The organism is Allobosea sp. Root381 (genome assembly GCF_001429395.1).
Lineage (GTDB): Bacteria > Pseudomonadota > Alphaproteobacteria > Rhizobiales > Beijerinckiaceae > Allobosea.
The window spans coordinates 26,517-83,704 of the sequence record NZ_LMJT01000003.1; the positions used below are offsets into that span (position 1 = coordinate 26,517).

Genomic DNA, 57,188 nt, shown 5'->3' on the forward strand with positions numbered 1-57,188 from the left:
GCCGAGCGTTGCTTGTTGGCGTCGGCCTTGATCAGGCTGGCATCGACCGCAAAGCCTTCGCCACCGACGAGCCCTTCCGCGACGCAGCACCGAACCGTCRTCTCGAACAGTTCGCGCAGGAGATCACTGTCACGGAAGCGGCCATGCCGGTTCTTCGAGAAGGTCGAGTGATCCGGGACGTCGCCTTCGAGCCCGAGCCGGCAGAACCAGCGATAGGCCAGATTGAGATGCACTTCCTCGCAAAGGCGCCGCTCCGAGCGGATGCCGAAGCAATAGCCGATGAGCAGCATCCGGATCATCAGCTCCGGATCGATCGAGGGCCGCCCCATCTCGCTGTAGAACGGTCGCAGATGCGCGCGGACATCCGAGAGATCGACGAAGCGATCGATGGCGCGCACCCAGTGACCGGCCGGCACGTGGCGCTCCAGGCTGAACTCGTAGAACAGAGCYTCTTGCGCCACCCGCCGTTCGCCCATCATCGCGCCGCCCTCCGACCAAGGACAACTGAATCAGGACTTCATGCCCCCAGCAACAGCGACTTTTTCAACGGTATCGGCCCTTTCCTGACATTGGGAACGTCGGCTTCCGGTCCGCCTTGGCGAGCTCGTTGCATCCTCGACCGGCGCTATCGGCGGACAGCACGAGATCCGGCAGCGCTACTGCAACGAGTTTGCGATGGAGAGGCGTGCGAGGCTTTCGTCGTCTATGAGACCCGCTTCACACCCGGTGGCTGCCATGTCCCTGCGCCCGCCGGCAGGATCGACGGCGGCGTAGGCTTCGGCCAATAGAGGCGCATCACGAGATAGATTTTGTCATCCGGCGCCGGAAGCCAATTTGCCTCCTTGTCGGCCCCAGGGCTGTCCTTTTGGAGGTACAGCGTCAGCGAGCCATCCGCGTCCTTCTTCATCGCCGACAACATCGGAGAGTTGATGAGGTAGCGATTGATCGGGTTCTTGACCAGGAACTGGCTCTTGCCGTCATACATCGTCACGGACCAGAACGCATTCACCGGCGGCAACTGGCCAGGTGCGAAGGTAATGGTGTATTTGTGCTTGCTGCCGTCGAGCGCCTCACCGGTCGCGTCCGTTCGGGTATAGGGGTACATCGCTTCTACGGCATCGTTGCCATAGAGACCGCCCTTGGCGGCGCCTGCCCGCATCGCCCAATCGCCGTTGTAGAAGGCTTCGTCGCCGAAGAACGAGCCGACCTTCCAGCCGTTGATGTCCTTGTTTCCGCTGGCCAGCCATTTGTCGACTTTGCTATTACCTTGCTTCATGGCGATCAGGATTTCGGCCTTGTGCTCGAACGATAGATCCTTGAACGCGAAGGTCTTGCCGGGGCCGACGCCGATCTTCGCAAGTTTCGCACGAACCGCCTTGTCCGTGGGCGTCTCGGGGACGAATTGCAGGGCCGCGTCGAGATACTCGAAGAAGTTGTTCCTGATCCCGGCCGTGCTGGCAGGAACGAACGCGATCTTGGGCGCGGCAGGCGGGGCCGGACGTTTAAGAAAGGCGGAAAGTGGCTGCGCCTTGTAGCCGGCCTGGATCTTCTCGACGTTTGGCATGTCGTCGGAGTTGAAGAGCTGGGTGCGGATAGCCGTGAACGTGAACGGCGTCGTCGATCGGAAGACCTGCTTGATCCCGGTCGGCGCTTCACCCTTCCAGTCAGGGCCGACGACCAGATAGTCGCCTGGCTCGGTCCCCGTGGCGCGCGTGCCGATATAGCCGAAATTGTAGGTGTTGCCGTCGATGAGCTGGACCGAGTAGTAGCGCTCCCTTGCGATCGCCGGCACCGAGATGACCATCGGTTCAGCTCGCAAATCCAGCCAGACGAACGAGTAAGGCGTGTCGCTGTTCGGTGTGATGATTGCCGTGTCCGCCGGGGTGGCGACATGGTGCATGTTGTTGATTTCGTTGAACGGCGCCTTGAACTGCCCCGAGTTCCGGTCGACGGCAAACTCCTGCATGACCGCATAATTCATCACGAGCGGTAAGCCGTAGACGAAGCCTTCTTCGGCGATGTCCTTGGCCTCCAGCAGGCTGGGCCATTCGGCATTGTCCTGCGCAATGACCGGGGTGGAGACCGGGTTGGCCTTCGCCGTCGCAACGGCGAGTACGGCCATCGCAGCAGAGCCAAGCAGATCGCGTTTCGTAAGCATTTGAACAGCTTCCTTCTGGTTCGCTCAAGCTATGGCCACAGCCGAAGCCGACTTTCCCGGTTGCTCGCGGGACTTATTCTATGCGACAAAGCACAAATCGGATTTCGAGGCCACTCATTTTGCGCCAACCTTGCGGCACTTCGGGTATCCAGCACGGGCTTAGATCAAGTCATCTCTAGCCAACTCCTGCCCCGATTCTTACCGGCAACGTGTCTATTGAAGGTGCTGCGCGACCGTTGGGCACAGACGCGGGATGTAGCTAAGATAAGCGCTCAAATGTCTGTTTGTCGGTACTGAGCCAATCTCTGCTTTGGCGCATTTTAGGCGTATGCGGCCACCTTCGCGAAGGTCAGCCCTCCATCAGCAGATTGGCAATCAGGCGTTTGAAAATCACCCGACCGCGTTTTCAAGTCTCATTCCTGGAACTGGAAGACTTTTTTCCAATCGCGCTTGATATCAGCGACGGTCCATTTGTTGGCGGACGCGGCGTCTAGCGCCTTGTCGAGTTTTCCGAAATGGGCCTGACGGTCATAGGCAAACTCGCGGTCGGCGTCGGTGTGGTGAACGATCAGGCCGAAGCGCGGCCCGCCCGACATTGTGGTCCATTGCAGCATTTCGAGATCGCCGTCCGAATTCCCGAAAGCAGCGATCGGCCGTCGGCCGATCTGTTGGTTGATGCCGACGGGCTTTCCGGCCTTGTCGTCGATGAAGTTGATCTGCGGCAGACGGAAGATGGTCGGCCGGCCGTCACGCATCTCGAATTTCGTCTTGATCGAGGAGCCGAGCACCTGCTCGGGAGGGATACCATACACCCTCTCAGTCCATGGCCGCATGAACTCGACGCCACCACCGGAGGCGATGTAGGTCTTGAATCCATTTGCGCGCAGGTAGGTAAGTAGCTCCAACATAGGCTGGTAGACCAACTCGGTGTAGGGGCGCTTGAAGCGTGGGTGGCGCGCGGTCGCAAGCCATTCCGAAGCGATTTTCGCGAACTCGTCCGAAGTCATCCCGGCATGTGTGACCGCGATCAGTTGCGTCAGGCCCTGCTCGCCCGAAGCCGCCAACGTCTTCATGTCGCCAGCGAGGACGGCCTTGAACGGCTGCTTGGTCTTCCAGCCAGGGTTTTGCGGGGCGAGCGCCTTGACCCTGTCGAGCACAAAAGCGAGCTGCACGTACATCGGCTGCTCGGCCCACAACGTTCCGTCATTGTCGAAGACCGCGATGCGCTCTGCCGGCGCCACGTAATCCGGGCCGCCTTGAGCAGTAACCCGGGTGACGAAATCGACGATCGACGTTTTGGCTGAGCCTTCGTTCCAGGACGGCAGCGGCTCCGTCTGGGCAAGCGCGTGATCAGGGTGAAGCGCCCCGATCACCGCGGGAAGAGCGGCCAGTGACGAAAGCAGGACGCGCCGGCTGAGACTACCTTGAGCAGATAAGCTGGATTTCATTTCGATCTCCACCGGATGAATTGGGCTGACATTTGCTGCCGAACCTGGACCTCGTTCCTCGGGCTATCGATTGGAGCCGGGCCTCCAGACACAGCGGAAGCCGAGGTGGCTGGTCGAGGTATCGACCGGTTCCGCATGGCGCGCGGCGGGCCGGTAGCGGCGGCAATAGTTGGGTGCGCAAAGGTGCGAGCCGCCCTTGATCACCTTGCGAGGGATTTTGATATCCGGCAGATCGGGATCGTAGCTGTCGTCTTCGCAACCGCCCCGGGGATTTTGCGGAATGCAGCAGGCCTTCTTGGGATCGACTTGGTGCTTTGACGAGTACCAGTCCGTGGTCCATTCCCAGACATTGCCGATCATGTCCTGGAGGCCATAGCCGTTTGGTGGAAAGGCCGTGACCGGCGAGGTGCGTTCGAAACCATCCTCACCCAGGTTCTGATGCGGAAATTCGCCTTGCCAGGTATTGGCCATATGGCATCCGCCTGGAGTTAGCCCGTCGCCCCAGGCGTATTCGGCGCCGTCCAGCCCACCTCGCGCGGCGAACTCCCATTCCGCCTCGGTCGGCAGGTTCTTGCCAGCCCAGCGGGCATAGGCGATCGCGTCTGCGAAGCTGACATGGACAACCGGGTGATTGTCGAGCGCGTTGATATTGCTTCTGGGGCCATAGGGGCGGCGCCAGTTCGCCCCCATCATCAGGCTCCACCAGTGCCGGAAATCGCGTCGATCGACGGGCCCCGAAGGCTGGGAGAACACGAGGGAGCCCGCATAAAGCATGTGTGACGGCGTGCCGGGGTAGTCCTTTGGATCGGGAGCAACCTCCGCAAAGGTGACATGGCCGGTCGCCTTGACGAAGTTCTTGAACTGCCGGTTCGTCACGGGGGTTCGGTCCATCCAGAAGCGGTCGACGGTCACGCGATGCGCCGGCGCTTCCTCGGCGTAGTGGCGATCGGATCCCATACGGAATGTCCCGCCAGGCACGGCAATCATGTCGAGCGGCGCAGCACCGGTTCGAGAGACATCGTCACACCCTGAAGCCGCAACTGCCATTCGGTCCGCAATGTCGAAGTCGGTCATGACATCCCCATTGGAAGGCTGACGGGTCAGAAGTGATAGGCGATGCTCGAAAAGACGCCGTGCTGCGTCGTGCGATAGGTAAACCCGTTGTTGCGGTAGTCGGTGTAGACGGTCCGGTATCCAAGGGCCGTGGAGATGGAGTCCGTCCAGCGATACCCGACCGATGCGAAGCCCTGCGTCGTGAAGCGCGATCCGACGCCGAAGCCACCGACATCAGCGAGGATGTTGGCGAACCAGCGCTCGTTGATGCGCCAGATCGCGGAGAACCCCACCGTAGGATCGACCCATTGCTCGATGCTGCGTCGGCTGAGCGTGACGGGAATCAATCCGGGCGACGCTTCGATCTCTGCCGTCAGGCGCTGGTAGCGCAGGCCCGCAGCGGCGTAGATGTCGAGATCCGGTCCTCCGATCGGCAGCCGGTAGCCGACGAGCGCCGAGGCGATCAGTTGCCGCATCTTGAAATCGACCTTCGTCCCCGGAGCAATCGCAGCAAGGGTCGGGTGGCGAATTCCGGGTGGCCTGACGACGGCGTCGTCCGACAGCGCCGCCCAGACCAGATCAGTGAGGATCAGCCAGTTGTCCTTCTTGGCGAGAAAGGACCCCATCAGCGCGCCGTTCAAGCCCTTCAGGACGTCGCCAAAGCTCATATCGACCTTGACGGGAGGCAGGTTTCTGACGCCGACACGGCCATTGAGAGCAGTCGCCCAGCCATAGCCGGTTGCCTGAAACTGCCACACTGACGGTGGCTGCGGGAGAGCAACCGGGGCAGGAGGCAGATCCGCGCTGACGGCCGCCGCTGTCGTGAAGACGAACGCCAGCGGGAGGGTCGCGGAGCGCAACCAAACCTGACGGTTCAACCTCGATCGGTGTCGCATGTCGGCTCCGGGACGTGGCTGCTATTTCGGAAACAGAAACTGGATTTGCGTCCTGATCTGCCAGGAGGCGCCCCCGCTGGGCGTGATGGCATTGTAGTAGGCCGCGAGCTGCATGTTCACCGGCTGCTCGCCGATCTTGAACACCCGCCCGAAGCCTCCGCCGATCGGCAGCGTCCAGCGATCATTCGACTTCGCGCGCCAATCAGCCGTGATGATCGGCGAGGTTGTCAGATACCAGCCCCCAGAGAAATTGTAGTTCACGAACGGCTGGAGCGTGGTGAGGCTGACCGTATGGTCGCCATCGAACGACCACATGTGCCCGAACAGTGTGCCGATGAGCCATGGCCCCGAACTCGTCAGCGCAACCGCCGTCGGCCCAGCGCCCCAGACCGCCTTGCCCAAGGCCCGGTCGGTCGATGTCGGCAGCAGCACCGTTGGCCCGATCCCCCAGATGATTCCGGCGGTGGGCTTCTTGGGGGAGAAGAAGAAGCTCGGGTTCGCATTGCCCAATCCCCATTCACGATCGCCACCGATTGACAGCGGTGGCTGCGAGATCACCGGCAAGATCCAGCGGGTGATCAAATTCCAGTCGTCGCCCAACGAAATTGGTATGACGGGTTGAATGTTCAGGACGTTCTGTACGCGCGAATAGGGGCCGACGCCGAAGTTGATATTGTTCTGAAGCGGCACGCTGATCATGTTCGCGATCGGATTCTGGGCGGCCTTGGCAAGGTCGCCCGAACTCGATTCCTCCGCGCGAGCCAGAGCAAACATGCCAAGAAGCGACATGATGCTTGCAGAGGTTATGCGTGCAGCCTGATCCATTGCCCGCGCCCTCGACCACCGCCAAATCTGAATTGCCTCATCAATACATGAAAGAAGCATCCCAAGGCCCGAACTCGAACGCGTCCTGGTTCATCGCCGCCGTCATTTGCCGCTCATCGGCCAGTCGCTGCTGAAAGACCATTTGGCGATACTGAGCGTAGGCCGCCTGACTCCAAAGTACACGCATTGGCAAACGACCGGATCCGCGTAGACGTAGACGATCTGCGAATTCTTTGTCTGCTGCACGAACTTGTTCGGCGGCAACTTCTTCATGGCGGCAATTCGCTGCGGCGTGTTGGCGGGCTGCGGCGTAAATCCAGCGGCCGAGAGCAGGTCCTCCTTCTGCTGCACCGCTTGGGGCGTGGATTGGCAGGCTGCTAGAACGAGGTTCAACGCGATCGCCAGACCCGCGGCGAGATGGTTTGTCATGGTCTATTCCTGAATGTGATGTTCAGCGCTGTTGCCGAATGAGCCGCGATGAGGTTGCGCGCGTCAGTTTCTGCTTGGCGCTCCGAGCCGATAATCCTTCTGAAGCTGTGCGCTGGAGGAGGGAGCGATCGTCTGGCATTCGTTGAAATAGAAATTGCCCGGCTGCCGATTGACCGGATTGGCACAAATGCTGGCGAGTTCGGCCTGTCTCGATTGCGAGGTTTGGCAGGCTGACAGTGCGAGGCCGATTACGGTCGCCAAGCACAACGTTTGAACAAAGTTCATGACCGTGCCTCCCTTTGTGAACGATGTAATCTATGTTTCGTTACCGAGCCGCTTCTTGTGGGGTTGCGGCCCGGTTGGCTGTCGTCGAGACGGCACCAGTTAGTTTCCCGTCGGCAACGGAATACTAACACCGTCCTTCGCGAGGATTTCGCGAACGGACTGCAATCGTTCGTAGTCGGAAAGTAGAATCGGACCAGTGTAACCGTAGCTTTGTACCTTGCGCGGAGGATATTTCACGTAAGTTTCCATGATTTTCTTCAGCTCCTGCTCCATGACAACCCCCATCCAGGTGCGTTCAGTGAAGTTGTTCATGAAGATATCGTAGCGCTCCTGCGGATCCTGCCAGAGGTCGAATACCTGCGGCACCGTGGCGACATATTTCGTCGGGCCTTTCCAGCCGAGATTGCTATCGACAGCGAGGCCGCCGGTGGAGCTTCCGTCATCCCCACGAATGTTGAAGAGGAATTTGTAGTTGTTCACGCGGACCGCACCGGGCGAGAGCTCGTTCTCGGTGAAGTAGAACCACGACTTCCGCTGCGACTGTCCGGTTCCAAATAGCACGGGGGTCATGTCGTAGCTGTCGAAAATGATGGGCTGATTGGCGCGATCCTGTGTTGGTAGCGGAACGCGGCCGACTGAGGCGAAAGTCGCCATTAAATCGAGTCCGCCGAGGATCTCATGGTTCTTGGTGCTGGGCGCGATCCTGCCCGGCATCCAGGCAATGGCCGGAACGCGGTTGCCACCTTCGCGAAGAGTGCCCTTGGTGCCGCGGAAGGGGGTATAGCCCGCGTCCGGATACACGTCCTGCCAGGCGCCGTTGTCAGTGGTGTAGAAGACCAGCGTGTTGCCGGCGAGCTTCGGATTTGAGCGGACCTTGTCCATGATACGGCCGATGCGGGCATCGAGCTCCACGACCGAATCCGCATACTTGCTCTTGGACAGCGACTTATGGATGTATTCCGGGTGCGGCATGTTGGGTTGATGCACCTTCATGAAATTGATGCTCATGAAGATCGGGTCGGCCGAGTTCGCATTGCGGTCGAGATAATCGATCGCAGCTTTTTCGACATAGCCGTCGAAGAACGGAATTCCGACGACCCCTTCGCGACCGTTGATGACCGGCGTGTCGACATACTGCCCGTTGATCTTGAACTCCTCGCGCACGGGTTGCCCGGCGTTGCCCGATAGCGCACCCTTGGTCACCTTCTGGAACATCTCCCGCAACTCGGGCGGCATGTCCGGAAACCAGGTGGGATCTGCGTATGTGTAGGCGTTGAGATGATAGAGGCCGCAATACTTCATCTCGTCATAGCCCTGCGCATTGGGTAGCGCGTAATCGGCCTCGCCAAGGTGCCATTTGCCGGTGAAGAACGTCTTGTACCCGCCCGTCTTGAGCACCGAGCCGAGCGTCCACTCGGCCGCCGGCAGGCCACCGCCCTGGCCCTGGAAGGCCACGGTGGTCATGCCGCTGCGGTTAGGCATGCGGCCCGTCTGCATGGCAGCGCGGCCGGGCGTACAACTCGGCTGCGCATAGAAGGAAAAGAACGTCATGCCTTCCGCGGCCAGCTTGTCGATACTGGGGGTCGGCATGCCGCGGCCGGCGCCGCCACCATAGGGGCCGAGATCGCCGTAGCCCGTGTCGTCCGATATGATCATGATGATGTTGGGCTTTTGGCCCGGAAGGGGGGGCGGCAGCGGTTGCTGCGCCAGTGCGGGTAGACTCACCCCCGCTGAGATTGCCACGCTCGCGCAGAAGCCAAGCAATTCGCGACGACAAAACTTCATGATATGCCTCCACTTGCGTTACTCTAGGGCGCAATCGTCCATTGGCGCGCGCGGATGCGGCGGCGCCTCGTGCGAGACAATGGCGTGGTAGCGATCGCCGGGAATCTAATTGGAAAAGCTCGCCGAGGACTACTGGACCTAGGGCCAGTGTCGGCGCGGAGCACCGCAGGATATTCGTATCGCAGCTAGGTAAGCGCTACTGTCCGATTATATTCGTCAAATATTTGAAGCAAAATCAGAGACGGGTCTCCAGCAGCCGAGGAACAACGAAATGGGATGACGGGTTATCGCTTCCTCCCCCGGCCCGGACGGCTCAACGGTGGTGCTGCCGCTGTTGTTTTGGCCGTTCTTGCCGTGTTGCCGTGGCCGCTCGCGGGTGCCCGTGCGCAAGAGAAGGCATCGCGCGTCCTCTTCCTGCACGCTTTCAATTATTCGTTCCCCGCCACAACCACGATCGGCGAGGCCGCTCGCAAACGATTGCTGGATAAGACGCCGCGTAAGCTCGAAATCGACGGAGAATTTCTCGACCTCGCTCGCGCATCAGACCCCGGGCATGAGGCGCGCGTCGTCTCGTTCCTACGAGAAAAATACGCTCGTTCGCCGCCGGATGTCATCATGACGGCGGGAAGCCTGGCGCTGCCATTCATCGTGAAGCACCGCGCGAGCATCGCTCCAGCCACACCCGTCGTGTTCACGAGCATCTCGCCAGCCACATATTCGGCCTCGCACGCGCCGTCGGACGTCACCGGAGTTGTGACCGAATTCGATCTGGACAAGACTCTGGCATTGGCGGAGGCGCTGCAACCTGATGCCCGGCGCATCGTCCTGATCGCCGGCAGCGCCGTCGTCGACCGCCGATGGCAGGTCGAAGCGCGACGGGTCATGGAAGCGCGGGCAGCCAAGCATGACGTCACATACTTGTTCGATCTGCCCTATGAAACGCTTGTCGAGCGGTTGACGCAGGTCCCAACCAACGCGATCGTCGTCATCCTGACCGTCTTTGAAGATGGCACGGGGAAGACTTTCGTCCCAGCCGAGGTGGCAGCCGCACTTGCCCGGATTTCTCCAGCGCCCGTGTATTCGCCCTACGACACTTATCTGGGGCATGGCACCGTGGGTGGGTTCATAGAGACGTTTGAGTCCGTTGGGATCGCCGCTGCCGATCTGATGCTCGAAATGCTCGCCGGCACGCCCCCGGCGTCGTTGCCGCCGCGAACCAACCCCGGACAGCAGTATCGTGTGGACTCCCGAGCCATGGAGCGCTGGAATCTCAGCGAGCGCAACCTGCCTCCCGGCACTCTCGTGAGCTTCAAGACCCCGACGTATTGGGAGAAGCACGGCGCCCTCCTGCTCGGAGCACTTGGCATCTGCGCGGCCCAGTCGGCCGTCGTCAGCGGATTGTTGTTCCAGCGGCGTCGACGGCGGCGAGCCGAAACACTCCTTAAGGAGAGCGAGGAACGGATGACCTTTACGGCGGCATCCGTGAATGTCGCGCTCTGGCAATTCGACCGCGAAACAGACGAGCTCTGGGCGACCGATCATGCGCGGGCACTGTTCGGGTTGGGGAACGACGCTCCTCTGACCCGCGATGCCTTCCTCGAGGCGATTCATCCCGACGACCGAGCCTTGGCCATCAATTCGCTCAGCAAGGTGACGAGTACCGACCGGTCAGCCGTTGCCGACGTTCGGGTCGTCCGAGACGGCGAACAGCGCTGGATACGCATCAGGGCTCGATCGCAATCGGACCTCAAACGCAATGCGAAGCACCTCAGCGGTATTTTTATCGATATGACCGACCAAAAATTGGCGGAAATCGAAGCGTCCCTGCAACGGCAGGAGGTGGCGCATCTGATGCGGGTCTCGGTCCTGGGCGAGCTGTCAGGAGCTATTGCCCACGAGATCAATCAGCCGCTGACCGCCATCCAAGCCAATGCGGAAACGGGGCTCGATCTGCTTGCCGCGACTTCGCCCGACCTCGCGGAGCTTCGCGACGTGTTGCAGGATATCGTCGACGACAACCGCAGGGCCAGCGAGGTCATCCAGCGTTTGCGCAACCTGTTGAAGAAGGGCGAAACGAACCCGGTTCCCGTCGACGTCAACGACCTCGTCAATTCGACGCTGGCACTGCTCCGCAATGAATTGGTCAGCCGCAGGATCGGCGTCAGATCAGAACTGGCAACCGGCTTGCCTGAGACCGTCGCGGACCCGGTTCAGTTGCAGCAGGTCCTGCTCAACCTCCTGGTGAATGCCATGGACGCCATGGCTGCCACTCCCGCGGCCGAGAGGCTTCTCACCATATCGACCAACTGGACGCCGGCGAAGGTGATCGAACTCCGCGTCAACGATTGCGGACCAGGCATCCAGCCGAGTGCCGCAAGCCGCCTGTTCGAACCCTTCTATACGACCAAACATCATGGCCTTGGCCTTGGGCTGGCGATCTGCTCGACAATCATCGAGGCGCTTGGCGGCAAGATCAGCCTTGAGAACGGGGCCGGGGGCGGAGCGGTTGCGAGCCTCTTGCTGCCGGCGCCGTCAACCTTCGTCGCGGCCGCGTGAGATGTTCACGGTCTTCCTCGTCGATGACGATGTGAAAGTCGTCAAGGCCTTGTCGCGCCTCCTTCGGGGGCGGGGCTACGATGTTGCAGTGTCGACTTCACCTCAGGAATTTCTCGACGATCACGATGCGACCGTGCCCGGCTGCGCGGTGCTGGATCTCTCCATGCCCGGGCTCGATGGGCTCGAACTTCAGCAGGCGCTGACAGCGCGAGGGGCCGCTCGGCCAATCATTTTCCTGACCGGGAGAGGAGACATCCCGACGACTGTTCGTGCGATGAGAGCCGGTGCGGTCGACTTCCTGACCAAGCCTGTCGCAGTTGTGGATTTGGTGGCTGCGATCGAACGCGCAAAAGAAGCGGATCTGCTTTTTCGCCAAAGTCAGGCCGAGTCGAGCGCGGTCGAAAGCAGGATCGCGACCTTGACGCCCCGGGAACGGCAAGTGCTCACGCAGATCGTGTCCGGGAAGCTAAACAAGCAGATTGCCTACGAACTGGGAACGGTCGAGAAGACGATCAAATTTCACCGTGGTTCGCTCATGAAAAAGCTCGGCGTGCGAATGGTCGCCGATCTTGTGCGCCTCGCCGATAAGGCAGGCATCACGAAATAGCCTTCAGCGAGCCAGGTACTGGTCCAACGGTCAGGTCGACAAGTGACCCAAAGGCCCACACGTTTGGCCGATGGCCCAAGGCTCCTCCTGGATTGCTATCGTGGACGACGATCCGTCCGTGCTGAAGTCCCTGAGCCGGGCGCTGCGAATACGCGCGTATGAAACAAGGACTTTCGCTTCCGCGCGCGAATTCTTGGCGAGCTTGCCTCGGGGGAGTCCGGCCTGTCTGATCCTGGACGTGCAGATGCCTGGGATGACCGGCCTCGAACTTCATCATCAAATGGTGGAGGCCGGTTTTCATATCCCGACCATCGTGATCACGGCCCATAGCGACGTTAAGGTGCGAGAGACGTCTGAAACGACGGACGTCGTCGCCGTGCTTTCGAAGCCGTTGCGAAATGCGACCTTGTTTGACGCGGTCGCAATTGCGCTTGGTTCAACGAAGGCCCGCGGCGGCGGACAATCATGACCCCCCATTGCGAGTTGTGCTTCTCCGTCACGTTGGACGCGAACCCAGAAACGCCATTTTGGGAGCGCGAGTGTTGTTTATGCTGCTAACGAACACTGGGGGCGACTGACGCCGATCCAAAGGTACACCAACGGTCGTTTCCGGTCCTGAGACGGCTGCGAAGCGGATGTCTGCTTTCGGGTGTAGACCCAACTTCCGCTTAGGGCGCCAGGCGAGCGCGACAGCTTATGATAGAATAATCCCGGATGCGGCCTCCCAAGAGGGGGATCTGCCATGGATATCCAAGCGCAAAACCAACTGCCTCATCAAGCGTGGAATCTCGGGCGCATCATCGGACCGAAACCACCTCTGAAGCCAAGGCACATCTGGGCTATTCGCACCCGGCTACAACATGACGGGCGTGTTCGCGATCTCGCCATGTTCAACCTCGCGATCGACAGCAAGCTACGCGGATGCGATCTCGTTCGCCTTCGCGTCGGCGACGTCATCCTTGGCGGCACGGTTCGGCTCCGAACCGCCATCGTTCAACAGAAGACCGGGCGGCCCGTACCATTCGAACTAACGGACTCAACACGCGACGCGCTTACCACCTGGCTGAGAAAGAGAGCTTCTCGTGAAGACGATTGGCTTTTCCCGAGCCGTAGTCGACACGGCGATCACGTGACGACGCGTCAGTATGGCCGCCTTCTGGACAACTGGGTGGCTCTGATCGGATTGGACCCAGCTCTATACGGAACGCACAGTCTCCGCCGGACGAAGGTCGCGTTGATCTATAAGCGCACTGGCAATCTGCGCGCTTGCCAGCTTCTTCTGGGCCACACGAAGCTGGAGAGCACCGTACGATATCTCGGTATCGAGGTTGACGATGCGCTTCTCCTTTCGGAGCAAACGGACCTGTGACGTCAGGCACGGCGGGCACCCGCCGTGCCTTCTTTACCGGACGGCCAACGGCGCAATTGGGTGGCAAGCGGAAATTCGATGAGAGCCGTGACTGAGCATGAAGCTCTTGACCCCCGACCGGCCATATTCGGCCGGGTAGGCGAGAATAGCGAAGCCTCCGATCATTTTTCCCCCGGCGACATAGTCGATCGCGCGCCCTCCGCCTCCCGGACGAGCCCCCATGCTCGCATGTCCACGCTGCGATTGCAGGTTTGCGGCGCGGCCCGGCTGCGTGCTGAAGGCGCCGTCACGCGACGGGCTGGGACGGTTGGCTCCAGCGTTCGGACGGTTCGGCTGGGTCGCGGCCCGCCCTGATCGCCTCGTCCATCCGGCCGTCATGCTTCATGGCGCAACCGGCGGTCCTGCTGCAGGCGAAGGCATCGTTCCGACTGGCAGAGGCGAGAAGCGCGGCCGTCGCCAGCATGCTTCCCAAGACGATGCATCTGATCATGACGCTGACTCCCGCCCCGGCAGCGGACCGCCCAGGCGACGCTGTTATTTCAGATGCGTAGCCGAATGAGCGCGGCGGAAACCTGTCCCCAAGGACAATACGTCGTGAGCAGCGGTTGTGCTGAACTTCGGGGCGCCGGAAGCCACCGCGCAACCGGACGCGCAGGCGCGCGGCGGTGGCCTTGCCGGCGTAGCGGGGGACTTCGAGATGAACGACACGGCTCGGGAATCGCGTTCCATCGACCATTTTTTCTCAGCCCCTTCAGGCCGTACCGATCGCTGGCGCGACCTGCATGCGGCCGCGCGCCTCTGGGCCCAGGGCGACAAGGCCCGCGGCGAGGTGGAGGCGGCGCTGCAGGAACTCGGGGCCATCGAAGAGTTCCACGCCTTTCCCGGGTGGGATCTGATTGCGGCCCTGCAGGCGCGGTTGCAGGGCGATGATGCCAATGGCTTCCTCGCCCTCGCCAAGAGGATTTCGCTTGCGATCATCACCGGCAATTACAAGCACGACGCCAAGGAGTGGCAGGCGGTCGATCTTTCGCTGGCGGACCCCGTGGACGTGTTGCCGTCGTCTCTGGGCGACACACCAGCTCACCGGCCCTATTTCGAGATGCTGGCCGTGACGCCGGCGCCGGCACGATTACCGCGGCCCTCAGGGCGATACAGGACGAGGCCCAGAGCAGCATTCCAGCACTCGGCTACACGGTGCCTTATGCGATCGGCAACATTTTGCTCACGGCCTGGGGGCCGGTCCTGATCGCGCTGATGACGATTTGATCAAGCATGCGGGTGATGCCTCCCGGTCACGTTCGATATCGAGCCCTTGAAGCACTCCACCCCGCGCCGGCTTGTATGGCCTACCCCGAAGAATGGTTGATGGAGGTCAAAATGAAGCTCCCGATCGCATTGTCGGTGCTCGTCGTTGCATTCGTCACGACAGCCAGCGAAGACGTAGATGCTGCAGTCTACTGCCAGTACGTCAACTATCCTGCCGGCTGCATCGTAAGACCCGGCGTCGTGCTGCGGCCGCGGCCGGTCGCGCGTGCCGCTGTCACCCCTGGTGTCGGAGCACCAGGAGTAGGAGTGCGGGCCGGGACGCCCATGAACCGCGGCGGCCCTGTCAATCGGGCAGGCAGGCGCTGACACCCGCCCGCCGCGTGCATCAGGCCGCGTGCATCAGGCCGCGCGCGAGCAGCCGGGCGCCTTGCAACGGGCTGCTCGTCGTCGCCCGTCAGGGTGGACCTACGAATGCCTTCCTTGCCTTGGCAAAGTCGGTCGGGGGAGGTCCGGGCTGGCTAAAGCTTGCGCGACGCATTGGGCGAGGACCTGAGCGATGGACAGGAATGCGCCGAAACCCCGCGACGCGGTTGCGCCCTCGACCACGATCGATGCCGCGATCCGGCTGGGGCTCGTTGGCACGCTGGTGTATGCCTGTGCCCGGATCGTGCTTCCTTTTGGTTTCCTTCTGATCTGGTCGGCGATCCTCGCGGTGATGCTCTATCCGCTGCATCTGCGTCTGGTGCCGCGACTTGGAAATCGTGGATCTGCGCTGCTGATCGGGATGATCGGTGTCGCGCTGATGCTGGGGCCGATGGTAATACTGGTGACGTCCCTGGCGACGTCCCTCTATTCGCTGATCTCAAATTTCCAGAGCCAGGGCGTGACGATGCCGCAGCCACCGTTATGGCTCGACGGCGCGCCTCTTGTCGGCAAGAAGCTGACGGAGATCTGGTCTCTTGTCGCCACCAACTTGCCGGCTGGGCTCGCGAAATATGGCCATTTGGTCAGCGGCCCGTTGGCATGGTTCGCGTCATTCGCGGGCGGTCTCGCCATCGGTGAACTGTCATTCGTCGTTTCATTTGCGATCGCCGCCGCGCTCGTCGCCCACGGGCCGAATGCCTCGGAATTCGCTCGCCGCGCGCTCGAACGGGTCACCGGCAATGAGGCTCGCGCAACGCAACTGGTCGCACTGACAGCAGCTACGATCCGCGGCGTGGGGCTGGGCGTGGTTGGCGTGGCGGTGGTCCAGTCACTGCTCCTGGGTTTCGGATTCTTCGCAATCGGACTTCAAGCCGCCGGTCCTTTGACGCTCGTGGCGCTCTTGCTGGGTATCATGCAGGTGCCGTTGATTTTGCTGACGCTACCTGTCGTCGCCTATGTGTTCTACTCCGAGACGACGCAGCCGGCCGTGATCTTCCTCATCTGGAACATCGTCGTCGGCCTCAGCGACAATATTCTCAGGCCATTGATGCTCGGCAGAGGACTCGAAGTCCCGATGCCGATCATCCTGATCGGCGTTCTCGGCGGCATGATCGTCGATGGGCTGCTCGGTATCTTTGTGGGGCCCGTGCTTCTGGCGGTCAGCTATGTTCTGCTGCTGGAATGGCTGCAGCAACATCCGATTTGACCTGTCCCTTATCCAGTTGTCGTCGACAAAGCTCAGCTGGGGGCGCGTAGTCATCGGCTGCTCTCTGATGGTGATTGCCCCGAAGCAGACCTTCCCCGCGTCGGCTTAGGGGCGCCAGCAGAGCATGGAGGTTCGCCTGTGAATGTCTGCTTGCGGGCAGTGCGGCTACTTCTGCTTATGTGAAGGGTCTCAGATGCGGGCCCCTGCGCGGCATTGCTGACGAGGCTCTTGGGCCCGCGTCTGAGACCCTCCAGGGGAGGAAGCCGCGGCCCGGGGCCGTGGGCTATGGGGATTTCGGCGCGCGGCGTGGTCTGCGGGATCGAGCGAGGCACAGAACGGCGGCGCGATGCTGCGACCGAGATGCGCGGAAGATCGGTTTCTCCAGAACCCGCGCTCGATCTACGATCGTCGCAATCTCCGTTTCCGCCTTCGGGCCGAACGGGATCGCCCGTTCTCTGGCCGAGATCGGCGCTGATCGGTCCGGGTTTTGCCGCGTCGCCATCGTCATGACGTGTCGATCCTGACGGCGAGGATGGTGCGCGGCGCTGTGCCCGGTGCGAAGCGCTCGACGAGGATCATGCGACCGCCGCAGCATGGGCAAGGAGGCCTCTGCTCATCGACCGGATCGGATTGTTCGGCAGAGATCTCTGCTTCACGATCTACCGTCGTTGCCGCTGGGATCGGCGCCGCAATGATCTGCCTGATGCGGGCGATGGTGTCGGCGCGCCTGCTCGAGGCGAGCAGGCCGTAGTGGCGGATGCGATGGAAGCCGTCGGGCAGGACGTGCAGCAGGAAGCGGCGGATGAACTCGTGGGGCGTCAGCGTCATGGTCTTGCGCCAGGCCTTGCCGGCCGAGCGGGCGCGATAATCCTTCCAGGAGAACGTGACCCCGTGCCGATCCATGGCAACGAGGCGGCTGTTGGCGATGGCGACGCGGTGGGTGTAGCGGGCGAGATAGGCCAGCACGGCCTCGGGTCCGCCGAAGGGGCGCTTGGCGTAGACGATCCAGTCGACCCGGCGCAGCGGCGCCAGCATGGCGGCGAAGGCATCCGCTTCGGCCAGATGGGTGAGATCGCCATGGAAGGCGATCCGCCCGGCCGCATGCAGGTCAGCGAGCCCTTCCATAAACAGCCGGCGGAACAGGCGCGACAGCACGCGCACGGGCAGGAAGAAGCCGGGCCTGCACGAGATCCAGTGCGAGCCGTCCCCGGAGAGGCCACCGCCGGGCGCGATGATATGGAGATGGGGATGATGCGTCATCGCCGATCCCCATGTGTGCAGGACGCTGGCGAAGCCGATGCGGGCGCCGAGATGCCGGGGATCGCTCGCGATGGTGGCGAGCGTCTCGGCTGCGGCCCTGAACAGCAGGCCGTAGAGCGTTCTGGGAGGCGATCGCTGCGATTGGCGCCGGCAGGGTGAAGACGAGATGATAGTAGGGCACGGGCAGCAGATCGGCTTGCCGGTCCGCGAGCCAGTCCTTCGCCGCCGCGCCCTGGCAGCGCGGGCAATGCCGGTTGCGGCAGGAGTTGTAGGCGATCGTCGCGTGATCGCAGTCGCCGCAGCGCATGACATGGCCGCCGAGCGAAGCCGTGCGGCAGGCCCGGATCGCACCCATCACCTTGAGCTGGCCGCGGCTGAGCCGATGACGCGCAAGATAAGCCTCGCCATGCCGGTTCAGGATGTCCGCGACCTCCAGCGCAGGCCGCGCCATGATCGGCGCGGGGCCGCTATGGTGGCGGCGGCGCCAGCAGAGCGAGCGGGCTCGTCACCTCGCGCAGCGTCTTCAGTGCGACGCGGGTATAGACGGCGGTGGTGTCGAGTTTCCTGTGGCCGAGCAGGACCTGGATCACCCGGATATCGGTCTTCCGCTCCAGCAGATGCGTGGCGAAGCTGTGCCTGAGCGTGTGCATCGACACCCGCTTGTCGAGCTTCGCGGTGACGGCCGCGGCATGGCAGGCCCGGTTGAGCTGGCGCGTCGTGATCGGCTGGCCCGGCTGCTGGCCGGGGAAGAGCCAGCCACGCGAGCGCTTCACCTGCCACCATTGCCGCAGGAGATCGAGCAGGTCGGGTGCGAGCATGACATAGCGGTCCTTGCGGCCCTTACCCTGCTCGACCCGGATCAGCATGCGGGCGCTGTCGATATCGGAGACCTTGAGGCTGGCGATCTCCGAGACGCGCAGGCCGCAGCCATAGGCGATACTCAGCGCCGCCCGGTCCCTTAGGTTCGGCGCATGGGCCAGCAGCAGGGCGACCTCCTCGGTGCTCAGCACCACCGGCAGGCGCTCCGGCGTCGGGATCCGCGCCATACGGTCACCGAAGCCGGTCCGGCCCAGCGTGACATGGAAGAAGAACCGCAGCGCCGTGCAGGCCAGGTTCATTCGGGCGTAGCTGGCACCGAGCGAAGCCAGGTGAAGCTGATAGCGCCGCAGATCCTCTGGCTCGGCCCGATCTGGCGGCACCCCGAGGAAGGCTGTGAACTCGCGCACCTGCCGCACATAGTCGCGCTGCGTGTGGGCGCCGAACCGGCGGATCGTCATGTCCTCGATCATCCGCTGGCGCAGCGGAGAGATGGCGTCAGGGCTCATGGGAGGCTCCCGTCTGAGGTGAGGTGAACCCCTCGATCCTCAGACGGCACGGCCGTCCCTACATCATCACCCGCAACGCCAGCAACACACCCCGACCCTGCCGCGAGAGCGGCTTAGTCCTATGGCGCGGCGCAGCCGTGAGCTTTTTTCCAGACACGAGCGGGCAGAGCGGCCCGCGGGGAAGCTCGTTCCGAGAGCATTCCCGAAGTGGGTAAGCGCCATCCCAGTTCGGGACCTCGAACTTGCGGACCGATTTCTGCTCCAGTCCATGTGGGTCCGCGCTCCGATCGATATCGTCACGGTGCGGACAAACTTGGGAAGGGCACCGACGGACTAACGCATCCAGCCGGTCGATACCGAAGGACAGGAAAACCCTCTTGCGCCACAGCGCCTCCAAGCGCGCGGAATTGGTCGGGACCCGTCCACGCGGAAGGCATTATGGCCAGCGGCTTTATGTGCCGCAACGACAGGTCGAACACATGGCCGCACCGACCAGCGTTACCGCAGTCCAACTAACCCTTGCCAACGGAGAGCCGTCCACACATGGCGCATGCCGAACGCTTGGTGACGGTTATCGCCAGATATTCTCGACACGGTCCCAGCTGGCGCTGCGAAGGTCGGTTTTCTCGCGGAGCAAGGGCGGTTTCGAGATCTTACCGGACTCGGTTCGGGGAAGCGGCGCGGTCCGATATTCCAGGTAGCGCGGCACTTTGAAGACGGCGAGCTTGGCTTTGCAGTAGTCGATGACCCTTTCCGGCGGCAGATCGCTTTCCGTCAGACCGGGCTGCAGGACTAGATACGCCTTGACCTCCTCGCCGCGCAGCTCGTCCGGCACCGGGACGACGGCCGTCTCCGCGATCTCCGCGATCTCCAGCAGGATCGATTCGACCTCGCGCGCCGCAATGTTCTCGCCCGAGCGCCTGACGGTATCCTTGGTGCGGCCGAGAATGTAGAAATAGCCGCGCTCATCCTGCCGGAAGAGGTCACCCGTTCTGAACCACTCGCCCCAGAATGCCGACTGGTTGGCCTCGGGCCTGCGATAATAGCCTTTCATGATCCCCGGCCCGCGGACCAGCAGCTCGCCGACCGAGCCGACCGGGACGGTGTTTCCGTTCTCGTCGGCAATCCTGCATTCGCGGAACGGCGCGGGTATCCCGCATGAGCCCGAGCCGACCGTGTCCTGCGCTTCGATCGGGACGATCATGCCCGAGCCGATCTCCGTCATGCCGAACCCTTCGCGCGCATGAAAGTCATGCCGCTGCTCGAGTCCGGAATGGTCGCCCGGCGGGAAGCCGTAGATGTTGGCGCGCTTGACCCGGTGCGACGCATCGCGTGGCGAGAGCGGCTGCTTGTAGGCGAGCGTGGGATAGATGCAGAAGTCGATCTCGTGCTCCCAAACCCAATCCATGAAGCGGCTGGCACTCTGGCGCGCCGCGACGCAGACGCAGGCCTGCTGGTAGAATGCCATCATCAGCTGCCATAGGCCCGTCATGTAGAAGAACGGTAGCGAGATCAGGATGCGCTCGTAATTCTGGTCGTCGCACCGGGCGTGGACCTTGCCGACTGTCAGCCAGTAGCGATGCGTCAGCATGCAGCCCTTCGGCAGGCCGGTCGTGCCGGAGGTGTATTGGATGTTGAGGAGATCGTCCGTGCCCGGCGCCGGGCCTCGATAGATCGCATCCTGGCCGGTGCGTATCGCATCGAACGATCGTAGGCCGGCAACGTCACCGCCGTGCAGGACGACACCCGCATCGAAGCCAGGGCGCTGGCGCAGCGCCGCGACGGCAGGCAGGAACTCCGCGTCGACCACGAGGAAGCTCGCCTGGCTGTCATCCAGGACGTATTCGAGCTCATGCGCGGTGTAGCGCACATTGACGGGCACCATGACGGCGCCGATACGCGCCAGGGCTAGCCAGGTCAGCGGCAGGGCCGGCACGTTGGGCAGCATGACGCCGACATGCGTCCCAGGCGAGACGCCGATGGCGGCCAGGCCATTGGCGAGCCGGTTCACCTCCTGCCGAAGCTGGCCGAAGGTGATGCGCTCGCCGCTTTCGAAGAAATGCCAGGCCGGGTGGTTGGGCACTTCCTCGGCAAGCTGATCGACCAGCGCGCCCAGATTGGGCGGGAGAGGCTCGCTCTCGATGCGGCGAAAGCGCTCCGAGGCGGTCGAAAGATCGTGGAGGCGGGCGTCGTTCTTCATGATGGAGGACCGGTATTGAGATCGGATTTTGAGGGTTGACGCTGGGTCAGGCGGTGGGGCGGACACCCGTTCCCAGGCGGCCGATCACGAGAAGGACGATGACGACGAGCGCGATCTGCAGAACCGACACCGCTGCGATCGTCGGATCGATCTCGTACATGATGCTGTCGAACATCTTCTTGGGCAGCGTCACGTTGATCCCGCCGAGGAACATCGCGATCACCAGCTCGTCGAACGAGCTGATGAAGGCGATGAAGGCTGCGGAGACCAGTGCCGGCCGGATCTGCGGCAGAGTGATGCGGCGGACGGCCGTGATCCAGCTGGCCCCGAGCCCCTGGGCGGCTAGCTCGGTCGAGACGTCGATCGTGCGAAGCGAGGATCCCACGACGAGCACGACCAGCGGCAGCGCATGGATCGTGTGAGCCAGGGCTATTCCCTGCCACGACCCCACGAGCTGGAAGGTCGAGAACAGCTTATAGGCCGCCACCGAATAGACGATGCTGGGCAGCGCGATCGGCGCCATCACGAATTGCTCGAGAGCGCTCTTGCCCGGATAACTCCCGCGCACGAGGCTGATCGAGATCAGCGTGCCGAGCGCAGTCGCCATCACGCCCGTCGTCACCCCGATCTTGAGACTCCGCCAGGCGGCATCGAGCCAGTTCGGATCGCCGAGAAACTCACGGTACCAGCGCAGCGAATAGCGCGGCGGCGGGAACTGCAGATAGGTGGAGTCGCTGAACGAAATCGGGACGACGACGATCAGCGGCAGCAGGAGAAACAGGAATATCAGGCCGCAGAAGGCGTGAAACGTGACCGATGCAGCCCGGCGAGCGAGGGGTTGGCGTCCGCGGCGTGTCATGCCGTTCCCCTTCTCGCCGATTGTTTCATGGCCCAGTAGGACAGCAGGATCGCGGCGACCAGGACCATGCAGAGCGCCGAGGCCAGACCCCAGTTCAGCATCTGCGACACCTGCTGCTCGATGAGCAGGGCGAGCATCATGACCTTGCCGCCGCCCAGAAGCGCCGGCGTGATGAAGAAGCCGAGGGCGAGGATGAAGACCAGCGTGCAGCCGGCGACCACGCCGGGAAAGGTCAGCGGCAGATAGATCCGCCGGAGGATCTGCCAGGGCGGCGCACCGAGCCCTTCCGCGGCGCTGAGCAGCGTACGGTCGACCCGCGCCATCACCGCATAGACGGGGAAGACGAAATACGGGAGCAGCACATGGACCATGCCGATGGTGACGCCGAGCTCGTTGTGCATCAGCGGCAATGGCCTTTCCACGAGGCCGGATCCGACCAGTAGGCGGTTGATGATCCCGTTGTTGCCGAGGAGGATCATCCACGCATAGGTGCGTACGAGCAGGCTGGTCCAGAACGGCAGCACTACGCAGAGCAGGCCGAACAGGGCCCACCAGCGCGGCGCCGTCGCCAGGAAATGCGCCACCGGATAGCCCAGCACGGCGCAGAGCAACGTCACGACTATCGCGATCTTCACCGTATTGGCGAAGACAAGCACGTAGACCTCGCCGAACAGGACCTGATGGTAATGCGAGAGGCTGCCGTTCTCGACGCTCAGCCGCATCAGGTCGAACAACGGAAAGGCGAAGAGCACGGCCAGCAGCAGGAAGCCGGGAGCGGCCAGCAGAAGATAGAAGCGTTGCTGCCGGCCTTCATTGGACCGGGCCTTGAACGGCAGGGCGATGGTGCTCATGGCACGATCCGCATGTCGCTCGCCTGCCAGCCGACGAAGGCGGTCTGGCCCGGCCGCCGCGGACGATCGGTGCCGAGGCTTTGACGACGCAGGACGAGTTCGAGACCGGATTCGAGCCGGACCCGATATTTGCTGTCCTGCCCCAGATACAGATGCTCCACGACGACTGCGGCAAAGCTGTTGCTGGCGTCACCTGCCTGATCGAGCCAGCGGATGCGCTCCGGCCTGAGCACGAGCTGCAGTTCGCGACCGGCTTCGAAGCCTGGCGGAAGCTCCGCCGCCAGCGCCTCGCCTGTCGCCAGGCGCAGGGACTGTCCGGCTCCGGAGCCTTCCACCCGGGCCCTGACGAGATTGGCCTCGCCGACGAAGCCGGCGACGAAATAATTGGCAGGATTGTCGTAGATCGCATCCGGACTGCCGAGCTGCTCGATACGCCCATTGCTCATCACGGCAATGCGATCGGAGAGGAGAAGCGCTTCCTCCTGATCATGCGTCACGAAAACCGTCGTCAGCCCGAGGCGCTGCTGCAGCCGCCGCAACTCGACCTGCATGTTCTCGCGAAGCTTGCGGTCCAGCGCGCTGAACGGCTCGTCGAGCAGAAGCAGGCGAGGACTGAAGACGGTCGCGCGCGCCAGCGCCACACGCTGCTGCTGCCCGCCGGACAACTCGCGCGGCAGGCGCGCGCCATATCCGCCAAGTTCGACGAGCGTCAGCGCGTCCTCCACGCGCCTGGCGATTTCCGCCCGAGAGACGCCGCGCATCTCGAGGGGAAAGGCGATGTTCTGCGCGACCGTCATATGCGGGAAGAGGGCATAGTTCTGGAACACCATGCCGATGTTGCGGCGGCCCGGCGGTGCGTCGGTGATGTCCTCTCCACCCAGCCGGATCGTACCTTCATCGATGTCTTCGAACCCTGCGATCGCCTTCAGGAGCGTGGTTTTTCCGGACCCGCTCGGGCCGAGCAGCGTCACGAACTCGCCGGCCCCGACCGACAGGCTGACGCTCTCCAGTGCCTGCACCTGCCCGTAGCTCTTGCGCGCGCCTCGAACCGCTAGGATCTCGGCACGATCGGTTGGCGTTTCAGTCGACATTCAGGAGCCTTGCGAGATTGCCGCCGAGCCACTTGTCGATCGTCTGCTGCTTGAGCGGCAGCGCACGGATCTCGTCGATCGAACGCTTGAAGGGCAGCAGCGGCCAGGACGTGCCGAAGATCAGCCGGTCCTGCAGAACGCTGTCGCCATAGGTCAGCAGAGGCTCCCAGCCGGTGCCCGGCTTGCCGAGATATTTCGGCCGAACCGGCGCCGTGCAGATATGGACGTTCGGATGCCGCCAGGCGACCGCCACCATCTGTGTGACCCAGGGAAATCCCGGAGGGCATGCGACGATCTTGAGGTCGGGAAACTCGCAGGCGACACGGTCGATCCGGATCGGGTCGCCATACTCCATCGGGATGGAATCCGAGAAGTTCATGCCCGTGTGGAGACCCACCGGGATGCCCCACTCCGACAGCTTCGCGTAGAACGGCTTCATGATCGGGTCGTCAGCGAAGAGCTTCAGTTCGAAGAGCTGAAAATTGACCTCGACGGCGCCGAGAGTCTTGACAGCATGCTCCATCTCGTCGAGCGCCGCGGCACCCTTGTGCGGATCGACCGATGCGCCGAACATGATCCGGCCGGGCGCCCGCTGCGCTACCGAGTGAACGAGCGCATTCGACAGCTTCGCGCCGAAGGTCGTCTCGACATCCTTCGCCTGGAACAGCACCTTGGCGATGCCGGCCTCGTCGAGATGCCCAAGAAAGTCGTCGAACGGCCGCGCGCACCAGGCGTCGTAGTCGACCTGGCTGGCCGACTGACCATAGACGCGGCGATAGCCCTTGAGATGCCCGCTCATCATCACGCGCCGGATCTCATCGATCGGCACGCGAACCCTGTAGTCGATAATCATGCTTGCGATACCAGATAGTTGGGGAGGGCCGGCGGCAGGGCGGGCCTGCCCGCCGGCGATCGGACTGCTTCGGGCGATCAGCCCTTGAGCATCCACTTGTTCCACCGCTCGATGGCGGCCGACCCGTTATCCGCCCACCAGACGGAGTCGAGGAAAAACTGCTTCGCCAGATTGTCCGGGCTCGTGATCAGATGCGGCACGACCTTGGGCTCGACGAACTTGACCTGGTCGAGGTTCAGCCCCGGATAGCCCAGCTCGTTGGTGTAGATCGCCTGGCGCTCCGCTTCCGCCATCACGGCCAGGAATTTCTGCCCCCAATAGGCGTTCTTTGCGCCTTTCGGGATGGCGAAGTCACTCTGTTTGATCGCGCCGCCGCTCCACTCGATGGCGACGGGTGCTTCCTTCATGACGAGATCGTAGAAGCGACCGCTCCATCCGGAAGCCAGATCGACCTCGCCGTCGATCAGCAGCTGTGCCGGCTGCGCACCGGCGGTCCACCAGACATTGATGTGGGGCTTGATTTCATCGAGCTTGCGGAATGCCCGGTCGACATCCAGCGGATAGAGCTTGTCCGGCGCGACACCGTCGGCCAGCAAGGCGAATTCGAGGTTGTCGGTCGGGTGGTTGCGCAGCGACCTGCGGCCCGGAAACGCCTTGACGTCCCAGAACTGCTTCCAGCCGACCGGATGCCCGTTCTTGAGCTGATCCTTGCGGTAGCCGAGAACCGTCGAATACACCGTCCGGGGGAAAAGATACTTCACCTGCTTCAGGTGTTCCGGAAAGCGGGACAGGTCGATGATGGAGAGATCCAGCGGCTCCAGGAGGCCGAGGCGTTCGACGAGGACGCCGTCCTGACCCGAAATCTCGGTCACGTCCCATTCGACATTGCCCGAGCCGACCATCGCGCGCAGCTTCGCCGTGTCGGCCGGGCTCGTGTCGATCACCCGGATGCCGTAGCGCTTCTCGAATTCGGCGAAGTAGGCCTTCCGCATGACCTTGTTAACCACGCCGCCGGAGGTATTGACGACGATCGCCTTCGGCTTGGCCGGTTCGGCCGCCGCCCAGGAGCTCGGCATGGCGCCGGCGACAGACATGGTAGCGCCAGCTGCCAGGAGCTTGCGTCGAGTCAGTTTCGGCTGATTGCCTTCGCTCGATGAATTGGTCATTTCGACGATGTCCCGTTTCCCTCAAGGCGGGGGCATTCGAGCGTCCCCCGCTGTTCGACAACGTGCAATCGCCGCGGCAAAGCGGTCAAATCGTAAGATATTCGCTATCCATTCCACAAAGTTATGCGAACCCGCCGGAGTGACGTCGGGGGGCCTCAGCACTGCGCCTGGCAATCGGCGACCCATTCGGCCGCGGCGGATCTCAGCACGGGCAGAAATGCCTCGAGCAGGCAGCTGCGCTCTCGCAGGCGCGGGAACAGCAGCTTGAAGGTGTATTCGACACGCGGCTCGAAGCGCTTCGTGACAATTCCCCTGCCTAGAAAATCCGCGGCCGAGAACGGGTCTACGATCGCGACTCCGAGGCCTTGCGCGACGAGGCCGCAAGCCGTAGCGGAGTTGTAGACCCGCCCGATGACGCGGCGTTTCACATTGAGCGCGTCGAACGTCTCGTCGACGATCGCCTGCATTCTCCCCTCCGATCCAAAGGAAATGAAGCGGTTTCCGGCCAGATCGTCGGCGGTGATCTTGTCGCGGGTCGCGAGCGGGTGGTCAGGCGGAAGCGCACACACCGCATTCACGGAGCAGAGGGTCTCGCTCTCCACGGAATCATGGTCGATCGAGGTCATCGCGATGCCGACATCGATCTGGTTGGCGACCACCCATTGCATGATCTTGTTCGAGCTTCGAACCTGGTAGGCCAGGTTCACGGCCGGCCTTTCCTGCAGGAACCGACCGAGCACGCTGGGCACCAACCGGTGTCCGGTCGCGAAGAGGCTCGCCACCGACAGCGTTCCCGAGTTCAAGGAACGCATTTCTTCTGCGAGGCGGGCGATGTCGGTGATGCCCGTCAACAGGCGCCGCGCTTCCTCATATAGCCGATGAGCCTCCGGCGTGACTACGAGGCGCCGATGCTCCCGCCGAAACAGCAAGAGCTGGGTCTGCATCTCGAGAGCCGCGATCAACTTGCTGACAGCCGGCTGCGAGAGATTGATGCGCTGGGAGGCGCGCGTGATCGAACCGGTCTCGATCACGGCACAAAGAACTTCCAGCTGCCGCATTGTAATCAAGGTCAATCTCCAGCCTGGGCATGAATCAGGAAAGATTATCGCCTGAGGCGCCGATGGGCGAGACCGAGGCCGTTTTAGGGTAGCACTCGCTGCTAGGTTCGGGGGGTGACAAGGCCTGCAACCGCGCTCAGGTCAGCCATCAGGGCTCGCCGACGACTGGGCAATTGGCACTCAGCTCGCGTCGGGCGTCACCATATTTTTGCGGCGACATCCTTCAGGATCGCGTTGTCGAGTATCTGCTCGGCCAGCAGCTTCTTGAGACGGGCGTTCTCGTCCTCGAGGGTCTTCAGCCGGCGGGCGTCCGACACGTCCATCCCGTCATACCTTGAACTTGTAGAAGGTCGCCGAGGAGATGCCGTGCTTGCGGCAGACATCAGCCGTCGCTGCTCCGGCCTCCTGCTCCTTCAGCATCCCGATGATCTGCTCTTCCGTGAACCGTGAGGGGCGCATCGTCCGTCTCCATGAGTGACGGACTCTACTCAAATCTGGAGGGAGATCAGGGTCTCACGTCACTGCTAAATTCGAACCGCCTGCGCTCCTCCGGCGGATCGGACATTTAACGGCGTGCTTGTCAGACGTAACTGAGCGGATCCAGTGTAAGCTCTTTGCCATACCGGTCGCGTTTCACCGATCGTAATCACATCTAGCTGCTCTTCACGCCCAGCGTGTCTCATCGAGGCTGCCTTGCTGGATTGCCGTTCATCCGCGCAAATCCAGCGGGCCTGCGAACGTGCTGGGGGCGCTCGCGTGGCGTCTGGGCCGCGTGTGGCGGATGCGTGCGTGCGGTCAGATAGCTAAGTGCCTGACTGGTAGAGTCGACCTGATCGTCGTTGCGCCCATTTGGAAACGCGAGGAGTTCGTTGAGCCAGCCGGCCAGCCACGGCGCCTCCTGCGGAACATGGACCTGACCAGCCTCAAAGCGTGCCGACTGCATCATGAAGCGCGTCTGCTTGTCGTAGCGTGGCTTACGCAAGATGGCGCGCCATTCGCCGGACCGCCTCAAATCTTGCGCGATCGCTCTGCCTATATCGGTGTCCTCGATGACTGTCTGATCGGCGTCCCAGGCCTTCGACAGACGAACAATTTCCCGCTTCAACTCCGGCACTTCAAAACGCTCGCGCACCAGATCAAGCAGATAGAAGTCGAGACCCTTCGCGCCCCAGATGGTGCCAACCGAGTAATCCGCGCTTTCCGACAGCGTCGAAGCGGTGTCCCAACTCGCAACGATAAAGTCAAAGATCTTGGGCCGCGTATCATAAGAGCGCAGCCATTCGCGCTTGACGATATTCCCCTCCGGTGGGATCGGAGCTTGCTGATACTGGGCCGAGAAGGTGAGCGAACCCTGCGCACGCCGCATCTGCTCGAGGACCGTCAGCGGCTCGCGCGCTTCATGAAGAACCTCGCCGGGCTGGCGGGTATAAACATGGCCCGGAATATCACTGAGCTGGTAGGTCCTGGCATCGGTTTCGATGGCCGGGATCGAGACGACCTCCCAGTCTTCCCGGCCAATGACATGCCCGACGAGGTCGTCTTCGTGCAGGCGCTGCATGATGATCACGATCGCGCCCCTCCGTTTGTCGTTCAGGCGGGTCTGGAGGGTGTTATCGAAAGCCTCGTTCACCCGCCGCCGTTCCCTCTCCGACAAGGCGTCAGTCGCCTTGATCGGATCGTCGACGACGATGAGATCCGCCCCGCGGCCGAGGATCGCGCCGTTGATACCTGCGGCAAAACGATAGCCCTGCTCCGTCGTGATTAGTTCCATGTTACGCGGACGCTTAGAAGCCAGCTGAAGCTTGGGAAACACCGCCCTGTACCACGGGCTATCGAGCACCGTGCGTGTGTCGACCGAGAGCTTGCGTGCGAGATCATCTGCATAGGAAACGCAGATGATGCGTTTGGTCGGATCCAGACCCATCGCCCAGGCGGTGAAGCCAACCGATACGGTGATAGACTTCATCGAGCGCGGCGGAACATTGATGATGAGTCGGCGAACCTCGCCGCGTGCGACCCGCATCAGCTGCCAACACAGGTGATCGATGTGCCAGTTGTGCAGATAGGGGGTGCCAGGCTCGAGCGTGCCAAAGACCTTCTGGCTGAACACAGACAGATTCTGGCGCAGGAACATCCGCAAGAGACGACCGCGATCAGCCATGATCATGCTCCTTGTCGTCATCCTCGTCATCATCGGCCTGCGGCAGGATCTGGGATTTCGAGGCAACAGGCGTTTTCCGGCCAGCGTATGCGGCGAGGGCATGCTGCAACAGCATCTCATCATCTTCCGGCAGTTCATCGGTCTGTTCGGCATTGAATTCAGTGTAGCGCTCATAACGAGCGAAGATGCTATCGATGGCGCGCAGTTTCCCGCGCAAGCCTTCTTGAACTTGGCTGAGCATGAGAGCTTGGATTGTGGGCACTATCCGCCCACGGCCCTTCTCAGTGATTTCTGTGTCAGCCTCGAGCACCTCGAGGAACATCGTCTTGAAGTTGCGGCTGCCTTTCTTGCGTCCACCGGGATTGCCGGACTGTCCCGGCTTGAAGCGGGAGGCCTTCGGGGGCTTGCCACGACCGACCTCATAGTCGGCCGTGGCAATTTTCGGGATCTTGCGGGTCATGGCACGTCACCTCACGCAACCTGCCGCGACCGCTGCCGCACTTTGAAGTTCGGCTGGGCTTCGGAGGTCGTGGGCGCGACATGACGCATACGGAGTTCGGCCATTTCGGCGAAGGTCAAGCCGGTGGCTGCGTGGCGAGCGCAACCGCTGGACCAAGTTTCCCAGCGGCGAACGCTGACATCGACATAGTGCGGATCGAGTTCGCTCGCATGGGCACGGCGCCCGACCTTTTCGCAGGCGATGATGGTCGTGCCGGAGCCGGAAAAGCTATCGAGGACAATATCGTTGCGATGCGTGACGTCGCGCACAGCGTCGGCGATCATCGCGACGTTCTTCGGCGTCGGATGCAGCTTAAGCTCCTGTCGCAGGCCTGCGGCGCCCTGGTAGTCCCAAACATTGGTGCGGTTCCGCCCGAATTTGCCGAGCTGCACATTGTTGACGCCAGACTGCCGCGGGTCCTTGAACACGAAGACAAGTTCGTGCTGCGACCGGTAGAGCGACCCCATCGCGCCGGAGCCCTTGTTCCACACGCAGAGGTTTTTCAGGTCCAGGCCAGCCCCCTCCCCGGCCGCGAGCATCTCGCCGATGTGGCGCCAGTCCATGAAACAATACTGATAACCGCCTGGCGCGAGGAAGGCCGTGCTCGCGGTCAGGAAGCCCGTCAGGAACGGGATGAAGTTGGCCCCCAATTCACCGGAACCCATCACGAACTCACGATGCTTTCCGGGCTTGGCGACATGGCCCGAGATCGGGACGTCAAAGGGCGCATCGTGGATGCCCATCGCCGCCCGCTTATCCCCCAGCAGGGCTTCGTACGTCGCCTTGTTACGCGCATCGCCGCAGGTCAGGCGGTGGTCACCCAGCAGCCAGACATCGCCGAGCTGGCTGACCGGCATGCCGGGGACGTCATCGGGCAAGGCTTCGTCCGCCTCTTCCTCCTGATCGGCCGAGGCGGCCTGGGTCAGCTGATCGATCTCGGGGAAACTGAAGCCCGTGAACTCAAGGCCCAAATCGAGCTCCATTTTGCGCTCGATCTCGAAGAGCTCGCCGAACTCCAGACCGAGCTGCTTCTTGTCCCAGCCCGACTTCTCACCCAGCTTGCCGAGGGCGACGCGCAAGATGCGTTTCTTGACCGCATCGAGGTGGCCGATCCGGACGGCGGGCACGGTCGTGTAGCCCAGCGCGCGGGCCGCCTTGAACAGGCCGCTACCGCCGATGATCTCACCGTCCTGATCGATCACGAGCGGCTGCACCACGCCAAAGGCCTTGATCGACCCCTTCAGCTCCTCGATGTATGCGGGCGTGTGATCGCGCAAAGCGCGCCTATACGGCTTGAGGCCGTCAGTCGAGACCTGCTCGATCTCCAAATTCAGGTCGCGCAAGAAGGCCTCGGCCGTCTTCTTCGACTCGGCGCTCTTGGTCGCCCGCCGATGCGGCGGCGACGCGGCGTCCTTGTTTTTCGTGGAGATGCGAGGTTTACAAGAGAGCTTGTGGCTCATGACACTGATCCTTCGGATGGAGCAAGAGGTCAGCCCGCGCACCGAGGGATCCCGGCAACGTTCACCGCGATCTGCGGTGGTCCGGCCCAGATAGGCCGAGGGCTGTCCGCGATTGCTCCCGAAGGAATCTGCCGCTAGACAGAATCACTCCTACACCATCGCCCCATCCGCTGCAAGCGCCTGATAAAAAAGGGTTTTGACAAAGACAGCGTACGTGGCGAGCGAGCCACTCCGTCTGGGGAACTGCTGGACACTCCCCCTTCACAGCACTGATTTTCCCTGCAGATTTCCCTCAGAGCAGTGAAGTCAGGCATCGACCGCACCGATTCAACGCAGACCGGTTCGCCTCTGACTGCGTCGTCAGCCAGTTTCTCCCAAGCGCCTGATTTTCAATCTCTTCTGGCTGTCGCTCTGACTCTGTGTGTAGCCCGGCGCGATCTTTTGCATTTTACATCAGGAGCCGGGGAATTTGATGTCGCTCTGGCTCTGGCCCGGCGTGATCTCTTGCACCTCCGCCGGCGATGTCTGGCTCCGACCCGCTACGGACGCCTAGGCCGGCCCACGCCACCACTGCCACAGCACGATAATCGCTACGCTGGCGACGACAGCGAGAATGAACCGAATCTGCTCCCGCTTTTTTTGGCGGCCCGTTGCTCGTGGAACTCCGCAGACAGGGCAAACCACAGTGGAAACGTCCATAGTGGTTTCGCAGCGCGAGCAACTGAACTGTTCAGGTCCAGACATGGGCATCCCGCATCTCATGAGCGTGGGACAAGAACGCTAGCAAGTGGTCATTAACATCAAGTGGCCTGGCCTGCGGAAGTCATGGGTCCGCTCTCGACCCGTGACGGACATCTCACTCACACTCGGCGACAACCCCGGAGCGGCAGCTCACGGTGATGGTTTTTGGCCCGCGCCTATCGAACAATGTCCATTCAGGGTCGCCCTCTGCCGTCATGAACGAAGCGATGTGAAAGCCACCAGACAGAGAAAGCTGTATCTCGGGCAGGCGACCGAATGTCCTGATGTCATCGACCCGTTGACCGACGAGACGGGCGAAGTTCGGCTCCCAAAGCACTTCATCGCTCCAACTGCCACATACGATTGAACGCTCGTTCTCGATGCGCCAACTCCACTCGACCATCAAGCCGACCTCACCTTCGGCATGACCGAGGCGACCGTCTCGACGTGTTGTGGGCGTTGATCGGCCAAGCTCCACAAAGAGAGCCGAGCCGTGGCCTCCCCAAACATGTGAGACGGGGAGCGAATGAGCCGCAGCTCGGAAGTGCTCGATCCAATCTTTCATGCGCAGATTATCACCGAAGCTGAGAGGCCTGGAAACGACCCGTTGCGGAAGTTGCGGGAACCCAGCGCTACCCGCATGATTGCTGACAAGTTGCGGAGGGCACGGGATATTCGACGCTGGACGGGTTCGAGAGCGCATTGAGCACGCGGCTTTGGCAGAGATGGACTTGCCTCCCGAGATCGCGCGGGATGTCGCGTTTCACATGACCGACTGGCTCGATGACCTAAAACGCTACGTTGCGTTCTGCGAGAACCCGGAAAGCTATAAGGTGAAAGAGATCGACAGTTTACTGCTGGCGTTCCTGGGACACGCCCCAAATCATATTGCTGCTGCCGCGAAGCTGTATGAGACCCGGTGCGGACCATAAGCAGGGCTACTGTCAGGGTGTTTGAGAACAGGCTGGACACCCGAAGACTTTGCATCGAACCTGTCGGCTGAATGTCAGGTGGCGAGCGCATGATCCGGGATATTGAAGCACGAACAAGCCCCTGACGAGTGAGCCGTCCGAACCCGGCCCCAATCGGGTGAACCCAAGCCTTGGAGGACGCGATGCAGCCCTTGCCAGCTTTGATCGGGGCCCTCGTAACGCTCGGCGCGATATTCACACCGATGTCGGACAAAGGAGCAGGCGCGCAAACGACGCAGGTTTCCGATCAGGATGTCGCCGACGCCTGGCTCTACCTGTTTGCCCGGCTACTCGTCCTGCGGCAGCAGCAGCTCGATTTCGAGAGCGAGTTCAAGTGGAACGAGTTGGTCCACCGCAAACCCGGCGCAGTCGACTGGCCTAATCCCAACCTCGACGTGGCCTATTCCGAAGCGTGGGTAGCGATCGATGAATCGAGCTGCACGATCGTCACTGTGCCCAAGATCTCTGATCGGTACTACACGGTTCAGTTCCTCAACGGCTGGGACGAAACGCTCGCCAACATCAACGAACGCGTCTTTCCGCATCGGCCTGACGGAGACTTCGCTGTCTGCCTGCGCGGTGCAAATGTGGCCTTGCCCGCGGACGTGAAGCGCATCGACCTGCCAGTGAAATATTCTCGCGTTCTGCTCAGGGTGGAACTCGGTGAGGAATGGGACGAGGCGGTCCGCCTGCAACACGAGTTCAAATTCCGCGCAACCGGTTCGCCAAAATTGCCTGAAGTGCCCAGATCGCTGGTGTTCGACCTCGAGAAGCTCCCAGGCGTCGAGGCCTTCGACTTTGCCGACATGGCACTCGACAGCGAGCCCGACCTGAATCCCGGGCTGGAAAAATACGCTGCCAGCGCCCGAGCCATCGCCCGAGCGATCAAGGATCCGGCCGAGCGCGCACGTATCGCGAAGATTGTTCAGCAACGGGCGCATGGCGACTTCGCCAAGTATGGGCCGCCGATCGGCCATGGCAGGATCGTCAACGGATGGGCGCGCCCGGCTGCGGTGGGAAATTACAACACCGACCACATCGCGCGCACGCTGATAACCTATGGCGGCATCTGGGCGAATGTGATGCCGGAGGTGATGTACTATCGGGCCAGCACCGACGGCACCGGCGTTCACCTCGACGGCGGCAACGCGTACACGATGACGTTCCCGAAGGACCAACTGCCGCAAAGCTTCGCCAAGTATTTCTGGTCCGTCATCGCGGTCGACACCACGCATTTCCGGGTGCTGCCCAATCCGACCAACCGGTTCCTGCTCAATCGCGAGACGAAGCCGCAGTATAATCCGGATGGCTCGCTGACGCTGCATTTCGCGGCCGACAAGCCGTCGGATGCTCCGGACGGCAACTGGCTGCCGACGCCCAAGGGATCAGTCTATCGCCTGACGTTCCGCTTCTATGGCCCGATCGATGGGGTGGCGAATGGTACCTATTTCCTGCCACCATTAGTCAAGCGGCAGTGAGCGCTGAAGGGCGAGGCAATAGCCTATCATCCCACGGCCCGGTCGCGGTGCTTCGCTGCATGTCGCGCTGACGCTCGCCACACGGCCGGAGAATGCGGGAAAGACCATCGTCGCCATATTCCCGGATAGCGGCGAACGCTATCTGTCCTATGTCGGCGACGAATAGCCTCCCCTGAGGCCGAAGGGTTTTCGCGAGCCGCCTAACTCCCCAAGCCCGCGCCCGAGGCCGGCACATGGCTGAATCGATCCAGTGCGAAGGACGATAGATCGATGCGGCTTGCACCATCCAGGAGCTGTTGGCTGACGGCCTCGCCAATCGCGGCCGAATGCTTGAAACCGTGCCCCGAGCAAGGCGAGACGATGAGCACGCGCTCGCTCTCCGGCCATCGGTCGATGATGAAGCCGCCATCCGGCGAGACGGTGTAGAGACAGGTCCTGCGTCGGGTTTCATCGAGACGCAGCCCCTTCAGGCGCCCCTCGATCGACCGCGCATGGAAGGCCCGCGATTCTGCCTCCTCGCTCGACCGGTCGAAATCGTCCGGATCAACGGTGCGCGTCTTCTCACCATGCGCCAATTTCACGGCGCCGTCGCGAGCGGGGAACCCGTAAAACCCCTCCTCCGGGCTATGCCCATAGGACCAGATATAGACCGGCGCCTGTTGCCAGGCCGCCGGCGCCGAAGGCTCGAGGGGGTACCAGTGCAGAATCTCGCGCGTCGGGCGCAACAGCGCGGAGACATGCGGGCCAAGCAGCCGGCCGGCCCAGGCGCCGGCGCTGACCACGACGCGGCCGGCGCGGATCGTGCCCTCGCCCGTCGCGATCTCCACATGGTCGCCGCGCGGGGTGATGGCTCCGACCCGCCTGTCCAGCGCAAGCCGCGCTCCGGCCGCTACGGCGAGGCGAAGCTGTGCCCCGACGCAGGCTTCAGGATGCAGATAGCCGCCCTCGGGTTCGAAATAGACCCTGTCCCCTTCCGCAACGTTCAGCCAGGGGTAGCGGCGACGCGCCTCGGCCGTATCGATCAGCTCATGCCGTGTGCCGCTGCGCCGGGCGACAGCCAGCGTGCGCTCGACATAGTCGGTTGCACCGGGCTGGGGAGGCTCGCTCGATATGGCCAAGAAGCCGACCTGCCCGAACAGGCTTTCGCCGGTCCTGCCCTCCAGCTCCTTCCAGATTTCATGCGAGCGCCTGACCAGCGGCGCCAGCGCCGGTCCTTCGGCGACGCCCAGGCGCGTGACGCGCGTCTCGCCGTGGCTCGAGCCGAGGTCGTGCGGGGGATGGAACTGATCGACGCCGAGAACGTCGGCGCCGCGCGATGCGAGCTGGAACAGGGTGGCCGCCCCCATGGCACCAAGGCCAAGGACGACGACGTCCGCCGTTTGCCGGTTCATGACAATCGTGCGCTCCGTTGAACAGCGAACGGCGCCGTCAATATTTCGGCAGGCCGCGAGGATTGGTCTCGGGCTTGTCGAGGCGCTCCTCCTCGACGCCCCAGCGCTTCAGCGCGGCATCGAAGCTGCCGTCCCGATAGGCGCCTTCGAGAGCCAGCGTGATGGCCACGGCCAGCCCGGCTCCCTTGCGGGTCGCGACGGCGACATCCGAACGTTCCGGCCAGCCCGCGCTGAGCACGCCGACGCGTTTGACGTTCTTGTCGCGCTGCTGGATGAAAAGGAGCTGTGCATGCGGCTGGACGATCACATCGGCACGGCCCGAGGCAAGCGCCAGAAGGCGATTGGGCTCATCATCGAAGGCCAGCAGCTCGATCGGCTTGAGGCCCGCCGCAACGTTCTGCTTGCTCCATTCGAGCAGGATGCGCTCCTGGTTGGTGCCGGCGCCGAGAACGATGCGCAATCCCGCGGCGTCCTTCGGATCCGCGATCTTCTCGACCTTGCTGTCGGCCTTGACGAAGAAGCCGTGCAGCCCGGCGCGATAACTGGAGAAGTCGAACCTCTCCTTGCGCTGCTCGGTGACGCCGATATTGGAGATCGCCGCGTCGTACTTGCCCGAAGTCACGCCCAGCGGCCAATCGGCCCAGGGCGTCGGCACCAGCTTGAGCTTGAGGCCCAGGCTGTCGGCGATCAGCTGCGCGACGTCCGGGTCCGCACCGACCAGCGTCGCAGAATCCGTGGCATAGGTCGCCAGCGGCGGCGTGCTGGCGTTGGTCGCGACAGTCAGGACGCCAGGCTCCACGAACTTGTAGTCCTTGCCGATGGCAGCAACTGCAGCTGGATTGAGCTGGGTGTGCGGCCGACCTGGTTGGGCGGGGCTGAGATCATAGATGCCCTGTGCACAGACGGGTCCGGCAAAAGCGACGATAACTGTGGCGGCCACGGCCGCCATGCGGGTGAACATGGGTTTGCTCCGGGAAAGCGAGGCGCCTTCCATGGGCGCCCCGTACCGCGCGTGGGCTCGAGCCCCGCGTGCTTGTTCGTCAGCTCTTGGGGAGGCCGGCCGGATTGGTGCGCGAAAGCTCGATCGCCTCCGGCGCCAGCCCCCAGCGTGCCAGCGACTTCTGGTAGGCGCCGCTCTTGATCTGCCCGTTGAGCGCGGCGGTGATCGCTTCGGCGAGCCCGGCGCCCTTCTTCGTCGTCACCGCGATCTCGGCGACTTCCGGCCAGCCGCCCGAGAACGAGCCGACGAGCCGCGAGTTTCCGGTCTGCGCGGCCTTGAAGCCGAGGGTACCGTTGGGGCCGAAATAGGCGTCGGCGCGCCCGGATTCGAGCGCCAGATAGAGCACGACGTCATCGTCGTAGTACTGGATTTCCGTGGTCTTGAGACCCTTGGCCTCGTTGGCCTTGATCCAGCGCAGCAGGATCTGCTCCTGATTGGTGCCCGAGCTGACGATCACCTTGATGCCTGCGACATCCTCAGGCTTGGCGATCTCCTTGATCGCGCTCTTGCTGCCGACATAGAAGCCGAGCTGGTCCTTGCGGTAGGTCGAGAAGTCGAACCTCTCCTTGCGCTGCTCGGTGACGGTGATGTTGGCGATCGCCGCATCATACTTGCCCGAGATCACGCCCAGCGGCCAATCGGCCCAGGCGACCTGCACCACTTCCAGTTCGAGGCCGAGACCGTCTGCGACGAGCCTTCCGATGTCGGGCTCGGAGCCCACGATGATCTTCTGGTTGTCGGTCGAATTAATGCCGAACGGCAGACGGGTGCCGGTGGTGGCGATGGTGAGCGTGCCCGGCTTGACGAGCTTGACGTCCTTGCCGAGCAGCTTGACCGCCTCGGGAACGGCCTGCCCGCGCGGCTGGCCCTTCTGGGCGGAGGTCAGGTCGAACTGCTGCTGCGCGAAAGCGACGGAAGGGAAAAGTACGGCGGAGGCCGCAATACCGAGCGCAGCGCGGCGCGAAAGAGAGGAGGAATAGGTCATGCATATGCCTTTCGATGTCCGGGAAAACACGTCGTGAAGGGACGGATCACAGCACCTTGGCGAGGAACTCCGCGGTGCGCGGATGTTCGGGTGCGCCAAGCACCTTTTCGGGCGGGCCCGCCTCGACGATGCGGCCGGCGTCCATGAAGACGACCGTATCGGCGACCTCGCGGGCGAAGCCGATTTCATGGGTGACGATGACGAGGGTCGCGCCCGAATGCGCGAGCTCCTTGATGACGGCGAGAACCTCTCCGACCAGTTCGGGATCGAGGGCCGAAGTCGGTTCGTCGAAGAGCAGCGCCTTGGGCTTCAGGGCGAGGGCCCGGGCGATGGCGACACGCTGCTGCTGGCCGCCGGAAAGCTGGCGCGGATAAGCATTCACCTTGTCAGAGAGACCGACACGGGCGAGCAGGTCGCGGGCAGCCGCTTCCGCCTCGGGGCGTGCGATGCCACGCGCATTGATCGGCGCCTCGACGATGTTCTCCAGCGCGGTCAGGTGCGGGAACAGGTTGAAATTCTGGAACACCATGCCGACGTCGACGCGCCGGCGCAGGACCTCACGCTCATTCAGCTCGTAGAGCAGCTCGCCTTCCTGCCGATAGCCAATGAGCTGCCCGTCCAGCGTGATTGCACCGCGGTCGAGGCGTTCGAGATGGTTGATCGAGCGCAGCAGGGTCGACTTGCCCGAGCCCGAGGGGCCGATGACGGCGGTGACGGAGCCGGAGGGCAGCGTCAGCGAGACATCGTCGAGAACCTTCAACTCACCGAAGCTCTTCGACACGCTGCGGATCGCGATCTCGCCGCCGCGACGCCAGGCCAGCGGCGCGGGAGCGGCCGGCTCGGCAAGGCCAGCGGTTCCGGCCTCGGCGGGAACGGTCTTGCGCGCCAAAAGGCGCAGCAGCGGATCGAAGATGGAGGGCGGGCGCTGGCGCAGCGCACCGCGCGCGTAATAGCGCTCGATCTGCGATTGCGCGACCGACAGCACCGTCAGGATGACGAGATACCAGACCGTCGCCACCATGAGGAGCGGGATCACCTCCAGATTGCGGCGGTAGATCACCTGCACCGTGTAGAACAGCTCCGGCAGCGCCAGGATATAGACGTTGGACGTGCCCTTCGCGAGGCCGATGAGATCGTTGAAGGCCGTCGGGATAATCGCCCGCATCGCCTGCGGCAGCACGATCCGGGAGAATTGCCGCCTGCGGGGCAGGCCGAGCGCGGCGGCCGCCTCGTGCTGGCCCTGGTCGACCGCGAGCAACCCGCCGCGGATGAACTCGGCCGAGAATGCCGCCTGGTTAAGCGTCAGGCCCAGGACAGCCGCCATGAAGGGGCTGATCAGATGCGTGGTGGGATAGGAAAAGAACGTCCAGCCCGTGAACGGCACGCCCAGCGAAACGGTTTCGTAGAGGTAGCCGAGGTTGTTCAGGATCAGCAGCAGGACGATCAGCGGAATCGAGCGAAAAATCCAGACGAAGGTCCAGGACACCGCCGCCAGCGGTGCGGAGCCCGACAGGCGCGCCAGCGCGAGGAGGGCGCCGATGCTGAAGCCGAACAGGGCCCCGAGCACCGTAAGCAGCAAAGTGCGGCCAAGGCCGACGAGCACCGGCTCGGCAAAGAACCATTCCGCGAAGACATCCCAGCCCCAGCGCGGGTTGCCGAGCACCGAGTTGACCACGGCAAAGACGACGAGAAGCGCGAAGGCCCCGCCGACGATGCGCCAGGGATGGCGGGCGGGAACGATGCGCAACCCGGCCGCGTCGAAGCGCACCTGAGGTACAGGCGCGGCGGCTGCGGAGCCGTCGACGGCGAGTGTCATGAGGGATCCTCTTGCAGGATAAGGGTTCAGGCCGGGACGGCGATGGCTTCAGCCGAGGGCCTGGCCGGAACGGCAAGACGCTTGCGGAAGGAGAGCAGGCTGAATTTCGTGGCGTCGACGTTCAGGTCGAATTGCGGCTCGTAGCCGAGCGACAGATAGAGGCCGACGGCCTCCGGCTGGCGGCTCCCGGTCGTCAGATAGAAATTGCTGTAGCCCTGCCGCAGCGCGAGGCGTTCGAGCTCGACGACGATGCGGGCCGCGAGCCCCTGCCGCCTCAGGTCGGGGCGCGACCAGACGCGCTTGACCTCGGCCGTCCCCTCTTCCGCCTGCAGCATGAAGGCTCCACCCGCTATCGCCTCGCCGTTGCGCAGCAGGAGCAGGAACTGGCCGCGCGGCGGCAGGAAGAGCTCCGGCGGATAGCGGTGCAGCTCGACGACGGCCGGATCCCGGCCGGGAACGTCGCCGTAGCGGCCGTCATACTCGCGGATCAGATCTTGGACGAGCGGTTGCGCCAGCGGATCGACCGGGCTGGTCGAATAGAAGAAATCGGCCATCAGTGTCTCCTTTCCTCAGGCGAGAAACCGTTCGGCGAACCGCGTGCAAAAGGTTGTGGTCGGCGCATTCATCGCGCTGCTGCCAGCCTCGCCGCCGGCTCCGCCTGCGCATAGCGGCTCGGCTTGAAGGGCAGGCCGAGATGGTCGCGCAACGTGGCGCCCGGAAGATCGCGGCTGTAGCGGCCGCGGGCCTCCAACTCGGGGATCACCAGCTCGACGAAGTCGGTCAGCCCCTCGGCCATCACGGAGAAGCCGAGGATGAAGCCGTCGGCAGCGCCCGCGTCGATCCAGCGGATGATCTCCTCGGCAACCTGCGCGCCCGTGCCGATGAAATTGGGCTTGGGCGTCGCGACGGCGAGCGCTGCCTCGCGCAATGTCTGGCCCTTTTCCCGCGCCGTCTTCTTGATGCGGTCGGTGGTCGAGCGGAAGCTGTTCTGGCCGATGTCGCCGAGTTCGGGAAACGGAGCGTCGAGCGGATATTGCGAGAAGTCGTGATGATCGAAATAGCGCCCGAGATAGGCCAGCGCCTCGTCGATCGTCAGCAGGTTGCGGATGATCTCGTATTTCGCCTGCGCCTCTTCCGCCGTGCGGCCGACAATCGGGCCTATTCCGGGGAAGATCTTCACGTCGTCGGCACGGCGGCCATGCGCGACCGCGGCCGCGCGCACCTGGTCGCGAAACGCCTTCGTCTCCGCGACGGAGGGGGAATGGGTGAAGACGGCGTCGGCATATTTGCCGGCGAGCTTGATGCCAGCATCGGACGAACCGGCCTGGAAGATCACCGGCTGACCCTGCTTCGAACGGCCGATATTGAGCGGGCCCTCGACCTGGAAGAAACGGCCCTTGTGATCGAGCCGATGAAGCTTCTCGGCATCGAAGAAGCGGCCGCCCTCGCGATCCCGCAGGACCGCGTCTTCGTCCCAGGAATCCCAGAGGCCCTGCGTGACCTCGAGATATTCGTCGGCGATCTCGTAGCGCTGCGCGTGCTCGGGGTGCTGGCGGCTGTAGTTCTTCGCGGAGCCTTCGAGTGGCGTGGTGACGACGTTCCAGCCGGCGCGCCCCTGCGAGATCAGATCGAGCGAGGCGAATTGCCGGGCCACGGTGAAGGGGTCGGAATAGGAGGTCGAGACCGTGCCTGCGAGGCCGATCTTCGTCGTCGCGACCGCGAGCGCCGAGAGGATCGTCAGCGGCTCGAAGCGGTTGAGGAAATGCGGGATCGACTTCTCGTTGATGTACAGGCCATCCGCGACGAAGGCGAAGGTGATGCCTGCCGCCTCGGCCTTGCGGGCAGTTTCGATATAGTAGCCGAGATTGACGCTGGCATCGGCCGGGCCGGACGGATGGCGCCAGGAGTTCATGTGCCCGCCCGCGCCATGCAGCATGATGCCGAACGTCACGGGCTTCGCGTCGGTTGCGGTCATGGGACGCCTCGTCTGCTTTCAATCAATGATCAGGCTGCGGCGCGGCGGGATTCGGCTGCGATCAACTCGATGGAGAGCCGACGCGCGGTGCTGTCGGGAACCGGGTTGTCGAGCACGAACTCCTGCACGCCGAAGCGCACCGCCAGCGCGTCGAGTTCGGCGCGCACATCCTCTCCCGTGCCGGCGATGACGTGAGGATGCGTCTCGCGGATGGTGTATTGCGTGTCGCCGGCCTGGCGCGCGAAGCTTTCGGCCTGCTCGGGGCTGCGCACATTCACCGCGCGCCCGTCGGACAACGTGACGCGGAAGATGCGCGTCTCGCGCACCGCGTCGCGCGCCGCTACGGCGGAGGGGGCCGCAAAGGCGTGCACCGCAAGTGCCGGAGCATGACCGCCGCCCGCGCGATAGGCGCCCAGACTGGCTTCGATCAGCGCGGGGTCGCCGTTGAAGTGGCCGGCAAAGACAAATTCCCAGCCGAGCCGGGCGGCAAGCGCACCGCTGTCCGGCGAGCCGCCGAGCAGGATGCGCCGGGGCGCGACACGCGGCAGCGGACGGGCGAGGTCGTCGTTCAGATAAGACTCCAGCGCTTCGGCCAGCGTCGCGAAATCGGCCGGCGCCGCCTTGTCGAGGCGGGCTTGAAGTGCCTGGGTGGTCTGCGGCAGGCCGCCGGGCGCCCGGCCAATTCCGAGGTCGACGCGATCGGGCGCGAGCGCCGCCAGGAGCTTGAAGGTCTCGGCAACCTTGAAGGGGCTGTAATGTTGCAGCATGACGCCGCCCGAACCGATGCGGATCCGATCGGTCGAGGCCAGGATCCAGGCCGCCAGCACTTCCGGAGCCACGCCGGCGACGTCCGGGTTGCCGTGATGCTCGGCGAGCCAGAAACGATGATAGCCCAGCGTCTCCGCATGACGCGCATAGGAGACGGAGTCGGCCAAGGCGCGCTCGGGGCCCGCTCCCTCCGGAATGGGGCTCTTGTCGAGAAGGCTGAGCAAGTAAGTCATGATCGGCTCCGATGGCGCCATGTCATGCACCCACAACAATCTTCGCGTCGGGCCGCAATCGGAGTGAAATAAAGAATGCGGCTTTCCTTATCGATTTTTGTCATAAGGCCACAGAACGACGCAGCGGTTCTCCATCACATCATCGCAAAAGAAACGATGTTCTCCGGAAGCCGCAAAATTTGCCAAGAATACATCGCTCGGCCGATCTGCCCGCGGGCGCCCTGCCCTCCGGATCGATATCCGCGCCTCAAACCAGCCAAGGAGAAGCCCGCATGCGTTCCAGCCGGACGAACGCGGGATTCATTCTGCGGGCGCCGGGGACTTCGCAAAGACCCACTCGCAGGCGCGCGCTACGATCCATGCAGGATGAACGTCGCTCCGGATAATGCGCTGCTCGCGAAATGAACCTGCAACAATTCCGCATTCTCCAGGAAGCCGTCCGCAGCGGGTACAATTTCACTGACGCCGCGGCGGCGTTGAACACGTCGCAATCCGGCGTCTCGAAGCACATCAAGGATCTCGAACTGGAGCTGGGCGTCGAGCTCTTCGAGCGCCGCGGCAAGCGCATGCTCGGCCTGACCGAAGCCGGCCGTTCCGTCATCAGCTATGTCGAGCGCATCCTCGCCGATTCGATGAGCATCAAGCGCGTCACGGACCAGATCCGGGACCCCGCCTCGGGTGAGTTCGTCATCGCCACGACGCATACCCAGGCGCGCTATGCGCTGCCCGGCGTGATCAAGCAGTTCCGGGACGAATTTCCGCGTGTTCGGCTGTCGATCAAGCAGGGCGACCCGACCGAGATCACCGCCCGCCTGCGGGACGGCAGCGCGCATATCGGGATCGCGACCGAGAGCCTTTCACAGGCACCGGAACTCGTCGCCTTTCCCTATTACACCTGGCGTCACATCGTCATTGCCCACAGGGACGATCCGCTCGCACGCCGCACCGATGTCGGTCTGGCGGAGATCGCGAAAAGACCGATCGTCACCTACGGCCAGGGCTTCACCGGCCGCCCCTTGATCGATGCCGCGTTCCGCGATCACGATCTGGCCCCGGACATCGTCGTCTCCGCAATCGATTCCGACGTGATCAAGTCCTATGTCGTCCTGGGCCTGGGCCTGGGCATCGTCACCGAAGTCGCATTCCACCCCGACAGCGATCCGGATCTGGTCAGGATCGCCGGCGCTCTCTTCCCGGAGGCCACTTCCTATATCGCAGCGCCGCGCGGGCGCTTCCTGCCCGGCTACGCCCATCGCTTCATCCAATTGTGCCGACCGGAACTGGAACCGACGCTGGTCGCCGCAGCCATCGGCGCGCAGCCGAAATGATGGCGCCGATGCCGCGCGTAGCGCCAGCGCAGAACCCAACCCTTGCAGTAGAGAACCCGAAGCCATGAGCGCAGAGCGTGACCTCGTCTTCCTGATCGAACCCGGCTTCGACGATCCGAAGCGTCCCGGCAAGCTCTAGTTCTGTCCCTTCTGCAACCAGATCGAGGGCGCATTGGCGACCTTCCCCGCCTTGGGGCGATCTATCGAGGTCAGGCGCGTGCCCTTTCCGCGCCCTCGTCATGAGGTGATCGCCACCCTCGGCGAGGCCAGCCAGGGCCTGCCGGTGCTCGTCTTCGCGGATGCCTCTGCGGCACCGCAAGACGCCAAGGAAGCCAATGGCCGCAGCTACCTCGACGACACCCGGCGCATTCTCGAAGTTTTGGCCGAGCGCCACGGCACGCCCTCGCCGCACTGATCAGCGACGCTCCACCCCTCGCCCCGCTGCGGCGACCTCACCCAAAGCGCCGAGCGAGCAGTCGCGGGAGCGCCGACGCTAAAGACAAAACATCTAAATTAACATATGAATATAGAATAGATGCTTTTATTTCTTGAGAAATCAATTCTAACTGATTTGAAAATGATCGATATTACCATACTGAAAGTGCATATATAATAATCGAATTTGACGCCCGCGGCGATAACATTGTTCTGTTGGACGGATTGGACATGTTCCGTGGCGTGCCCGTCGTGATTTCGAAAACCTGACCTTGCTGCCTCCGTCGGCCCTGTCAGGTCGGGAGGTGAATTGGCGTGCCGACATTGCCTGAAGACACGACCTGTTCCGGCGGGCCGCCATCACCGCAGCACCTCATTACCGGGCTGTCCTCATGAACGACATCATCGTCCGGTCCTCGCATCATGACGCTGCGGCGCGGCCGCTCGTCGAAGGGCTGATCCTGGAATATGACGGGCGCTACGGCGCGAACAGCCGCCCCGGCGGGGCGCGCTCCGAGTTGTTCCGTTATCCCGTCGAGGCCTTCTCGCCGCCGCTGGGCGATTTCATCCTGCTGCAGCGTGATGGCCGGACCATCGCCGGCGGCGCCTTCATGAGCCATGACGACGAGACAGCCGAGTTCAAGCGCATCTGGACGGATGAAGACTTCCGCCGCCAGGGGCTGGCGGAGCGCATCGTCGCGGAGCTGGAGGTTCGCGCCGCCGCGCTGGGCTATCGCCGCGCCTATCTCACCACCGGGTTTCGCCAGCCCGAAGCCACGACGCTCTATATCAAGCTGGGCTATCGGCCGCTGTTCGACGTGACGGCCGAGCCCACGCTCTACCGCTCCCTGCCGTTCGAGAAGCATATCGGCACCGCGGCGGGGCGCCCCGGAACATCGCGGGTCTACGAACCTGCCGAATCCCTCGAGGAGGCAACGGCGCGGGTCGCCGCCCTGAAGCGCGAGCAGGAGGCGCTTATCCTCACGCGACTGGCTGCTCATGGCGTCCGCGCCGCCTGAGCCAGCGTCATCGGCCACGATCACCCGTTCTCCCCTCAAGGGCGCAGCGGAGAACGATTTCGGAACTTCCGCTTGCGTGTCGGCGCGCGGCAGCGAAATGCTCTCGCCCGGATGGGGCGATGCAGATGAACGCCAGGCAGATCGAGGTTTTTGCGGCCGTGATGAAGGCGGGCACCGTGTCGCGGGCGGCCGAGGTTCTCGGCGTGACGCAGCCGGGGCTGAGTCGCCTCGTGGCGGAACTCGAACGGTCGCTCGGCTTCGCGTTGTTCGCCCGCGTCCGGAACCGCTTCGTTCCCACGCCCGAGGGGCGGCTCTTCTATGAGGAGGTCGAAGCGACGTTTCGAGGCATGGACAAGCTGCGCGCCACGGCTGCCCGAATTCGCGATTATGGCGCCGGGCAGTTGCGCGTGGCGACGTTGTCGGCCCTGAGCTCCTCGATCGTTCCCAATGCGGTGAAACGCTTCCGCCTCGCGCGGCCGGATGCCGCCGTCACCCTGATGGTGCTGCCGTCCCGAGATGTTCGCAACGGCGTGGCGTCGGGTGCCTTCGATGTCGGGCTCGCAGCTGATGAAATCGACGTTTCCGGCGTCGTCCATCAGGTTTTCGTCCAGCCGAGGGCCCTCTGCGCGATCCCGACCGGTCACCCGCTCGCCGAGCGGGACGTGATCGGCCCCCATGACCTCTCCGGCGTCGATTTCGTCGCCTATGTGCCCGAGGACCGTGCGAGACAGCGGCTTGATCACATCATCAGCGAGGCAGGCGCGCGTCCTCCCCGCATCGTCGTCGAGACCATCTACGCCGCAACGGTCTTCTCGCTTGTCAGCGAAGGGGTGGGCGTCGGCTTGTTGAGCCCCTACGCCATCGCCGGCCATGACCAGAGCCGGATCGTCCTGAGGCCGTTCGAGCCAGCGGTGCACAGTCGCAGCCTGCTGATCCTTCCGCCCGATCGGCCGAAGTCACAGCTGGTGCGCGATTTCATCGACTGCCTGATGGAAGCGCGATAGCAAAACCATAACATCCCGGCATCGATCGATGCCGGCTCGTCAGTTGCCCACCGCCCCTCGCCGGCTATCGTAGCGGGAGACGCGCTTCAGGTGCGTCGTTTCCAAGGGGACAGCATGACGATGCAAATGCAGCGGGCGACCCCGCCTGCGAACGATGGCGCATGGCGGCGTCGCCGTGATCGTTGCGAGCCATCGAGGCCTTACGCCTACCCCCCGAGAGGGACCACAACATGCACGACCTGACACGCTGCGTTCATCACCCCGTCGTCGACGAGGAGGGCTATGCGAGCCTCGCGGTTCCGACGCACCGCGCCTCGACGATCGTCTACCCGGACGGGGCCAGCTTCATGGCTCGCAAGCATCGCGGCTTCGACGGCTACACATACGGGCTCCACGGCACCCCGACGACCCGGACCCTGGAGGCCCAGCTCACGGAGCTTCACGGCGGCGTGCGCACGGTGCTGGTGCCTTCTGGTCAGGCGGCCGTCACCATCGTCATGCTGTCCGTGCTGATGCCGGGGGACAAGGTGCTGATCCCCGACCATGCCTATCCCCCGGTGCGCAGCTTCTGCGCCGACTATCTCGAGCCGCGCGGCATCGCCTATGGCGTCTACGATCCCATGATCGGCGCCGGCATCGCCGACCTGATCGACGAGACCGTCAAGCTGGTCTGGGTCGAGTCGCCCGGTTCCAACACGATGGAGGTGCAGGACGTTCCGGCCATCGTTGCTGCGGCGAAGGCGAAGGCGAAGGGCGTGCTCGTCGGCTGCGACAATACCTGGGCGACGCCGCTGATCTTCAAGCCGCTGGCCCATGGCGCGGATTTCGCCTGCGAGGCGTTGACGAAATATGTCGGCGGGCACTCCGACCTGCTGCTCGGCTCCATCACCGTCAAGGATCTGGTGCTGCGCCAGAAGATGAAGGAAATCCTGCGCGGCTTCGGCATCGGCGTCTCTCCCGACGAATGTCAGCTCGCATTGCGCGGCCTGGAGACGATGGGCATTCGCGTCGCCCATATGGGCCGGATCTCGGAGGATTTCGCGCGCCGGCTCATGGGGCACCCGACTGTGGAGCGGGTTCTTCATCCGGCACTGCCGTCGTGCCCCGGTCACGAGATCTGGAAGCGGGACATGGGCCGCTCCTCGGGCCTCTTCAGCCTGGTGTTGAAGCCGGTCGACGAGGCTGCGATGAGCGCCGCCCTGAGCGCGCTGCGCGTCTTCGCGATCGGTGCATCATGGGGCGGAACGCGCAGCCTCGTCGCACCGCAGGCGGTGGCTCAGGACCGGACCGCGACCGCCTGGACCGATCGGGGCCCGTTGCTGCGCATCAGCATCGGGTTGGAAGATCCAGACGAGCTCTGGGCCGATCTGGGCGGGCTGTTCGCGGTGCTCGCACAGGTGCCGACAAGCCAGGCGGCCTGAAGAGCCGTTTCCTTTCTGACGACATCGAAGCGCGGCGCGACCATCGCGCCGCGACGAAGGATCGTGCCCGCAGAACGACGACCATCGAGCAAACCAAAAAAGGGGAACGACATGAAAACACCGATCATCGCAGCCGCGGCCGCCGTTGCAGCCTTGGCCTTGTCGATGCCGCTCGGTGCGTTCGCACAGGCGCAAACCAGCCCGACGCTGACCAGGATCAAGGAGCGCGGCCATGTCATCTGCGGCACCAGCCCCGGCGTTGCCGGCTTCTCGATCCAGGATGCCGCCGGGCGCTGGAACGGCTTCGACATCGACATCTGCCGGGCGCTGGCGGTCGCGATCTTCGGTGACCAGGACAAGGCCAAGTTCGTGCCGCTGACGTCGAAGGACCGGCTGATCGCGCTGCAGGGCGGCGAGATCGACGTCCTGCCACGCACGACCACCTGGACGCTGTCGCGCAACCTCGGACAGGGCGTCACCTTCACCGCCGTCAACTATTATGACGGACAGGGCTTCATGGTGACGAAGAAGCTCGGTGTCGACAGCGCCACCAAGCTCGATGGCGCGTCCGTCTGCGTTGCGCAGGGCACGACGAGCGAACTCAACCTCGCGGACTATTTCCGCAAGCTCAACATGAAGTACGAGGTCGCGGCCTTCACCTCCGAGGAGGCCCTCAAGGCCTACGAGTCCGGTCGCTGCGATGCCTACACGACGGACATCTCGGCGCTATCGGCCGTGAAGCTGAAGCTCCAGGATCCCGATGCCCATGTGATCCTGCCCGAGGTGATCTCGAAGGAGCCGCTCGGGCCCTGGGTCCGAACCGGAGACGAGAGCTGGTTCAACCTTGTGCGCTGGACGGTTGCCGCGCTGGTCAATGCCGAGGAGCTCGGCGTGACGCAGGCCAATATCAGTGAGATGACGAAATCATCCAATCCCGAGATCAAGCGCTTCCTGGGGCTGGACGGCAAGTTCGGCGAGGCGATGGGCGTCGGCAACGACTGGGTCGTGCGGATCATCGCCGCAGTCGGCAATTACGGCGAGTCCTTCGAGCGCCATCTCGGAATGCATTCACGCCTGAAGCTGCCTCGAGGACCGAACGCTCTGTGGACAAGCGGTGGCCTGCAATACAGCCCGCCATTCCGCTGAGACGAGACCCAGAGATTCCCGGCAGGGTCGGCTCTTTCAGGGAGAACGAGCCGACCTGACGTTCCGCCCAGCGGCTTGATCACGCTTCCTCACGCCGAAGGCCCGCGGCTCGCCTGCCGCCACAATGCGAACAGGCCGAAGGCGGCGAGCTGCGCCGCGACGAGAATGAAGGGCCAGTCGAAGCTCCCGGTCCAGCCGGCGACGATGGCGAAGACCAGCGGTCCGCAGATCGCACCGATGAAGCCGAACAGGCTCGCGCCGGCGGTGACGTCGCCGATCAGATTGGGAGGCGAGACCCGGGCTAGCTCGGCGATATGGACGCCGTTCCAGCCCATCGAGGTGGCGCCGACCAGGGCCATGCAGCCATAGACCAGCCAGGGGTTCGTCGCCGGGACCGACACCAGCAGCACGATCGCCAGCCCTGTCCCGAGTGCCAGAAGCGACAGCAGCAGCAGGCCGTTGCCCATGCGGTCGGCGACCCAGCCGAAGAAGATGCGCGCAAGCGTGCTCGCAGCCAGCAGCACGGCCACGTACTGGCCGGCCTGGGCCAGGGTCTTGCCGTGCTGGGTGACCATGTAGGTCGCGGTGAAGGCCGTGACGCTGGCTTGGGTGATCGAGAAGGCGATGCCCAGCCCGGTGAGCATCGGCAGGGCCGGATGGGCGTCGAGGAGGCGCGCCGAACGCATCAGGGAGGAGGGCGACAGGAAGCGCCGGGCCCAGGCCGGGTCCTGCGCTGCCCTCTCGGCGTCGAGTTCCTTGCGGAAAGGCTGCACCAGCAGGGCGCAGCACAGCGCGATTGCAACGAGCGCCCAGATCGCGCCGACGAAGCCAATTCCCAGCACCAGCGACGCGATCGTGAGGCCGGCGATGGCTCCGCCCAGCGGCACGCCGGCCTGCTTGATCGAAAAGACCAGGGTGCGGTGCCTGGCCGGAGCGGCGCGCATCAGGATCTGGCTGCCCGCCGGCGTGTTCGGCGCCAGGCCCAGGCCGACGAAGAGCGCGCCGGCAAGCCCGAGCAGTGCGACCGGCTGCGAGAGCAGAACGAGCCCGGCCGCGACCGAGACGAGGCCTATCTGCAACGCACGGACCGGTCCATGATGGTCCAGCATCGGGCCGCCGCAAGCGAGGAACCAGCAGATGCCGACGGAGGTGACGGCCGAGACATAGCCGATGCTCTCGGGCGCCAGCCCCCAGCGCTGGGTCAGGATCGGCCCGAGAAGCGGGATCGACGCAGCGGCGAAGGACGTCGTGATTTGCACGAGGAGAGTCGCGCTGAGCGCGCTCCCCCATACAGGCAGCTTCAAGGCGGATCCCCTTCCCCTCGCCGCGAGAATGTTTCTCCTCCCCGCTCCGCAATCCTGTCAGCGGGGGCTCACGGCGTCGCAGGGGTCTTCGGCCAAGGATCGCCCAGGGTCGAGGCCGATTACAGATGGACGGGGCTGCGCGGAAAGCATGCGAGCCCCGTCCTGCACGGCATAGCGTCGCGCGATGGCCGAGGCCCGCCGGTTAGAACTCGATCTTGACCGACGGCGCGCTCCGGCGGGCCTCGCCATGGAACACGGCCTCGATATTGTTTCCGTCCGGATCGATCAGGAAGGCCGCATAATAACCAGGATGATAGGAGCGCTCGCCCGGCCCGCCATTGTCGCTGCCGCCATGCGCGAGGCCGGCGACATGAAACGCCTCGACCATCTTCCGGTCACGCGCCTGGAAGGCGAGATGGTGCCGGCCCGTCAGCTGCCCCAGCGCGGCCTCGCTGGCCGCGCTCGAAATGAACAGTTCGTCGTACCAGAAGTAGGTTTCGCTCGTTCCGCCGATCGGCACGTCCAGAGCCTTGAAGATGGCCTCGTAAAAACGCCGGCTCGCCGCCAGATCCCTGACGACCAGCTGAACGTGATCGATCAGTCGGCCGCGGTGCAGTTCCTGGGTCTCCATGGGTCTCTCCCTGTTTTCCTGTGCGACAGGCTAGCAGAATGAAAGTTCCAGGCGCCAAGGCGCGGCAGGAGGGCGGGCCGATCGCGGCGTTATTGAACACCATCGCGCGTATTTACGTCGCTCTTGGCAGCGCTATGCCCTGCCGGTCCCGGATACCCCCGAAAATCGAGCAAATTGCACCGTTGGCAGTAAGGTTAACTCCGCTCGTCGGTTGAATGGAGGGCCGCGCCGGAGCAAGACCCTGAGGCGGAAGAATCCCGACATTCCGGTTTTCAGCTGGCGAGTGCGCGCATGCTCAGCTTCTACCGCTCGGCACCGAGCGCAGGCGACATCCTCCGGGCGAACAACGGCGAGGGGCCGGGCTTCAATGCGCTGCGCCTCGCCCTCTCGATCCTGATCCTCGCCGCCCATTCCGGCTGGGTCGCCGGTGCCGACATCAGCCAGGACTGGGTCGGCCTCAACGGCCTGTTCCTGCTCAGCCTGGTGCCGGCCTTCTTCGCCCTCAGCGGCTTCCTGGTGACCGGCAGCGCGATCCGCAGCGTCACGGTGCGCCCCTTCCTCACGCTGCGGCTGATCCGCATCGCGCCCGCACTCCTGGTCGAGGTCACCCTCTGCGCGCTGGTGCTGGGCCCGCTCTTCACGACCTATCTGCTGGGCGACTACTTCCGCGACATCCGCTTCTTCGAATATTTCGGCAACGTCGTCGGCCGCATCCGTTTCGAGCTGCCCGGCGTCTTCGAGACCAACCCGCTGCCCAACACGGTGAACCAGAACCTCTGGACGCTGAAGCCGGAGTTCTACTGCTACTTCCTGATGGCGGGAATGATCTGGCTCGGCATCCTGCGCAGCCGCATCCTGTTCGCGTCCGCCATTGCGGTGCTGGCTGTGGCCGCGACGGTCGCGGCCTATTTCGCCGGCTTCGGCGTCCAGCCGGCCAACTATCACTGGAAGGTCGTCGTCTTTCACTTCCTCGTCGGCTGCCTCTGCTACCAGTGGCGCGACCAGCTCAAGATCCACTGGACGCTCTTCGCCGGCTCGCTCGCCGTGGCGATGCTGCTGATGTCGGGCGATCGTGAGCTCGGCTTCCTGGTCACGCCGTTCCTGACCTATTGCGTGGTCTATATCGGCCTGATGCCGTTGCGCCTGCCCGAGCGGCTGCGCCGGCTCGACGTCTCCTACGGCATCTATCTCTACGGCTTCCCGATCCAGCAGGCGCTGGTCGCCAAGCTCGACATCGTCCATGGCAGCGGCCCGCTGCTGTTCCTGATCTCGGCGCCGCTGGTCTTCGGTTTCGCGCTTCTGTCCTGGCTCTTCATCGAGAAGCCCTTCCTCAGGCTGAAGCGCCATATCCTCGCTTCACCGCCAAAACCGCAGGACCTGCCGCCGGCGGTCGAGGGGCTGAAGCAGGCGCCGGCCGGCTGACGTCGCACAACCTCAGCTCTTTCGCAGCGCCATCCGGCTCGCCATCTCCAGGCCGAGCACGGCGAAGGCGAAGAGCAGCCAGAGCGGGTCGGCGCGGTTCAGGAAGAACGATTCCAGCATGCCGACATAGGTCATGAACATCACGATCATCAGGCAGAGATCGGCAAAGCGCCGCCGCCCGGGATCGATCTCAGCGACCAGATAATTCCGCAACGGCCGCAGCATGAGGCAGTAGATCATCAGCGCAGCGCCGGGAATCCCGAACATCAGGAGCGCGTCGAGATAGGTGTTATGGGCAGAGCCGATGCCGCGAATGTCCCAGCTCGCCTCGAAATTCTCCTCGAGATGGGTCACGACCGGCGTCTGCCAGAAGCTGAGATAGCCATAGCCGGCCCAAGGCTTCTGTCCGATGTATTCGAGGGCGAAGCGCCAGATTTCGTCACGCCCCGTGAACGTCACATCCGAGCTGATCGAGGCCGAAAGCTGCCGCAATGCGGGCGACAGCACGGTACCGACGGTCAGCGCCGCGACCATCGCGACCGCGACGACGTGCAGCGCCAGCGCCAGCCGCGGCCGGCCGAGCCAGCGCCCCATCAGCACGAGGCCGACCGCGATCGGCAGGAAACCCATGGTCGTTTTCGAGCCGCTGTTGAGCACGAACAGCACGCTGAGCAGGACGATCGCGGCGCCGCGCAGGCGGAGCCCGCTTCGCCAGGCATAGATCCCGAACATCGCCAGCATGGAGAAGACCGGCGCGGCGAAATTCTTGTGCGAGAGATGGCCCTTCCAGTCGCCGGCATGGCCGCCCTCGACGCCCTCCGCGCCATGGATCGCCAGCTGTGGCGCCAGCAACAGGGCGCCATAGACGATCGCGATCAGCAGCAGCGCCGCATTGGCCGCCCCATTGACGAAATCGGCCTCGGTCTGCGGCAGGGCGAGAATTCCGAGCACGAGCACCATCGCGAAGCCGGCGAGCAGCAGCGCGCGGAAGGACGCCTCGGCATCCAGGGCCTGCGATAGCGAGACCGCCGCCACCGCGAAGACGACGAGCCAGCTGCTCGAGCGTAGCCGGGCGATCGCCGCCCGTTCCGCAAAGGCCAGTGTCGCGCCGCCGAAGACCAGCGCCAAGGCGACGTAGCCGACCTGGTTGATGACGTTGCCACTCGACCTCTCGCCCTCGGCCACCTCCAGCGGCCCGGTGAAGGGCTGCAGCGTCAGCAGCAGAAGGAATAGCCCGAAGGCCGAGAGGAAGGCGGAGATCGCGCGGCCACGCGCCATCGCCGCGGCCTCGTCCGGCGTCACCTCTCCCGCCTGTTCGGTCCCGACCGACATCGCGCTCCCGTCATCCGCGCCGGCACGGCCGGCCCGGTGACTATGGCCACCGAAACTTAAGACCCTGTAGCCAGACTGGCCGCATTCGCCCCTGCACAGGACGGAAAGCCGGCATGGCGCAGCAAGCCGCAGGACAGCCGCCCTTCACCTGGGGCATTGTCGGGACCGGCACCATCGCCGCCCGCTTCGCGCGAGATCTCGCTTTGGTGGATGGCGCCGCGCTCGGCGCCGTGCATTCGCGCTCCGAGCAGAAGGGGCGAGACTTCGCGCAGGCCCTGGCGATCCCGCGCTCCTGCCACGAGCTCGACCGCTTCCTGGCCGATCCGGCCCTCGACGCCGTCTACATCGCCACGCCCAACCATCTCCATGTGCCGCAGGCGCTGGCGGCGATCGCGGCCGGCAAGCCGGCGCTGATCGAGAAGCCGATCGCCCTCACCGCCACCGAGGTCGGAGCCATCGCCGAGGTCTCCCGCAAGCATGGCGTCTTCGCCATGGAGGCGATGTGGACGCGTTTCCTGCCCGCAGTGGCGGCGGCACGACGCCAGATCGCGGATGGGCGGATCGGCACGATCCGCAGGATCGATGCCGAGCTGGCCTATCGCCGCGAACCGGACGACAGCCGCTTCTTCGATCCGGCGCTCGGCGGCGGCGCGGCTCTCGATCTCGGCGTCTATGCGCTCTCGCTGACGCTGCAGTTGCTCGGCCCGCCCGAACGCGTCGAGGCAGGGCAGGTGAAGGCGTCGAGCGGCGTCGACCTGCGCAGCGACTTCCGCCTGCACTATCCCGGCGCGGTGGCTGAACTCTCCTGCGGCTTCGATCGCGACGGCGGCAATCGCTTCCTGATCGAGGGCAGCGCCGGCGCACTCAGGCTGGAGGCGCCCTTCCTGAAGGCCAAGCGGCTGACGCATTACACGCCCACAGCCCTCGCCTCCCCGCTCAGCGCCCCGCGCGCCTCGGCCTCATTCGCGCGCAAGCTGCTCGACCGCCTGCCCCTGCCCGGCCGGCATCAGGAGCAATACGACTTTCCCGGCGAGGGCCTGCAATTTCAGGCGATGGCAGTGATGGAAGCGGTGCGCGCCGGAGCTTGGGAATGCGAGACGATGCCGCTCGCCGAAAGCGCGGCCGTGCTGCGGGTGATCGGGGCCGCGCGCGCCTAGAGGATCCGCCGGCTCAGAACGAGCTGCGCAGAATAAAGGGCTGCGGCAGCGCGCGCGCATTGTTCAGCGCAAGCGCGATCTCGGTGATGTGCAGCGCGAGATTGCCGGCGAAGACCGGGTCTGTGCCCTCGGCGATCGCAGCGGCCTGTGCGGCGATGCCGCGCGCGAAATCGATCTGTGACGGATAGGCCGGCAAGGCGCGCCGCGCCCCATCCGGATAGCGCAGGCGGCGGCCCGGCGGCGGCTTCCACGGCAGGGCCGCGCCGAGCTTGGCCTCGAGCCTGGTCGCCAGCCGGCTGAGCAGCGGGCGCGGGGCGCCTGTCTCTTCGATGTGGATGGCGGAGCGCTCGTCCCAGAGGTCGCGCACCGTGAGCGAGCCCCCGTCGGCGAAGATCGCGAGCGAGCGGTCGCGGGGCGCCGCGAGCCCGCTGGTCAGGCGCGCGACGACGCCGGAGCGGAACTCCAGGCAACCCACCGAGAAGTCGGGCGCCATGGCGATGTGCCCGGTCCCCGGCCCCTTGTCCGGAAAGGTCACGGCGGCAAACGCCGTCAGCCGCTCCACCGGCCCAAACAGCGAGACCAGCCAGGACAGCGCGTAGCCCGCATGCTCCAGCGTGCAACCGACCTCGAACTCGTGCAGCCCGGGCCAGCGGGCGCCGGAGCGCGAGCGCCAGCTCGCCCATTTGTCGCGGAAGACTGGGCCATCCTCCATCGCGGCATAAACCAGCCGCGGCGTGCCGATGCGGCCCTCCTTCAGCACCGCCGCGACCTGGGCATTGGCCGTGCTGAGCGCATTGGCGGGCGCGGCAGCCAGTGTCAGCCCCGCGCGCCTGGCCGCCTCGGTGACCTCCTGAGCCTGCTCGAAGCTCATCGCCAGCGGCTTCTCGCAATAGACGTGCTTGCCGGCCGCAAGCGCGCGCAGCGTGATCTCGTAATGGCTCTCCGGCGTCGTCAGATTGGCGACGAGGCCGACTTCCGGATCGGCCAGCAGCGCATCGAGGTCGGGATAGGCCGAAACCCCGTGGAAGCCGCAGAAGGCGGCGAGCCGCTCGGCATCACGATCCCAGGCGCCGGCCAGGCTCAGGCCCGGATGATTGGCGAGCGTCGTCATGTAGTAGTCGGCGACGAAGCCGGTGCCGACAATGGCGAACTTCATGAAGCGCCCTTCCGCGAACTGGTCAAACGCATCTTGTCGCGCAAAATGCTGACCAATTCGCTGCGGCGTTTCCTTAAGCCCCCACCTTCGCCAGCACGTCGGCCCGCAGGAAGCGCTCGATGAACAGCATGAACAGCACCGAGGGCACGAGCAGGATCAGCGCCGTGATCGAGGCGACCTGATAGTTGCCGCCCATCGCCGCATTGTAGAGCAGCAGCGGCAGCGTCGTGACCTGCGGCACGCCGACGAAGAAGGTGCCGGTGAACTCGTCGAGGGATTCCAGGAAGACGAAGATGCCGCTCGCGATGATGCCCGGCGCCGCCAGCGGCAGCGTCACCGTGAAAAAGGCGCGTAAGGGAGAGGCCCCCATGTTGCGGGCCGCGAGTTCCAGGTCCTTGTCGACCGCCGCGAAGGCCGCCGCGGCGATCCAGACCGAAAACACCAGTCCATGGGTGGCATGGACGAGCACGACCGCCAAAACGGTGCCGTTGATCCCGAGCCCGTAGAAGATCCGCGCCACGTTGATGTAGATCGCCACCGAGGGAAACGCCTGCGGCAGCAGAAACATCAGCATGAACAGCGCCCGCATCGGCAACTTCAGCCGCGCCAGCGCATAGCCGGCCGGGATCGACAGCGCCAACGCGACGATGACGGTCAGCACCGCGATCCAGACGCTGGTGCCGAGCGAGGCCATGGCGTCGCCGGTCGGGCGGAAGACCTGCTCCCAGTAGCGGGTGCCATAGGTCACCGGCAGTTTGTAGGGGGTGTACCAGCGCTCGGCGACGGACCAGAGCGCGAGATTGAGCAGCGGGCCGATCAGGACGAAGGCGAAGGCGGCGAGCAGCGAGGCCGCCAGCACCATGCGTGCCGAAGAGGCGATCCTTGTCATCGCGGGGCCTCCTGCGACATGCCGCGTTTCAGGTAGAGGATCGCGGCCCCGGCCGAGATCAGATAGGTGATGACGCCGAGCGCATTCGCCGTCGCATAATCGCCATAGGCGTTGATGCGGAAGGCCATGTCGACGGTCAGCATGGTCGGTTGCGAGCCCGACACCATCATCGGCACCGAGAGCACCGAGAGCATCGTCACGAAGGAGAGGACGAGCGCGACAAGCAGCGTCGGCATCACCTGCGGCAGTGCCAGCTCGAACATCACGCGTAAGCGCGAGGCGCCGAGACTGCGCCCGGCCTCCAGCGTCGCCCGGTCGATCGAGGCGAGCGCGCCCGCCAGCAGCAGCGCGACGAAGGGCGTCTGCTTCCAGACGAAGGTCGCGATGATGCCGCGCCAGTCGAGGAAGCTCACCGCCTGCAGGGGCTCGATCAGCCCCATCGAGACGAAGGTGTTGTTCATCAGGCCGTTCTTGGCGAGGAAGGTGCGCATGCACT

At 63.9% G+C, this 57,188-nt stretch carries 52 protein-coding genes and 4 pseudogenes (1 of these 56 only partly in view); 18 read left to right on the forward strand and 38 right to left on the reverse strand.

The annotated features are described in order from the left end of the window. From ASE63_RS04385 to ASE63_RS04420, 9 genes are all read right to left on the reverse strand, one after another. The coding region (locus ASE63_RS04385) for a transposase (protein ID WP_162261717.1) at positions 1-479 on the reverse strand (479 nt) is incomplete at its 3' end. Between the two features lie 224 nt (positions 480-703). Beyond that, complete coding sequence (locus ASE63_RS04390) at positions 704-2,158, reverse strand: DUF1254 domain-containing protein (RefSeq protein WP_056797189.1); 1,455 nt, start codon at positions 2,156-2,158, stop codon at positions 704-706. A gap of 413 nt (positions 2,159-2,571) precedes the next feature. Next, positions 2,572-3,606 carry an HAD family hydrolase gene (locus ASE63_RS04395; RefSeq protein WP_056797654.1) on the reverse strand — a complete coding sequence of 345 codons (1,035 nt, stop codon included), beginning with the start codon at positions 3,604-3,606 and terminating at the stop codon, positions 2,572-2,574. Positions 3,607-3,669: 63 nt separating this feature from the next. Beyond that, on the reverse strand, positions 3,670-4,593 hold the full coding sequence (locus ASE63_RS04400) for a formylglycine-generating enzyme family protein (RefSeq protein WP_082609655.1): 924 nt from the start codon (positions 4,591-4,593) through the stop codon (positions 3,670-3,672). A gap of 113 nt (positions 4,594-4,706) precedes the next feature. Next, positions 4,707-5,417 (reverse strand): hypothetical protein, encoded by a 711-nt coding sequence (locus ASE63_RS04405; RefSeq protein ID WP_056797192.1) that lies wholly within the window; start codon positions 5,415-5,417, stop codon positions 4,707-4,709. A gap of 159 nt (positions 5,418-5,576) precedes the next feature. Beyond that, positions 5,577-6,380 (reverse strand): hypothetical protein, encoded by an 804-nt coding sequence (locus ASE63_RS04410; protein ID WP_200962524.1) that lies wholly within the window; start codon positions 6,378-6,380, stop codon positions 5,577-5,579. Positions 6,381-6,482: 102 nt separating this feature from the next. Then, positions 6,483-6,809 carry a hypothetical protein gene (locus ASE63_RS04415; RefSeq protein WP_056797199.1) on the reverse strand — a complete coding sequence of 109 codons (327 nt, stop codon included), beginning with the start codon at positions 6,807-6,809 and terminating at the stop codon, positions 6,483-6,485. Positions 6,810-6,872: 63 nt separating this feature from the next. Continuing rightward, on the reverse strand, positions 6,873-7,094 hold the full coding sequence (locus tag ASE63_RS27075; protein WP_156410190.1) for a hypothetical protein: 222 nt from the start codon (positions 7,092-7,094) through the stop codon (positions 6,873-6,875). A gap of 99 nt (positions 7,095-7,193) precedes the next feature. Then, the gene (locus tag ASE63_RS04420) at positions 7,194-8,750 is read right to left on the reverse strand and encodes an arylsulfatase (protein ID WP_244491284.1); all 1,557 of its coding nucleotides are present in this window, start codon (positions 8,748-8,750) and stop codon (positions 7,194-7,196) included. 405 nt (positions 8,751-9,155) lie between these two features. Here ASE63_RS04420 and ASE63_RS04425 point away from each other — a divergent pair, with 405 nt between their 5' ends. The 4 genes from ASE63_RS04425 to ASE63_RS04440 all read left to right on the forward strand — a co-directional run bounded on the left by ASE63_RS04425 (position 9,156) and on the right by ASE63_RS04440 (position 13,411). Further along, positions 9,156-11,435, forward strand: coding sequence for an ABC transporter substrate binding protein (locus tag ASE63_RS04425; RefSeq protein WP_082609657.1), 2,280 nt, complete (start codon positions 9,156-9,158; stop codon positions 11,433-11,435). Between the two features lies 1 nt (position 11,436). Beyond that, the gene (locus ASE63_RS04430; RefSeq protein ID WP_056797208.1) at positions 11,437-12,042 is read left to right on the forward strand and encodes a response regulator; all 606 of its coding nucleotides are present in this window, start codon (positions 11,437-11,439) and stop codon (positions 12,040-12,042) included. Positions 12,043-12,142: 100 nt separating this feature from the next. Beyond that, positions 12,143-12,511: a response regulator gene (locus ASE63_RS04435; protein WP_244491274.1), complete on the forward strand. Its 369-nt coding sequence runs from the start codon at positions 12,143-12,145 to the stop codon at positions 12,509-12,511. Between the two features lie 273 nt (positions 12,512-12,784). Continuing rightward, positions 12,785-13,411, forward strand: coding sequence for a tyrosine-type recombinase/integrase (locus tag ASE63_RS04440; RefSeq protein ID WP_056797215.1), 627 nt, complete (start codon positions 12,785-12,787; stop codon positions 13,409-13,411). A gap of 33 nt (positions 13,412-13,444) precedes the next feature. On the opposite strand, the gene ASE63_RS28805 is transcribed toward ASE63_RS04440, so the two are convergent. Both ASE63_RS28805 and ASE63_RS26385 read right to left on the reverse strand, forming a co-directional pair. After that, the gene (locus ASE63_RS28805; RefSeq protein ID WP_156410191.1) at positions 13,445-13,789 is read right to left on the reverse strand and encodes a DUF2950 family protein; all 345 of its coding nucleotides are present in this window, start codon (positions 13,787-13,789) and stop codon (positions 13,445-13,447) included. A 373-nt stretch (positions 13,790-14,162) separates the two neighbouring features. After that, the gene (locus ASE63_RS26385; RefSeq protein WP_082609658.1) at positions 14,163-14,408 is read right to left on the reverse strand and encodes a hypothetical protein; all 246 of its coding nucleotides are present in this window, start codon (positions 14,406-14,408) and stop codon (positions 14,163-14,165) included. 11 nt (positions 14,409-14,419) lie between these two features. Between ASE63_RS26385 and ASE63_RS26390 the strand changes: the two genes are divergently transcribed. The 3 genes from ASE63_RS26390 (at position 14,420) to ASE63_RS04450 (ending at position 16,307) form a co-directional block, all read left to right on the forward strand. Then, entirely contained in the window at positions 14,420-14,677 is a 258-nt protein-coding gene (locus tag ASE63_RS26390; RefSeq protein WP_082609659.1) for a hypothetical protein, read from the forward strand. 99 nt (positions 14,678-14,776) lie between these two features. Further along, a complete protein-coding gene (locus ASE63_RS28230; RefSeq protein WP_244491285.1) occupies positions 14,777-15,043 on the forward strand; it encodes a hypothetical protein in 267 nt (88 codons plus the stop codon). A 190-nt stretch (positions 15,044-15,233) separates the two neighbouring features. Then, positions 15,234-16,307: an AI-2E family transporter gene (locus tag ASE63_RS04450; protein WP_056797220.1), complete on the forward strand. Its 1,074-nt coding sequence runs from the start codon at positions 15,234-15,236 to the stop codon at positions 16,305-16,307. A gap of 504 nt (positions 16,308-16,811) precedes the next feature. On the opposite strand, the pseudogene ASE63_RS04455 reads toward ASE63_RS04450, so the two are convergent. The 14 genes and pseudogenes from ASE63_RS04455 to ASE63_RS27085 form a co-directional block, all read right to left on the reverse strand. Then, positions 16,812-18,018, reverse strand: a pseudogene (locus ASE63_RS04455) (IS91 family transposase). A gap of 16 nt (positions 18,019-18,034) precedes the next feature. Then, positions 18,035-18,892 carry a tyrosine-type recombinase/integrase gene (locus ASE63_RS04460; protein WP_056797223.1) on the reverse strand — a complete coding sequence of 286 codons (858 nt, stop codon included), beginning with the start codon at positions 18,890-18,892 and terminating at the stop codon, positions 18,035-18,037. A 571-nt stretch (positions 18,893-19,463) separates the two neighbouring features. Continuing rightward, entirely contained in the window at positions 19,464-21,092 is a 1,629-nt protein-coding gene (locus ASE63_RS04465) for a class I adenylate-forming enzyme family protein (protein ID WP_056797226.1), read from the reverse strand. A gap of 46 nt (positions 21,093-21,138) precedes the next feature. Further along, entirely contained in the window at positions 21,139-21,951 is an 813-nt protein-coding gene (locus ASE63_RS04470) for an ABC transporter permease (RefSeq protein WP_056797230.1), read from the reverse strand. Further along, on the reverse strand, positions 21,948-22,802 hold the full coding sequence (locus ASE63_RS04475; RefSeq protein WP_056797232.1) for an ABC transporter permease: 855 nt from the start codon (positions 22,800-22,802) through the stop codon (positions 21,948-21,950). The genes ASE63_RS04470 and ASE63_RS04475 overlap by 4 nt, the downstream gene beginning before the upstream one ends. Then, entirely contained in the window at positions 22,799-23,893 is a 1,095-nt protein-coding gene (locus tag ASE63_RS04480) for an ABC transporter ATP-binding protein (RefSeq protein ID WP_056797235.1), read from the reverse strand. The genes ASE63_RS04475 and ASE63_RS04480 overlap by 4 nt, the downstream gene beginning before the upstream one ends. Continuing rightward, entirely contained in the window at positions 23,883-24,746 is an 864-nt protein-coding gene (locus ASE63_RS04485; RefSeq protein WP_056797236.1) for an amidohydrolase family protein, read from the reverse strand. Before ASE63_RS04485 ends, ASE63_RS04480 begins: the two co-directional genes overlap by 11 nt. A 77-nt stretch (positions 24,747-24,823) precedes the next feature. Next, positions 24,824-25,840: an ABC transporter substrate-binding protein gene (locus ASE63_RS04490; RefSeq protein ID WP_156410192.1), complete on the reverse strand. Its 1,017-nt coding sequence runs from the start codon at positions 25,838-25,840 to the stop codon at positions 24,824-24,826. Positions 25,841-26,067: 227 nt separating this feature from the next. Continuing rightward, on the reverse strand, positions 26,068-26,970 hold the full coding sequence (locus ASE63_RS04495) for a LysR substrate-binding domain-containing protein (RefSeq protein ID WP_056797242.1): 903 nt from the start codon (positions 26,968-26,970) through the stop codon (positions 26,068-26,070). 215 nt (positions 26,971-27,185) lie between these two features. Beyond that, a pseudogene (locus ASE63_RS04500) lies at positions 27,186-27,429 on the reverse strand (transposase); the annotation flags it as partial. Between the two features lie 220 nt (positions 27,430-27,649). Beyond that, positions 27,650-29,131 (reverse strand): phage terminase large subunit, encoded by a 1,482-nt coding sequence (gene terL / locus ASE63_RS04505; protein WP_162261718.1) that lies wholly within the window; start codon positions 29,129-29,131, stop codon positions 27,650-27,652. Then, positions 29,124-29,591, reverse strand: a complete 468-nt coding sequence (locus tag ASE63_RS27675; RefSeq protein ID WP_056797248.1) for a DUF5681 domain-containing protein — start codon at positions 29,589-29,591, stop codon at positions 29,124-29,126. The genes terL and ASE63_RS27675 overlap by 8 nt, the downstream gene beginning before the upstream one ends. An 11-nt stretch (positions 29,592-29,602) precedes the next feature. Then, positions 29,603-31,090, reverse strand: coding sequence for a DNA methyltransferase (locus ASE63_RS04515; RefSeq protein WP_056797251.1), 1,488 nt, complete (start codon positions 31,088-31,090; stop codon positions 29,603-29,605). A gap of 856 nt (positions 31,091-31,946) precedes the next feature. After that, on the reverse strand, positions 31,947-32,396 hold the full coding sequence (locus ASE63_RS27085; RefSeq protein WP_156410194.1) for a hypothetical protein: 450 nt from the start codon (positions 32,394-32,396) through the stop codon (positions 31,947-31,949). Positions 32,397-32,598: 202 nt separating this feature from the next. Here ASE63_RS27085 and ASE63_RS04525 point away from each other — a divergent pair, with 202 nt between their 5' ends. From ASE63_RS04525 to ASE63_RS28235, 3 genes and pseudogenes are all read left to right on the forward strand, one after another. Beyond that, entirely contained in the window at positions 32,599-32,763 is a 165-nt protein-coding gene (locus ASE63_RS04525) for a hypothetical protein (RefSeq protein ID WP_156410195.1), read from the forward strand. 182 nt (positions 32,764-32,945) lie between these two features. Next, on the forward strand, positions 32,946-34,280 hold the full coding sequence (locus ASE63_RS04530; protein ID WP_056797661.1) for a DUF1214 domain-containing protein: 1,335 nt from the start codon (positions 32,946-32,948) through the stop codon (positions 34,278-34,280). Between the two features lie 46 nt (positions 34,281-34,326). Further along, positions 34,327-34,446 (forward strand): annotated as a pseudogene (locus ASE63_RS28235) (cysteine synthase A); the annotation flags it as partial. Positions 34,447-34,480: 34 nt separating this feature from the next. Here ASE63_RS28235 and solA read toward each other — a convergent pair. From solA to ASE63_RS04570, 7 genes are all read right to left on the reverse strand, one after another. After that, positions 34,481-35,671 carry an N-methyl-L-tryptophan oxidase gene (gene solA, locus ASE63_RS04535; RefSeq protein ID WP_056797260.1) on the reverse strand — a complete coding sequence of 397 codons (1,191 nt, stop codon included), beginning with the start codon at positions 35,669-35,671 and terminating at the stop codon, positions 34,481-34,483. 37 nt (positions 35,672-35,708) lie between these two features. Next, a complete protein-coding gene (locus ASE63_RS04540; protein WP_244491286.1) occupies positions 35,709-36,620 on the reverse strand; it encodes an ABC transporter substrate-binding protein in 912 nt (303 codons plus the stop codon). Positions 36,621-36,711: 91 nt separating this feature from the next. Beyond that, positions 36,712-37,656, reverse strand: a complete 945-nt coding sequence (locus ASE63_RS04545; RefSeq protein WP_056797264.1) for an ABC transporter substrate-binding protein — start codon at positions 37,654-37,656, stop codon at positions 36,712-36,714. Positions 37,657-37,702: 46 nt separating this feature from the next. Beyond that, a complete protein-coding gene (locus tag ASE63_RS28710) occupies positions 37,703-39,472 on the reverse strand; it encodes an amino acid ABC transporter permease/ATP-binding protein (RefSeq protein WP_082609661.1) in 1,770 nt (589 codons plus the stop codon). Between the two features lie 26 nt (positions 39,473-39,498). Beyond that, entirely contained in the window at positions 39,499-40,026 is a 528-nt protein-coding gene (locus ASE63_RS04560) for a GNAT family N-acetyltransferase (protein WP_056797267.1), read from the reverse strand. 68 nt (positions 40,027-40,094) lie between these two features. Beyond that, a complete protein-coding gene (locus tag ASE63_RS04565) occupies positions 40,095-41,447 on the reverse strand; it encodes an LLM class flavin-dependent oxidoreductase (protein WP_056797270.1) in 1,353 nt (450 codons plus the stop codon). A 29-nt stretch (positions 41,448-41,476) separates the two neighbouring features. Then, positions 41,477-42,448 carry an MsnO8 family LLM class oxidoreductase gene (locus ASE63_RS04570; RefSeq protein ID WP_056797666.1) on the reverse strand — a complete coding sequence of 324 codons (972 nt, stop codon included), beginning with the start codon at positions 42,446-42,448 and terminating at the stop codon, positions 41,477-41,479. A 401-nt stretch (positions 42,449-42,849) separates the two neighbouring features. Here ASE63_RS04570 and ASE63_RS04575 point away from each other — a divergent pair, with 401 nt between their 5' ends. The 6 genes and pseudogenes from ASE63_RS04575 (at position 42,850) to ASE63_RS04600 (ending at position 48,801) form a co-directional block, all read left to right on the forward strand. After that, positions 42,850-43,776 (forward strand): LysR substrate-binding domain-containing protein, encoded by a 927-nt coding sequence (locus ASE63_RS04575; RefSeq protein WP_056797273.1) that lies wholly within the window; start codon positions 42,850-42,852, stop codon positions 43,774-43,776. Between the two features lie 64 nt (positions 43,777-43,840). Continuing rightward, a pseudogene (locus ASE63_RS04580) lies at positions 43,841-44,191 on the forward strand (DUF3088 domain-containing protein). A 412-nt stretch (positions 44,192-44,603) separates the two neighbouring features. Continuing rightward, entirely contained in the window at positions 44,604-45,230 is a 627-nt protein-coding gene (locus ASE63_RS04585) for a GNAT family N-acetyltransferase (protein WP_056797276.1), read from the forward strand. 119 nt (positions 45,231-45,349) lie between these two features. Continuing rightward, positions 45,350-46,234 carry a LysR substrate-binding domain-containing protein gene (locus ASE63_RS04590; RefSeq protein WP_244491275.1) on the forward strand — a complete coding sequence of 295 codons (885 nt, stop codon included), beginning with the start codon at positions 45,350-45,352 and terminating at the stop codon, positions 46,232-46,234. A gap of 230 nt (positions 46,235-46,464) precedes the next feature. Then, on the forward strand, positions 46,465-47,655 hold the full coding sequence (gene metC, locus ASE63_RS04595; RefSeq protein WP_056797278.1) for a cystathionine beta-lyase: 1,191 nt from the start codon (positions 46,465-46,467) through the stop codon (positions 47,653-47,655). Between the two features lie 111 nt (positions 47,656-47,766). Next, positions 47,767-48,801 carry an amino acid ABC transporter substrate-binding protein gene (locus ASE63_RS04600; protein WP_056797281.1) on the forward strand — a complete coding sequence of 345 codons (1,035 nt, stop codon included), beginning with the start codon at positions 47,767-47,769 and terminating at the stop codon, positions 48,799-48,801. Between the two features lie 89 nt (positions 48,802-48,890). On the opposite strand, the gene ASE63_RS04605 is transcribed toward ASE63_RS04600, so the two are convergent. Beyond that, a complete protein-coding gene (locus tag ASE63_RS04605) occupies positions 48,891-50,060 on the reverse strand; it encodes an MFS transporter (RefSeq protein ID WP_210169307.1) in 1,170 nt (389 codons plus the stop codon). Between the two features lie 247 nt (positions 50,061-50,307). After that, complete coding sequence (locus ASE63_RS04610) at positions 50,308-50,736, reverse strand: VOC family protein (RefSeq protein WP_056797286.1); 429 nt, start codon at positions 50,734-50,736, stop codon at positions 50,308-50,310. Positions 50,737-51,027: 291 nt separating this feature from the next. Here ASE63_RS04610 and ASE63_RS04615 point away from each other — a divergent pair, with 291 nt between their 5' ends. Continuing rightward, the gene (locus ASE63_RS04615; RefSeq protein ID WP_056797289.1) at positions 51,028-52,158 is read left to right on the forward strand and encodes an acyltransferase; all 1,131 of its coding nucleotides are present in this window, start codon (positions 51,028-51,030) and stop codon (positions 52,156-52,158) included. A gap of 12 nt (positions 52,159-52,170) precedes the next feature. Here the strand turns inward: ASE63_RS04615 and ASE63_RS04620 are convergent, their stop codons facing one another. Next, positions 52,171-53,490, reverse strand: a complete 1,320-nt coding sequence (locus ASE63_RS04620; protein ID WP_056797292.1) for an O-antigen ligase — start codon at positions 53,488-53,490, stop codon at positions 52,171-52,173. Between the two features lie 113 nt (positions 53,491-53,603). Between ASE63_RS04620 and ASE63_RS04625 the strand changes: the two genes are divergently transcribed. After that, positions 53,604-54,647: a Gfo/Idh/MocA family oxidoreductase gene (locus ASE63_RS04625; protein ID WP_056797295.1), complete on the forward strand. Its 1,044-nt coding sequence runs from the start codon at positions 53,604-53,606 to the stop codon at positions 54,645-54,647. A gap of 13 nt (positions 54,648-54,660) precedes the next feature. Here the strand turns inward: ASE63_RS04625 and ASE63_RS04630 are convergent, their stop codons facing one another. From ASE63_RS04630 to ASE63_RS04640, 3 genes are all read right to left on the reverse strand, one after another. After that, positions 54,661-55,803: a Gfo/Idh/MocA family oxidoreductase gene (locus ASE63_RS04630; RefSeq protein WP_056797297.1), complete on the reverse strand. Its 1,143-nt coding sequence runs from the start codon at positions 55,801-55,803 to the stop codon at positions 54,661-54,663. A gap of 73 nt (positions 55,804-55,876) precedes the next feature. Beyond that, positions 55,877-56,692, reverse strand: coding sequence for an ABC transporter permease subunit (locus ASE63_RS04635; protein ID WP_056797300.1), 816 nt, complete (start codon positions 56,690-56,692; stop codon positions 55,877-55,879). Further along, a protein-coding gene (locus ASE63_RS04640) for an ABC transporter permease subunit (protein ID WP_056797302.1) crosses the window boundary here: on the reverse strand, positions 56,689-57,188 show its 3' portion. Its footprint extends 337 nt past the window's final position; the window shows 500 of its 837 coding nt (coding positions 338-837); its start codon lies off the right edge, out of view — the gene reads right to left on this strand; its stop codon occupies positions 56,689-56,691. Before ASE63_RS04640 ends, ASE63_RS04635 begins: the two co-directional genes overlap by 4 nt.

Coding starts and splice junctions, on each gene's coding strand:
- ASE63_RS04390 (WP_056797189.1), bottom strand. CDS start 2,158: ATGCTTACGAAACGCGATCTGCTTGGCTCTGCTGCGATGGCCGTACTC.
- ASE63_RS04395 (WP_056797654.1), bottom strand. CDS start 3,606: ATGAAATCCAGCTTATCTGCTCAAGGTAGTCTCAGCCGGCGCGTCCTG.
- ASE63_RS04400 (WP_082609655.1), bottom strand. CDS start 4,593: ATGATTGCCGTGCCTGGCGGGACATTCCGTATGGGATCCGATCGCCAC.
- ASE63_RS04410 (WP_200962524.1), bottom strand. CDS start 6,380: ATGGATCAGGCTGCACGCATAACCTCTGCAAGCATCATGTCGCTTCTT.
- ASE63_RS04415 (WP_056797199.1), bottom strand. CDS start 6,809: ATGACAAACCATCTCGCCGCGGGTCTGGCGATCGCGTTGAACCTCGTT.
- ASE63_RS27075 (WP_156410190.1), bottom strand. CDS start 7,094: ATGAACTTTGTTCAAACGTTGTGCTTGGCGACCGTAATCGGCCTCGCA.
- ASE63_RS04420 (WP_244491284.1), bottom strand. CDS start 8,750: ATGATCATATCGGACGACACGGGCTACGGCGATCTCGGCCCCTATGGT.
- ASE63_RS04425 (WP_082609657.1), top strand. CDS start 9,156: ATGACGGGTTATCGCTTCCTCCCCCGGCCCGGACGGCTCAACGGTGGT.
- ASE63_RS04430 (WP_056797208.1), top strand. CDS start 11,437: ATGTTCACGGTCTTCCTCGTCGATGACGATGTGAAAGTCGTCAAGGCC.
- ASE63_RS04440 (WP_056797215.1), top strand. CDS start 12,785: ATGGATATCCAAGCGCAAAACCAACTGCCTCATCAAGCGTGGAATCTC.
- ASE63_RS28805 (WP_156410191.1), bottom strand. CDS start 13,789: ATGACGGCCGGATGGACGAGGCGATCAGGGCGGGCCGCGACCCAGCCG.
- ASE63_RS28230 (WP_244491285.1), top strand. CDS start 14,777: ATGGAGGTCAAAATGAAGCTCCCGATCGCATTGTCGGTGCTCGTCGTT.
- ASE63_RS04450 (WP_056797220.1), top strand. CDS start 15,234: ATGGACAGGAATGCGCCGAAACCCCGCGACGCGGTTGCGCCCTCGACC.
- ASE63_RS04460 (WP_056797223.1), bottom strand. CDS start 18,892: ATGAGCCCTGACGCCATCTCTCCGCTGCGCCAGCGGATGATCGAGGAC.
- ASE63_RS04465 (WP_056797226.1), bottom strand. CDS start 21,092: ATGAAGAACGACGCCCGCCTCCACGATCTTTCGACCGCCTCGGAGCGC.
- ASE63_RS04470 (WP_056797230.1), bottom strand. CDS start 21,951: ATGACACGCCGCGGACGCCAACCCCTCGCTCGCCGGGCTGCATCGGTC.
- ASE63_RS04475 (WP_056797232.1), bottom strand. CDS start 22,802: ATGAGCACCATCGCCCTGCCGTTCAAGGCCCGGTCCAATGAAGGCCGG.
- ASE63_RS04480 (WP_056797235.1), bottom strand. CDS start 23,893: ATGTCGACTGAAACGCCAACCGATCGTGCCGAGATCCTAGCGGTTCGA.
- ASE63_RS04485 (WP_056797236.1), bottom strand. CDS start 24,746: ATGATTATCGACTACAGGGTTCGCGTGCCGATCGATGAGATCCGGCGC.
- ASE63_RS04490 (WP_156410192.1), bottom strand. CDS start 25,840: ATGTCTGTCGCCGGCGCCATGCCGAGCTCCTGGGCGGCGGCCGAACCG.
- ASE63_RS04495 (WP_056797242.1), bottom strand. CDS start 26,970: ATGCGGCAGCTGGAAGTTCTTTGTGCCGTGATCGAGACCGGTTCGATC.
- terL (WP_162261718.1), bottom strand. CDS start 29,131: ATGGCTGATCGCGGTCGTCTCTTGCGGATGTTCCTGCGCCAGAATCTG.
- ASE63_RS27675 (WP_056797248.1), bottom strand. CDS start 29,591: ATGACCCGCAAGATCCCGAAAATTGCCACGGCCGACTATGAGGTCGGT.
- ASE63_RS04515 (WP_056797251.1), bottom strand. CDS start 31,090: ATGAGCCACAAGCTCTCTTGTAAACCTCGCATCTCCACGAAAAACAAG.
- ASE63_RS27085 (WP_156410194.1), bottom strand. CDS start 32,396: ATGAAAGATTGGATCGAGCACTTCCGAGCTGCGGCTCATTCGCTCCCC.
- ASE63_RS04525 (WP_156410195.1), top strand. CDS start 32,599: ATGACCGACTGGCTCGATGACCTAAAACGCTACGTTGCGTTCTGCGAG.
- ASE63_RS04530 (WP_056797661.1), top strand. CDS start 32,946: ATGCAGCCCTTGCCAGCTTTGATCGGGGCCCTCGTAACGCTCGGCGCG.
- solA (WP_056797260.1), bottom strand. CDS start 35,671: ATGAACCGGCAAACGGCGGACGTCGTCGTCCTTGGCCTTGGTGCCATG.
- ASE63_RS04540 (WP_244491286.1), bottom strand. CDS start 36,620: ATGGCGGCCGTGGCCGCCACAGTTATCGTCGCTTTTGCCGGACCCGTC.
- ASE63_RS04545 (WP_056797264.1), bottom strand. CDS start 37,656: ATGACCTATTCCTCCTCTCTTTCGCGCCGCGCTGCGCTCGGTATTGCG.
- ASE63_RS28710 (WP_082609661.1), bottom strand. CDS start 39,472: ATGACACTCGCCGTCGACGGCTCCGCAGCCGCCGCGCCTGTACCTCAG.
- ASE63_RS04560 (WP_056797267.1), bottom strand. CDS start 40,026: ATGGCCGATTTCTTCTATTCGACCAGCCCGGTCGATCCGCTGGCGCAA.
- ASE63_RS04565 (WP_056797270.1), bottom strand. CDS start 41,447: ATGACCGCAACCGACGCGAAGCCCGTGACGTTCGGCATCATGCTGCAT.
- ASE63_RS04570 (WP_056797666.1), bottom strand. CDS start 42,448: ATGACTTACTTGCTCAGCCTTCTCGACAAGAGCCCCATTCCGGAGGGA.
- ASE63_RS04575 (WP_056797273.1), top strand. CDS start 42,850: ATGAACCTGCAACAATTCCGCATTCTCCAGGAAGCCGTCCGCAGCGGG.
- ASE63_RS04585 (WP_056797276.1), top strand. CDS start 44,604: ATGAACGACATCATCGTCCGGTCCTCGCATCATGACGCTGCGGCGCGG.
- ASE63_RS04590 (WP_244491275.1), top strand. CDS start 45,350: ATGCAGATGAACGCCAGGCAGATCGAGGTTTTTGCGGCCGTGATGAAG.
- metC (WP_056797278.1), top strand. CDS start 46,465: ATGCACGACCTGACACGCTGCGTTCATCACCCCGTCGTCGACGAGGAG.
- ASE63_RS04600 (WP_056797281.1), top strand. CDS start 47,767: ATGAAAACACCGATCATCGCAGCCGCGGCCGCCGTTGCAGCCTTGGCC.
- ASE63_RS04610 (WP_056797286.1), bottom strand. CDS start 50,736: ATGGAGACCCAGGAACTGCACCGCGGCCGACTGATCGATCACGTTCAG.
- ASE63_RS04615 (WP_056797289.1), top strand. CDS start 51,028: ATGCTCAGCTTCTACCGCTCGGCACCGAGCGCAGGCGACATCCTCCGG.
- ASE63_RS04620 (WP_056797292.1), bottom strand. CDS start 53,490: ATGTCGGTCGGGACCGAACAGGCGGGAGAGGTGACGCCGGACGAGGCC.
- ASE63_RS04625 (WP_056797295.1), top strand. CDS start 53,604: ATGGCGCAGCAAGCCGCAGGACAGCCGCCCTTCACCTGGGGCATTGTC.
- ASE63_RS04630 (WP_056797297.1), bottom strand. CDS start 55,803: ATGAAGTTCGCCATTGTCGGCACCGGCTTCGTCGCCGACTACTACATG.
- ASE63_RS04635 (WP_056797300.1), bottom strand. CDS start 56,692: ATGACAAGGATCGCCTCTTCGGCACGCATGGTGCTGGCGGCCTCGCTG.